The sequence below is a fragment of the Paenibacillus sp. FSL H7-0323 genome (assembly GCF_038002725.1).
Taxonomy (GTDB): domain Bacteria; phylum Bacillota; class Bacilli; order Paenibacillales; family Paenibacillaceae; genus Paenibacillus_AQ; species Paenibacillus_AQ odorifer.
On record NZ_JBBODB010000001.1, the window covers coordinates 1 to 57,671 of the forward strand.

Genomic DNA, 57,671 nt, shown 5'->3' on the forward strand with positions numbered 1-57,671 from the left:
TCCGCTGGCAGACCTTTATGAAGACATTGCGGCTGAGGAAAAAGCCCGGGCTACATATCAGTGGCTGATTGACATGACGGATGACGTGGATCTGCAGGATAGCCTTAAGTTCCTGCGGGAGCGGGAGATTGTGCATGCATTACGGTTTAAGGAAGCGGTGCAGATTATTATTGATGATCGGAATCAGAAGCGGGTGTTCTAAGGATTTCTGTGAAAAAGACATTTAAAGCCGTTCTCTTTTAAAAGAGAACGGCTTTTTTACGTTAAAAAATATGGAGGCTCCGCAGGAATTGATAGAAGAAATAACCGCCAAAGCCGATTAATACAACACCTGCGCTGATAGTCACCCATTTAATAGCCGTCCGGTTCATTGCTTTTCGTGTGGTGGATACAATCGTCATCAGGCCAATATCATGGAGCAGGATACCAATCAGGATACCTAATCCCACTAGCAAAAAGCTGCCCGTATTAGTACGGTCAAAGGAGTCGGACAATACGGTACCAAAGACACTAACCCAAAATACCAGGTTTCCTGGTGAGATCGCCACTAGCAAACCATTTTTGTAAGAAGAGAACAGCGATTTGGACGTCTTCTCTCCTCCAAGGGAAATATCATGATCTGCATTCTTGATGCTGTCATATCCAACGTAGCATAGGAAGAGAGCTCCAACTAACCACATGATTACTTGTATGATAGGCATGGAAAGAATAGAGGCTAGACCCAGGTATAAGCCTAGAATTAGGAAGAGGTCGATAGTCATTCCCCCGAGGCCAACAATCCAACCATGCATAAAGCCATTTTTTAAGCCTTGTTTGGTCATTTCAATGGTAATGGTACCTACAGGTAGAGCGATGGAAAAGCCGAGCAAAACGTATGTAAGAAATAAAGTCATTAAAATTTAAAGCCCCCTTTATCAAATTAAACGAAAGTATATTTTACACCATGAAGTAATAGGGGGCAATTCTTTTGAGTGAATTTATCTATTACAAATTTGCTCTAAAATTTTCGACCGCTCTAATAGAGACGGTCTTTTTTATTTATTTGAGGATCGCCAGAGATGAATATTAATGGTCTCGATTTTCTTTACCGATGAATTATTGCTCGAAAATTAATATACAATAGTTCATATGATTAAACTATTAAACCTAAGGAGGCAGCCTATGGACAGACAAGAACGCTTAAAAAATCTGGCTGAAGAATTTGGTGAATGCAGTAAAGCTCTTGCAGCCATTGGAGATGAGACACGTCAATCCATCATCATTGCTTTGATTGAAGGTGAAAGTGATTGCGAAAAAGGAATCAGAGTTGGTGAGCTGACACAAAGGACCAATTTATCCCGTCCAGCCGTATCTCATCATTTGAAGGTATTAAAAGAGGCTAATTTGATTGGTTTTGATCAGGAAGGCACCAAAAATTATTATTATTTGGATGTACTTAAAAGTGATATTTTCAGACTCAAAAGGCTGTTTGACCATATCGATGAGTATATCAAGGATTCTGCAGAATCAGATCCTAAAACTATAAATGATGATGAAGGGTGATATGAGATGAAAAATGTGATTTTGTTAGGTGGAAGTGGTTATATTGGAACACATTTGTCGGAAGAATGGTTAAGAAAAGATCCTAAGGTGCAGATCATCAGCGTATCCCGAAACGGAAAGCCTGGAAAGTTATTACCGAGCCTCGTTAATCACAATCGGATAAAATGGATGTCTGTCGATATTTTTGATATCGATTCTTACATTAGTAAGTTACCTCAACAAGCGGATGCCGTCGTTGATTTGGTCGGCACTGCTACAGCAAACAGCAAGGAGGATTTCGAAAAGCTAAATGCTGAGCCGGTAAAAATTATGGTTGAGCTTATGAGTAGGTTGAACATACCCAATGGATGTTATATTTCAGGACGGATGGGAATGCCCTTTAAAAATAAACCATTTCTTGAATCCAAGCATAGAGGAGAGCATATCGCCCTTACAAGCAGCAAAAACATCAGAATTGTAAAACCAAGTCTGGTTTACGGGGATCGTGCTGATGCGGTTGTCATGGTTCCTTTTGTACAAGCCGTAGGTCTTTTCAATAAGGATCTAAAACCCATTAAAGTGAATCAGTTGGCTCAGCAGATTATTCAAATGCAATTAAAACTATAATATTAGTGATTTATGGACTAGTATATAAGCGATTATTTTTAAAAAAAGAGCCTCAATAGCTTCGGCTAACAAGGCTCTTAATACTGTCATGAGTTTGGATTTCATTATTTAATTGTTATCTTTATCGGTTTGTTTGATCAGTTCATAAGCGATATACCCGATCATTCCCAAGAACAACCCTGTGCCTGCAATAATGTAAACGATCGTAAATATTTTTCCGAGTGCTGTCTGGGGAACAAATGTTGGATGACCTAATGTACTAAGCGTTGCAACGCAGAAATAAATAGCATCCAGGACAGACAAACCTTCCTGTTTGACATAAAAAATGGTTCCGGACAACAGCGTCATCAAAACTAATAAGAATAATGCTTGGAAATTTTTACGTTTGAGCGCTTTCCATAAGCCCGAGAATAAACGTTTTAAAGTTAGTAAAAATGATAACATGCAGCTCCACCCTTCATTTATATTAGAGCATACATAACAAATCGTAGTCAAACTATTGAAACCAAGCAGCCTCTTATGAGGTTGCTTATTTGTTTTGAGAAATAGTTAGAGTCAGCAGCAACTTCCTGGTTCTCTCCCAAGTTAAATTCCTTCTAAGAACATAAGTTTCCTTCAATTTGATAGAAATATTCTGATTCATAGGATCTATTATGGAATGTTGATTTCAAAGTAAAGCTTTGAAATCTTCTATTTAGCAATGGAAGTGGATAGGAGTAATGAACAACCTTGAAAAAGTAAATGTGCCAAATGTCTTAAATTGAACTAAAAGAAAAGTACGATGAGGTGACCTTAGAACTGGATCTATATACACTAGTAATTTTACTGTTATGAAAATAATGGTTATTTATTGGGGATCTTTGAACCATTTTAGCAAAAAATGTTATGGAAAATATAAACTATTCAGTCTTCAAACCGATAATGCAGTATGTATATCCTGAAATGGAAAAAAATTTATATTTTATTTAAAATTTACACTAATGATTCTTGTTAATCCAAAATTCCTATCCAGTGGTGATGAAAAAGATGAGTGCTCAAGAAATGCTAACCAATCAGGTACAAAGAACCCCTCGAATTAAACCAAATTACCCGGAAGGTGAATTGGTTTTGGAGGATCCTGCCCGGCCATCGGGAAAACCAACCTTCTCATGGTTGACGATTATAGTCCCCCCCATCGGGATGTTAGTCATCTCTATATTTATGTCAACATTGACCAGGTCATTTACCATGCTGATATCAACCATGGGTATGACTCTTCTGACGGTCATGGTTTCAATTTTAAATTATAAATCTAGTGTGAAAAAACATCATGAACAGAACAAAAAACTTGAAAAGAAATATCTCAACTACTTATTTCAGGTTCGTAATGATTTACAAAGTGCCGCGAGTACGCAGCGAGAAGCCTATACATATATCCATCCAAGTATTCAATCTTGTGTTGAAATCGTACGGGGGAGAAGCAAGCAGCTGTGGGAAAAAACAGGAATTGAAGATGATTTTCTGAATCTCCGGGTTGGTGCTGGAATCCAGCCGATTGCTCTGGTGCCAACATATAGCTCAAAAGCGAAAGCAATTGATGACGACAACCCACTTGAAGAAATCGCCAGTAAAATATGCGAAGAGATGTATTTTGTACGAGACATTCCAGTCTACATACCGTTAAGGAATATTAATACGCTCGGAATATACGGCAAACAGCAGGAGGTTCGTGATTTCCTCAATGCTGTCCTGGTGCATTTAACAACACACCAAGGGTACGATGATGTAAGGGTAATATGCGTGATGCAGCCTGATGATCTGGAACACTGGGAATGGTTAAAATGGCTGCCCCATACATGGAATAAAGATCGAAGCCAAAGAAGTTTGGCTACAACATCCTTTGATGCCTCTAATATTGCGGATGAATTACTTCCGGAGCTTAGAAAAAGAGAAGAAAACAGCAAGAATGGTTATGGACTACAGCCAATGCAGGCCCCACATTATGTTTTTCTGGTTTTTGCTCCTGAACTGTGGGACAGCACGGATATGATGAAGTATTTGCTCTCGGGCAATGCTTCACTTGGAGTGACCAGCATTTTTACATCAGAGAAGATTGATGTTGCGCTGCCGCTGAATTGCCAGGCTATTCTGGAAATTAAGGGCGGTAAGGGGATGGTTCGCAAAGATACTAATCAGCTGTTAAGTCATTTAGCTGATTATTTTTCTGCCGATTCTCTGGATAAAAAAAATTCGGAGTTTTTTGCCCGTTCTTTGTCTCCGCTCAGAATTAAAGAAGGTCAAAATAACAGCTATATCCCGCCAATGGTTACTTTTCTGGAGAGCTTTGAGGTTGAGCAGGTAGAGTCTCTAAACGTAATGGAGCGCTGGTCAAAAAACCAGGCTAACCGTACCATGTCCATTCCTCTGGGGCTCGGGGCAGGTGGTAAATTTCTTTTGTTCGATATGCACGAAAAAAGCTATGGCCCACATGGTCTAGTAGCCGGCACCACCGGATCGGGGAAAAGTGAGCTGCTTCAGTCCCTACTTTTGGGTCTGGCGGTAAATTATCATCCGCATGAGATTGCTTTTGTACTGATTGACTATAAGGGTGGAGGGATGGCTAACGCTTTTCTTGGGCTTCCACATCTGGTGGGAACAATCACCAATCTTGGTGGTAATCAGATCAATCGGGCTCTTGCCTCCATCAAAAGTGAGCTTTTGCGGAGACAGCGACTGTTCAGTGAAGCCGGAGTGACCAGCATTGATAATTACATCGTTCTTTACCGCAATAAGGAAGTTAACCTTCCCTTGCCGCATTTGATCATAGTGGTGGATGAGTTCGCAGAACTTAAATCAGATCAACCGGAATTTATGAAAGAGCTGGTCAGTGCGGCACGGGTCGGAAGAAGCTTGGGGATTCACTTAATATTGGCAACACAAAAACCTTCTGGCGTAGTTGATGACCAGATCTGGAGTAACTCCAGATTCAAATTATGCCTGAAGGTCCAGACACCTTCGGATAGTCAGGAGATGCTAAAACGCACGGAGGCAGCAGAGATCAAAGAAAAAGGCCGTGGGTATTTGCAAGTTGGTAATAATGAAGTATTCACTTTGTTCCAATCCTCCTGGAGCGGAGCGCCTTATCAAGCTGGGGAGACAGATCAGGATGGAAGTCCCAAGATGGATATCGTTTCACTAAGTGGTGAACGCAGAGCCCTGATTCCGAAGGGGAAAAACAGTGATGATGTCTCAAAACTGAGTGAGCTGCAGGCTGTGGTTAATCATATAGCTGCCATTTCTGCTGAGCAATCGATCGGAGAGGCCTTTCAGCTGTGGCTGCCTCCACTTCCGGAGACCATGACTTTAGCAGATGTTATGGATCAGAATCAGATCTGGGATGGGCAATCATGGAAGCAGCCAGATCAGAATCTTATTGCCACCGTTGGACGAATTGATAATCCGTCAGATCAGGAGCAATACAATCTGGATATTAATTTTAATCAGGACGGACATTTACTGGTTTATGGAGCACCGAGCAGTGGTAAGACAACACTGTTAAAGACAATTATCATGTCCCTCGCCTTGAAATATGAACCTGATTACGTTCATTTCTATATATTGGATTTTGGTACACGTACCTTGGGAGTATTCCACGAGCTTCCACATGTAGGGGATATTATTTTTCCAGAGGATGAACAGAAGCTTGGAAAACTGATCAGTTGGTTGTTGTCCCAACTGGATGAACGCAAACGTAAGTTTTCTCAGCTTGGAATCAGCAATTTGGTCTCTTACAGTGCGGCCACTGGAGAGAAGGTTCCTTACATTGTTATTCTGCTCGATAATTACACAGGATTCTCAGAAGCATATGATGACTTTATCTTAGAGCTTTCCAAGTTGGTGCGTGAAGGCGGTAATTACGGGATATACTTCGTGTTCGCTGCCAATGCTGTAAACTCTTATCCTTACCGAATCAGCCAGAATATTAAGCAGGCTCTAGTATATCAAATGTCTGATAGATTGGATTATTCCAGTATTCTGGGCAGAACAGAAGGGATGGAGCCAACGAATACCGTAGGCCGCGGACTGCTCAAAGATAACCGGATTCTGGAATTTCATACCGCACTTCCTGTGGATGGAAGCTCGGATGATCAGATTGCTGCCTCTCTCCGCCGGATTAGTTCGGAGATGAAAGCAGTGGCAGGAGTGAATAACCCTATGGGGATTTCAGTGATCCCGGACAAGCTTTCACTGGCAGAGCTTTTGGAACGTGTGCCTAAGGAACAACCGCAGGGCAATTATCTGGTACCGCTCGGGCTGGATTGGGATACTACACTTCCGGTAGAGATTAATGTAAAGCAGGTTAGCAATTTTGTAGTGTCTTATACTACTCAAAAGCATGTGGACTTTAGATTTAACGCCTTAATACAAGCTCTTGATAAATCGGCAGGCGAAATAAACATGGAATTCCATCTGTTTGACAGTGGTGCTGTCAGTATACCGAGCCTGAAAGCTAGTTCAACGATTACGCGCTATATGAGTACAGCTGAAGAGTTTTTACAGCTCACACAATCCTTGGTGGATCAGCTGCAACTAAGGAAAAATGATGCCCGGCAAGCTTTTGCAGATGCCCAAAATCGTGAAGAATTTGACGAGGCTGAGTATATTCTGTCTAAGTACCCGCTTCTTGTCATTGTAATTCCTCATCTTAAGTCTGCTTTTGATCTGATGGAGAATGATTCACTGGATCATTTGGAGCGGATAGCAAGGTTTGGAGGTGGACTTGGTGTAATGCTGCTGGTCGGCAGCGATTCGTTTGAACTGAATCAAATGCATTTGGTCACTGATTTTGCGGGTGAACTGATTAACAGTGGACATGCATTGTTGTCCGATGGAAGACCCAACGATCATTTGTCTTATGCACCACTACTCGAGGGTTTGGAATACCATGAGCTGAACGAGGTGTTGGACAATACTGAAGCGATGCTGCTAACAGAGGGATCCATTTCACGCCTCAAAATGATTACAGAACTATAGATAAGCAGGTGAAGAAAGCGATGAAGCCGGCTCGTGAAATATTTGAATTGCATCCTTTAGAAATTATCTATTTAACTGCTTTAATAGGAGGAACCAGTTTTCCAGGTCTGGAAATCGATCTTAAAGGTGAATCGGAGCGCAATTTACGCTCCCTAATGGATACACAGATGAGGTCGCTGGAAGTGAAGGGATATTTAGAGGTTGATTTTGTGGGGCTCGCCAAAGTGAATGAAGTGCTTCATAGAGGTATCGCTGTTGCATCCAGTTGCAAATCTTATTATTGCCAGCTTATGCATACAAATCAGCAGACTTGCAAGGTCTTCTATTTTGTTCAGGATGAAGTTTGGTTTGAACTTGAGCATCAGCCGGAAAGTAACACCTATAAGCTTCAGGAGATTTATGCACTACATGAGCTGATGTATCAGGTGATTGAAAGAATCCCTTTAGTGTGGGAATTGAGCGATAAAGAAAAATTACAAAAAGCGATAAATAAAGAAGTAGATCTTGAAACGTGGATGGGGAAATCTCTTCAAGCAGGTGCATTCATAACTTCCTTGGCAGAAATCCAATGCATTACTGAGGAGGCACAGGTGATTCGCGAACTGAACCTGTTGATTCATGAAGAACAAATGTGGCTGCTGCGTGGGGTGGAAGAAGACGTCAGTCAAACCACGCAATCCTTGCCTGCAGTAGTTAATGAGTTATGTAATTGGCTGCAAGAAGCTTAACAAATCTGGGGGATCAGACTATGTCAACTGCACTGACTACTTTTGTATTTAAAGGTGAAAGAGAGAAGTATTTGGATTTGGAAGTCTCTCTTTCTATTTCTACAGGGCAATGTATCGAGCTACTTAAGCAAGCCAACTGGCTTCCGGATAACTGGGAATTTAAATGTGAAGCCAGCCGTACGGGCGAAGAATGGATGGAGTTGGGGCCGCATGCTGTTCTCGCAGAGATTATACAAGGGGACGGAGCCATAGTTCGTATTTTACCCTATTGAGCTGGGAGATCGTAAAGGAGGATTCCTATGAAAAGCGTACACTTAGTCTGCTCGCCTGAACTTATAATGCTGCTATCCAGGTCGCTGGAACATGAGGGTTATGTAATTTCCGGTAAACATTCTACATTACATAGTTTTATAAGTGGTTTCAGTAGCAAGGAAGTTGATCCTTCATCCATTGTAATTATGGAGGGCGGCGCGGGTCTGGGCACACCGGTCAAGGCTGCGGATATTATCAGTTTCATGACACTGATCCGCAAATATCTTAAACATACGCGGCTGATTGTTCAGTTAGACCCGGTGCTGCAAACGGATATTGAATTTATACGGACCCTTGTAAATATGAATATACATGATCTTCAGTTCACTACGGAATTCCAGGGCGATGATCTTCTAAACTGGATCAAAGAGAAAAAAACTACAAGGGATTATTATCATATCCTGGGGAAAAAGAAAGGCCCTTTTGCATCGTTTAAAGGCTCATCATCAAGAGCAGCTTCTGACGCGGCAGTGGAAGAGGCACCGTCTGCTCCTCCGAGACCGGTGGAGTCGCTTACCCGTCCACAGCCAGTGGCGGCCGGTTCCAGAACTGTAGCAGATGCCGCCAACAGGAGACCTTCCGTTGCTCCTCGCTCTTCAGCAGGATCAACCCCGCCTAGACTGGGGCCTCCGGCCAGAAAGGAGACCCCGTCATTAGCCGAAGCGGAAACGCTGGAGAGTCTGGAACAATCTATTCCGGTAGAAGAAGAGTCGATGCCAGCAGCAAGTACGAGAATTCTGGGCAGCAATGTACCACTTGTCATCGGAGTTTGTGGTGTCGGAGGGGAAGAAGATGTAGGTGCGGCGGCATTTCTGCTGGCTGCGGGTCTGGCAGAACTGGGCTGGAAGCCTCTGGTATGCGGAGATGACAGGCCCGAAATCAGTTCGCTTGAACAGATTGTTTTTAAGGGGGAGAAAGAAGATTCGGTTTCTACCATGTTCGAATATGAAGGAGTCACTTTCTACCGCAGAGGGTATTCGTGGGATATTTCGGAGCTTTTGGCCAGTGAGTTCACGCATATCATTCTATGGGTAGATATCCATCGGGAGCGGAAGGGCACCAGCGGACTCGAGCTGTGGTGGAACTCGCAAATTCCTATTTTGATAGGCAACGGGGCTATGTGGAAGTATGAACTGCTGAAAGAGAAGCTGAACACCCTTAATCCTTATGAGCGCAAGCGGTGCAGGTTACTGCTGGAAAATGGACATCAGGAAGTATTACAAATGTTGAAAAAGGATTTTGCAGAAATTCAAACGACTCTGATGCCTGCACATCAAGATCCTTTGTATCCAGATAAAGCGGCTGTTGAATGGGTAATGAAGCTGCTGACCGTTCAGAAAAAGCTCTTTCGCAAGCAAACGTTGCTCTGGGGAATTGTTGGGATGGTCTTGTTTGTGACCTTGTTATTAATAGGCATAGGATTTTCATTCGTTCCGGAGAGCCGGTAATTATAAATCAGGAGGCTGGGTATGAATTCAGGTATGGTTAGGGGCATTGCTTTTGATTGCCATCGACTTCTCTCCCCTGCCCAGGAGTGCAGCGATAAGATGAGAGCGGCAATCACAGGAGTGTCTGGTTATTGGGTAGATTTGGGTGGGGAAGAGTTTAAGCAGCATTGTGAGGAATGGATTAAGAAAATGAACGAATTTAAAGCTGCCATAGCCCAAATTGAAGCAAATATGATGAACTATGCAGATAAATTGCAGGTGGAGGAAGAGAGAGCAGAGGCAGCCAGAATTAAGGAAGCTGAAAGACAAGCCTCCGAACGGGCAGCAGCGGCAGTGGCGGCCGCAGCCGCAAAATCTACAGGGAAAATTAAATAGGGATGGAAATGAGGTCTTGAAGTGGCAATACGTAAGCGGAAAAAAATACTGAGATATACGATCCTATCAGGTTGTCTTGTTGCCGTTGCCACATCCGGGGTATGGTTTGCAACTTATCGCCATTATAACGCTAAGCTGATCGATGAGCGGGCAGCTTACGAAGAACAGCTGAATGATAAAGATGAAGTCTTGCAGCGCTATATGGACCAATCCCAGACAGCCTATGTATTGATATCTCCAAAGCTAGCTGGAGAGGTGATTACTGCTGAGGATGTAATGGAAGAGAAGCTACCCAAATTCTCCTCACCGGATAATCTGATCAGCGAGTCTAAAGCAATTGTTGGTAAGTACTTGAAGATTGATGCATTATCAGGCACAGCGGTAACTACTGAAATGATACGTGATGAAGCGAGATTGGAGCCTTCAGAACGAAAAGAAGAGACTGAATATATTAAACTGCCGCTTCGGTTAACGAAAAAAGATGTCGTAGATATTCGGATAGTTTTTCCAAATGGCGAGGATTACATAGTAGTAGGAAAGAAGTCGCTGAAGGACGTAGATTTAGCGAATCAATATACATTTTTTAATGACAATGAAGAAGAAGCACAGCTCCTGCAAGCTGCCCTGGTGGATGCATACATAAATAACGCAGAGCTGTATATGAAACAGTACGTAGAACCGGAGCTTCAGCCTGAACCTGTAGTCAATTATGTCCCTAATCTGGATGTACTTGGAGTAATTAAGGATAATCCTTTCATTATAGATCAGGCCAAGTGGAGTCTTGCTGCCAATCTTCGTAAGGAACTGGAGAAACGTCTCGAAGTTATGGAGGATGAAGATAGAATTCGTGTGGGAGCACAGGCACCAAGCGGCAGTGGTGTGATCCAGAGAAAGGCTGTGCAGGGAGCGGCGGCAGCAGAGGAGGCTGCAAAAGTTGATGACAGCCAATCCGTGAACGGAGTGATAGATCGGACCAATCAAGCGCCGATCGATTCAAGTGCAGACCAGAGTTCAACGGGTGTGACGAATAAAGAAGCAGCCACAGATGACAGTCTGCTGGAAGGAGAGTGACCGATTTGCACATTGTTGTTGCAGGGGATTGCGAGAAGCATGATTTCATACTGGCAGCGGCTATTCTGTTGAGAAGTTATTTCAACAACGATGTCATGATTATTTCGGATAACAGCAGGAATTATCAGTATTTTGAAGGCGAAGTGTCTGGTATAAAGATTGCAGATTCAACCGTAGCTGACAAACCGGATATCGTTCTGTATGACTGGCATCATGGGTATCCTGAGGGTCTTAAGGAGGAGATTATTGTCTTCGCGACTACCTATGACCGTCAGTCTATGGAGAACGTAGATAAGTTGCTGGATCAGAAACGGATGCCTACTGTACTGCTTGTCATAGAAGAAGAATGCGGACTTGGGCTGAAGTATGTGGATAAATATTATCCAGTGATTACTTCGAAAATCAGTTACATCAGTAGTCCGGAGCGAAGAATTAATTGGGTCCATGATGGAAGGGTGGATCTTAAGGTAGATAAGGATTTTGCCGAAGCTGTAAATGACTTTTTGATTGAAATTTGCGATGTTCCAAAGCAAGACATCAAGAAGCTGTGGCAGTATGCAAGGAAACGGGGGTAGGTAATTGTGCTAGTGGCTTTCTGGGGACCTGCTCAAGGGCAGGGGAGAACAACTTCGAATATGGCAGCTGTTGCGGCTACCATAGCGCTAGATCATCACATCCGCGTGTTAATGACACATACGCATTTGGAGCAAGGTGTGCTTGAGCATTTGTTCTCACAGACAAGAACAACGCTTCAATCTGCGAAGACCACAGGTGGAATGGATGCGATTGAGAGATTAGTGCAGTGTGGAATGCTTACACCTGAAGGAATTAGAGATCATGCGGAGTCCATTCTTAAAGATCGGTTGGAACTGCTTAGTGGATCTATGAGTGCTGAGAAACATGAGACAAAGCTCTTGCTTCCGCATATCTTCAAGGATTATCGCAGGTTTTATGATTTGTTATTTGTGGACCTCTCCTCCGAAGATGATCCGGAGGTCGTATCTCTGGTTATGGAACAGGCAGATTTGATTGTGGTTAACCTAAATCAGAATCAGGTAAGTCTGGATTCCTATTTTTTGAACAAAAACAAAGCTCCTGTGCCGAGTCATAAGTCAGTCCTCTATTGTATTGGGGCTTATGAGCGCAGTTCCAGGTTCAATAAAGAGAGAATTATTAAGCTGTATGAATTGAAGAAAAAAGCAGTAGGTGTTATCCCGCATCATATTGGTTATATGGATGCTCAAAATGAACGGCGTTTTGTTCAGTTTCTATTGAAGGCAAGAGAAGCTAAATCCCGTTTTCTGGAGTTTAGTGAGGACGGAAACTTCACTGAGGCGGTACGACATATGGGACAGCTTATTCTCCGGATGCTGGAGATTTCTCCAGTATCGGAAGTGGATGCTGCGAATGATTAATCTGATTCTGATCTTTGTAGTCCTGATAGCTATTGGAGTGTTCCTGTACTTATGGCTGGGCAGACGTAAGGATGCTGCTCCACCTTCCGTCCAACTGAAATATGATATGAATGAAATCGTGCAGTTTCTGAGAAGGGCTTTTGAGGAGATTATAGCGGCGTCTCTTTATGAAGGTAGCCCAAGTGAGGAGGAATACAACCGTCGGAAGGCGCGGAGAAGGGAATTGCAGAAAGCGCTCCGAAGTTGCATGCACGGTGATCTTTCCGCTAAGAAATATGTGAAGCTTTATATGAAGGATCTATTAGTTCAGACCTACGGTCTGGATGAAGGAAATGTAGATAAGATTATCAGCTTCGGCCATACGAATCGATTGACTTCACAGGATTGCTTCGATATCTTGCTTTATGTTTTCAAAAAAGATCATGGTCAGAATGCATTTAATGTAATAGTAAGCAAATATATCCTGGACACATTGCAAAAGCTGCCTGATGGATCTAAGGGGTATAAGATCACCGAAGAACAGATTCGCCATATCTATCAGTCAGAGCAGCCGAGATTGTCCATCCAGGACAAGATTGAAATTATTGTTCAGAGAGCTTATCAAATTTATAAGGGGCTCGGCGTTATTGATGAGCTTCGAGATCAGAACATTGACGGAGTTAATGGAGGAACAAGTGGCATGCCTCCTGATGTCGTGCAGACTACAGATTTTCTGGAATATACGAAGCAGCAGCATTTTATTCCACAATCCTATGATGCGGTGTGGACGTTCTACCGCGGAAAGTCGCTTCACCTGGAATTCTTAAGTTTTGGTTCTGAGAAGGAGCTTAAGCGGGTTTGCCAAAATATCTATGGGTTTGGTAATCCTGGGCAATTAAATGAATCCAAGGGTTATATCATCAACGATATGGCTGATGGTAGCCGGGTCGTGGTTGTGCGGCCCAAAATGGCTGAAAGCTGGGCTTTTTTTGTCCGAAAATTTAACGATTCGCTCGTGGAATTGGATCAGCAGATCCAAGATCAAGGGGCACAGCTTGCGATTGATATGCTTATTTTTCTCATCTTGGGCCATCAGGTCACCGCCATCACTGGCAGACAGGGCTCGGGGAAAACAACGCTGCTTAAGGCACTGATCAAATATATTGATGCGAAGAATATCCGGATTCAGGAGACTTCCTTCGAGATCTGGGCGAGAAAAATGTATCCGGGTAAAAATATTTTATCCTTTAGAGAAACCCCCTCCGTTAGTGGGCAGGATGGGCTGGATGTGCAGAAAAAAACGGATGGCGCTGTGAATATCGTCGGTGAGGCGGCTACTCATAGCGTGGTCAGTTATGTGATTCAGGCAGCCCAGGTAGCTTCTGAATATACATTGTTTACACACCACGGCAAAACACTGCCCAATTTGGTCAGCGCTTTGCGCAACAGTCTTATCGCATCGGGAGCTTTCAGTAATGAGAAAATTGCTGAGGTTCAGGTTGTTGAGGCGCTTGGTTTCAACGTTCATCTGGTACTACGTGCTGGGAAAAGATATATCGAACGGATTACAGAGATTATCCCGGCAGATCCCCAGTTCGAATATCCTCAGAACTACAAGGATCCTGAGAATATTACGGACAAGCTGGATGCTTTTATGGATACCGTGACCGAATATTTTGGCCGGATGACAGATCGACGTTCCTATGATTATAAGGATGTCATTGTGTGGGAAGCCGGAGAATACGTGACCAAACATCCGATCAGCAGCCGTAAAATCGATGAGATGCGCAAAAATATGGATGAAGAGGATGCACTAGAATTCACTGCATTTCTTGAGAAGTATTGGGGGCAATCCGCATGAATCTGCAAAACCTATTGTTGATTATTTTGGGAACCTCAGGAGTGCTATTGGTTGTCCTGCTTGTACTGCTTAATATAGTGCAGCGTAAATTGAAGGGAACACAATATCAAGAGCAAAGGCGGCTAAAGGCTCTGCTGCCAACGAGAACTAAGGAAAAAAGATGGTTGGAGCAGGCCCATAAAACTTATCCGGTACTTGATGAACTGCCATTAGTGAAGAAACTTCTTCACCGGATGCGCTCGCGTCTGACCTTGGTTCATGCAGGCAATGAAATTATGATCAGAAGTCGTGCGGCTGCGCTGACGCTAATGATTGTTGCTTGTATTCTGATCATTTCGTTGAGTTCATTCCTCTGGACTTCATCGTGGGTAAGCCGTGCGACTATTATGCTAGTCTCAGTTTATCTTGGAGGTGTCCTTAGCGATCTCTTCATTGGGCGTTTAGTGAAGCAGATGTTATATGACCAATCGTCCATGATTCTGGATATTCGCCATGAATATCATCAGTCACATATGGTGCAAGTCAGCTTAGAGAATTCTGCGGAACGGTCGAAACCAATGGTAGCCGTGCATGCTCGGCAGATTGCTGGAATTCTGGCAGCGGTGGACCCGGAAGATGAACTGCAGAAATATTATGAGATTGCACCTAACCGTTATATGAAGCAACTAGCTGGAGTGAGTTACAAAATAGGTGAATATGGCGACGCGGATATCCATAAAGGGGAGCGTTCGATTTATCTATCGATGCTTGGCAATATTAGAGAAGAGATTCATATGGATATTAATCGGCGTGAGCGAATCGATCGTTTGTTATACGGTATTGTTTTTGTAGCCATTTCGCCGGTATTCATGCTGGATCCAATCCGCAATTGGGCGGAGGGAATGTTTCCTATTGTATCTAATTACTACAATTCGGCCTGGGGGTTATATTCTTTAATCTTACTTTATATCACTTTCATAATATCGTTTATTGCCTTGCGGATTCTCAAGGGTGTGGATGAAGACACTCAATCTATCAAAGATGAGGGTAAGTGGTTAAATCGGATCCTGAAGAAAAAATGGATTTTCAAACTGGTGGATCGGATCACGCCGGCAGAACATGAGCCTCTTCATTTCAAGGTAGCCGGCAAATTGAAGGATGCTAACTCCGGGTTGTCGCAACATGCCTTCTTTCTGCAGAAAACACTAGCGGCAGTCGTGATCTTTGTGCTGATCGTATCGCTTCAATTCTCGATCCATGCCAGTATCAAGCATAACATCCTGTATCCCAATAAGCAGATCACCACAGGCGGCAATCAGACAGAATCTCAGAAGCTGCTGAGCGAGGAACGGTACGCTTTTGAGCAGACTTTAATTGGAGAACTGGTAGCGAAGGATATTACACCGGATCAGATGTTGCCCTACATTCAGGAGAAAGCGGAGAATAAGTCTTTCCTTCAGAACAATTTGAACCAGAATGCCTATGCTGCACAGTTAATGAACAGGGTAGAGCAATATCATGAGGAGTACTACAAATGGTATGAACTTTTGCTGGCTTTTGGGCTGGCAGTGGCAGGGTTTTATCTTCCGGATGCTTACTTAATCATTCGTACTCAGCTGCGAAAGTGGGAAATGCAGAATGAGGTGGATGGCTTCAATACACTTTCCATGATGCTGTCTCAATTTCCGAATATCAGCGTGTACGAAATGATAGAGTGGCTGCATCGTTACAGCTATATTTTTGAGCGGCAGCTGCTGCGCTGCATGCTGGATTATGAGGCTGGAGGCTGGAGTGCCATTGAGAATCTGAAGGAGGACGCACGTTTCGTTCCCCTCGAACGGCTCGCAGACCGCTTGCAGGTTGCAGCCGATCTGATCCCGGTGAAGAAGGCGTTTGATGATATGGATGCGGAGAGGGCATTCGCGATGGATCAACGCAAGGAGCACTATGAGAAGGTCATCAGCAGGAAAAGTACACTGGGTAAAATGTTTGGGTTCTTGCCGATGCAGGCAACGTTCACCTTATATTTACTGCTTCCCTTCGTCTATATGGCCTTCCAGCAGCTGGGTGACCTGACTGTTGTAACTGGCAAAATGTGAAGGAGATACAGGCATGGAGAATATAGCAAGCTTTTTGAAAACAACAATATCGATTCTGATCACACTGGCCATTATATCATCCGGTCTGTTCTTGTGGGGGAAGACACAGCCAGTTGTCGAATTGGCGAATAGCCAGGCGGCGGCACAGGCCAGGGAGCTTTCGGAGCAGCAATATTCCGCATTTGACAATCAGATTGTCAGCGGCTCCCAGATTCTCACAGCTTATCGGAGGTACGAGTCGCAGCAAGGCTTCTGCCTATACGTTGAGAAACCATATGCTAATGGTCAGAATGAGGTAGAAAGAAGATTTAGCATGAATCCAAGTGGAGAAGGTTATTGCCGTGCGTTTGATTATTCCGGAGCGAAGTTCAAGGAGGGAAGCGAAAGTGGTGTAGATGAAGAAGAAATCTCGAATGCTTCAGGACAATATTATATCAGTCCACAAGCTAGATATAGGGCGAGGCTGATAAAAGATAATAATGAGCGCATTGCAGCTATTTTTTTCGTAGCGGAGTAGATGCGTTAAGAGCAATAAAATAAAAATTAGCTCCAAATAAGGTGAGGAGGAAACATCATGGAGAATATCTCGACCGGACTTAAATGGGTGATTGGCATTATTGTTACCATTCTGATTATTGCCGCAGGCGTAAGTATTTATCTGGTTATCAACAACTACTTCATCCGCGCACAGGAACAGACTCTGGCCCAAACCCAAATGATTAATCAAGCGGAGTTCAACAGCTATGATAACAAGGATGTATCCGGCCAGGATGTGATTAATGCGGCAATGCGGTATAAGGGACGTCCGCAGTTCGCGATTTTGATTAAAACAGGGGAAAACAAGACAGGATTCTATGCGGAGAATACTTATAAATCTAATTACGAAGAACCTAAAGATACGTCTAATCCGGTAGTTGATTTATCTAAGGACAACGGAACAACTAGTGTCAGTGTTTCGACGATGCTTGATCAGACAAATTCAGATTCATATAACAGTGATAATTATTTAGTAAATACACTCTCCGTCTTTAAAGCGGTTGTTTATAAGGACAGCAATGAGGAGGTTCGCTTAATAGTTTTTACCCAGAAATAAAAACGATATCGAAAAGGGTGGGTATAGATGGAGAATATTTCTACGGGACTTAAATGGGTGATTGGCATTATTGTCACCATTCTGATTATTGCCGCAGGTGTCAGTATATATCTTGTCATTAATAATTATTTCATCCGTGCCCAGGAGCAGACCTTGGCCCAGACTCAGATGATCAATCAAGCGGAGTTCAATTCTTATGATAACAAGGATGTATCTGGTCAGGATGTTATTAACGCGGCAATGAGATATAAGGGACGTCCGCAATTTTCTATTCTGATAAAGACTGGAGTAAATAAAACTGGTTTTTATGCGAAAAACACATATGAAACTTATTATGAGCCTGCGAAAGCGGCCAGTGGCGGAAACCCGGCATCAGAGCTTGATCTTGGAGACAAGAACAGTGGTGCTGATAACTTTAGTGTATCAGCAATGCTCGACCAGAGCTCTGACCAAGATAACAGTAAAAACTGTAATGTCAATACGCTTTCTATTTTTAGAGCTACCTTACATAAGGACAAAAATGATGAGGTTCGAATTATTGAATTTAATCAGAATCCGGATCATAAATGAAAACTAGCACTCAATTTCTACTAACCCTCTTTGCTTGGATCTTGTTTGCTGTCGGCGGATTTACGTTTTTGCGGCTGGAGATGGAGAGTTCTGTTCCAAACAGGCACTATGAGCTGCCGACAGTTGCATCGGCACCTTACAAAGGGATAGGTGATTTGAACAAAATTAGCGGTGAGCAGGTCATTGGTATGATCTCTCCAGCACTGGAGGGGGAATTTATTTTATATATCGATGGCATTGCAATTAATGAGGAAACGGACCTTACAGCAGTGGATTTGCGTGGAGTGCCTGATGCTGCTTATCAGTTAAGAGTCACGCGAACCGATGAGATGATTACGCAAATCTCCGCCACCCGCTAGAAAGGAGGAGCCGCATGGCAGACGCGCTGAAAGGTGTAATTATTATTATTTTGCTGGCATTTGTGTTCGGAGTCTATCCGGCATTCCGTCAATCCGAAGTTGTAGAAAGGAATACTAAGCTCGCCGCCAATGCGGCTGTGGTGGAATTCGTGGATACCGTTCGTGCTAAAGGATACTTGGATACTTCCGATTATGAGCTGTTTCTTCATTCGTTGGATGCTTCATATGGTGTTTTCAAAGTGCAAATGGAGTATTACAAAAAGAATTTACAGCCCTTATATACGAATCCTGATGATTATTCTACATTCCAGAACAGCTTTAGTGTCCGATATGACGGATATTTCAGCAAGGATATTTTGGAAATCTTATATCCGCATTCAGGAACTTTACTGGCTGCAGATGATCCAGGTAGAAGGTTTACCATGCATGTAGGCGATCTGTTCAATGTCCGGTTAGAATCTGAAGGGACGACACTTGCCTCACGGATGCGATCGCTCTTGTTTCATAGTGAAATGATTCCGGTCAATTTGAAGTATGGGGGGATGGTCCGAAGTGAAGCCCCTTAGTGTTGTGCTTGTTTTTCTAATTCTGGTCATTCCTCTTGTTCTTATGGGCGACACTCGAGAAGATCTTCAGGTCTTCAATCAGGACATGTATAAACGCTATTCGGATGATTTTCAAGCCGCAGTGGATGATGCTGGTGATTATCTGTCACGACTGGAACAGCAGCCTACTACCACAGCAGTGCACTATGGGCGGGAACGCCAACTGCAACTGGATCAGGATGTGCTAAGTGTTTTTTACAGTGATTTAGCTTTGAAATTTGGGCTGGAGAACAACCAGACTGAAATGAACAATTTAAAAATGCATATACCCGCACTGGTGATGTTTGGATATAGCGGCTATACGTTGGTTACTTTGGACGACACGGCTAGTAATAGCGGGAAGGATGAACTTAAGCCTGTGAGTTGGCCTGAGCGTCCATATTATTACAAGCTTCAGAACGGCAATTTGCTTTATTTCACTTTGGACGATAATGCGCGGGTGTATGATACTACCTCTAATGAATTCTATGAGGGGGAGTATACAACCCTAGCGGCTGAGACCAATCTTAATCCTCTGACCTCTATAGAACTATTTCACGAAATCCGGCAGAGTACGATCACATCACTCGTTGAAAAAGACTTGGCAACAGCCATTAACAGACATTTGGAGCTAGTGAAACGAATGGGCTTGTCGATTCAGTTCACCCTTCCCCGCGGCTTGCAGGAGCAATCCATACAGGATGTAGGGATTATGGCTTTTATTCAAGGTTATCCACTTCCTGGGGGAGAACTGCTGGATGCATATTCCTTAGGTAGTGGGGCAGTAATGCGACGAAAGGTTCTGATAGGTACCCGGAATTCAGCAGGGAGACATATTGCTTATGGAGAAAGCTGTGTACCCCCGGGGGTTACTGTTATAGAAAGTCTGTTCGATCCAGAGGAGGCTGCGCGAAAAGGGTATTTTATTGAGGATTGTGCGGTTAGGTGATAGATGTGGGAGTAAAAGATTTGGTATGGAGAAATAGGGTCATCGGATTAAAAAAAAGTTTCATTGTGGAGGAGTGAGAACATGAGGAATTTTAAGTTTAATAGTCTATCAGCAATTATTAGATCAAAGAAGGCAAGAAGAGGCATGACTATAGTCATTTGTGTGTTCGCAAGCTTAGTGTTGTTAATTACTACAGCGGGAGCGGCAGGAACAGCTGCCAAAGCAGTGAACGTCATCATGGACGGCATTAAATATCCACTGACAAAGGGACATCCTTATTCAGAAAATGGGACGACAATGATCCCATTCCGCATGATTTCAGGAAAACTCGGCACACAAGCTAACTGGAATGCAGCAAACAAAACGTTAACTCTGCAGCAAAAAGAAAACAAAATTGTACTGACAGTAGGTTCTTCTTTTGCGAAAGTGAACGGGCAACCAGTAGCGCTTGGTGCTATGGTTGTACAAAAAGATGGAATGACGATGATTCCATTAACCGTTGTCTCTGATCTGTTATCCGCAGAAGTGGAGGTGGACGAATTTTCTCAAAGTGTGCACATTCACACGCCGGGTAAAGATTTAGGGGAACTTGATTATTTTGGAAGGAAAATACGTACGACAAACCTACCTAAGAACTATAAAGATTATCCATATATTCTGGAAGACATCCCGAATGAAATGTACGAAATGAGGCATACCATAAACTACTCTGCTGGGAATGCTGAGACTGGAGCGCAGGTGTTTAGCAAAAAAGAGTTAACGAGTGAAGATATGGCCAAAATCATTAAACGTATGAAAATTGGGTTTGATCTACGGTTGAATGTGGATTATAAAACGATTAATCCGGCAAGTTATGCGAAAGAATCCTTTAAGTACGAGAATCAATCGTCTTCTATCCGGGAAAAGGAAATTGAAGAATATGCCGAATGGGTGAAGAAAAATAAGATTCAAATTGAAGGGGCAATTGACCCTGAATCGTCCGTGTTGTATTACCCAGGAACCGGGGATTACCGCGTTCGATCCATGTTCCGATTCAGAATTAATAGTTTTACAGAGTATAAGGACTTATTTAATGACGTATACTTCAAACTTGCTGAATTCAGACTTCACGAGAAATTAAAAAAAGGGGTCTGGTATGAGGGTTATGCTGATTTAAGTATCTCTACGAATTACTATAATCCTATAGTAGGTGAGCATTTTAATATAGATGCACTCTCAAGCTTGTTTGAAAACACCACCCTTCATGAAGTGAAGTGATGAAAGATGCGGCGTAAATGCCTCGGTTGTCTATTGTTAATTCTAATAAATTCTTTATTGTTTTCTCCTTTTATAAGTCTTGTAGAGGCTGCCTTTATGGCCAAGTTTAAAGATGGGGCATTTCTTTATACAACAACTTCCAATGAAGCCTCTTCGAGTATAAGATTCCAGACGGTAGGTTGGTATATTCATACCCAACCAACGTGTGCATCCTCTGGAGCCTATGGAGGTGAAGTGCAATGCGACCCTACCTCATTGCCTTCTAATCAACGTATTAAATTACAAGATAATGGCGGAGGGCATGTGAAATCAGAAACTATTGTAGATGGGATAGTGACTACAAACTTCGAATGGACTAAAGCAGAAGTGCTCGCCGCTATTGGACAAGCTAAGGCGGAACAAGTCATCTCTGAAGGCACTCCATTATACGCTAGCGCCATAATGCGAGTAGTGACGGGGTCCAGAACGAACCCAATCCAAGTTTCCGGACCCTATCATACGTTGTATGATATTAAACACGCAGAGAGTTGGGCTCATCCAGAAGATTTGAGACAATATTTCGATGTCACAGTTCCCTTTCAGGGGGAAAATTATCCGGTTAATATGATTCTTAAACTTTCGAACGGAATCGTGGTGAGCGATCAATTAATTGGTAATTATAAGGCTGGTTATAACATTGTAAAGTCTTTTCCCCTGACCGTTCAATACGAGGGAGAGGAATATCAAATTAACCAATCTTGGCTTTCTCCGATTCTGAGGCCAAGCGATCAATTATATATTCAAAGCAAAGCTTCGAATGATCCCAGCTTAGTTCAGCGTAATTTTAAGGTTTATGTAGGTGGAGTCAAAATGGTGGCCAGTTACAAAAAAGTTGGTAGCCCTCCCACCGAGGGAGAAGGCTCAGGCGAATGTAAGTATACTATTGATCCACCAAACAAGATCGCTGCTCCGCAAACGTCATTTATGGAACCGGATGCGAACGGTGCAATTCTAGGTGATGATACAGCAAATGGACGCCATTTTGATGCACCGGTGGGAATCCCCACCTCTGAGAATTTATTTTCCAATGTGTGGGGAAAGAACTATTTGTTTGAACATACCTTCGCCAATATGGCAGGTCAGATTCGTTATTCCTGCAGTGTTAAAGTTACATATCCGACGAAGTGGGAGGAAGCGCAGCCGAATCTTCCAGGACCAAATGGAACATCGATTCCTCAAGCTCCGCTTCCTAAAACAGGGAAATTTGATAAGACCTATACCTTTGACTTGACTCCAAAAGAATATGCGTACTGGCAGGTAGATCAGTTAGCTGTTTATCAAATCGATCGTGCCCAGATGGAGAACTATGCGCTGCCTGGAGGAGAAGTCACTCTATATCCTAATAATTATGGTTCGCCGACGCTTGAGCTTACCAATAGTACAGAAGTAGAAGACCATGTTGTTCCCCAAGATACGGGAGGGATAGAATTCAAGCCAGAAGTGGTAGATGGTGGAGACCACGAACCGGGTCCTGAAGATGTTGAGGATACAGACGTGCTCACAGACCTTGCGGAAATGCAGACCAAAGATCCTGAGGTGCAAAATGACCGACTAGTATTTAACGGGGAAACGATTATGGATGATACCGTTGCTAACAAGACCGGGCCTACCCCAGGGAGGATTCCTGATCCGCAAATCATCGGAGACGAGGTGCTTTACGAGGGCCAGTTGATGATCAATAGCGGTTTACTCAATCGGCAGAATACAACCAGCACGGGTACCATTTATTATACAATGCTGTCGGAGAACGTAGAGGGAAACGGAGATCAGGAATTTTTGATCTCTCCGATTAACTCCGTTACCGTGCACACACCGGTCGTCAACTACTCGCTACTTCCAGACGATAACCGCCCATTCGATCAACGTATGACACCGGATATGACTAGGGCGGTGCTGATCTTGGATCGGCCGTTCACCATACATTTTACGGAGAGTGGCCAGCATCTCAATATCCCTGGGTACGGCAACCGGGATTATGCCAAATACACGAAAAACAAGCGGATTCAATTTCCGTTTGGTGTGTTTCAAGGCAGCCAGTATTACCCAGAGAATACCTGGATCTACATCCCTGTTGGAACACCGTCCATGACCTTTACTATGCCAACCTGGGTGAATGAAGGCGACTATACCATTTATACGCAGTCTTGGGCTATAAACGCCCCGTCAGATGGATTGGATCTTTGTGAGGAGAACTTGAACGGTAATTTGACGAATTACTGCGCTTCGGAGAGTTTTAATATTGGGGTCGTCGGTCGACTGTTCGATTTTCGGATTTGGGACATCGGTGATTTTCGGTTTGAAAAGGTGTTTCGAACTGGCGTGGGGACACTTGAGCATAGCAACACGATGTACTATACGGGAGGGAATGATGAGAATGGCATACCGACCGCTTTAAGCGGACAACCACAGTGGCAGCTGCCGATCCGCAAGGGTTCTCATCCTACGGAGCAACGGACGGTACCGCATAACGGCTATTCCTTCTTGTTTGACTTCCGGACCATCGGGAACCTGTGGCAGCCGGGCGAGGGTATCCGGATCGAGCCAAGCTTCTATTTTATTCCGAAAAACGGAGGTACAGCGACACCTGTCGATCTGTACTATGATATCTCCGGTTCGAATAATAAAATGATCGGAGTCGGCTCTTCCAAGGATAAGCTGAGTTATTCTCGGACCTACCGCTTGGCGGATGGCTTGCGAAATATATCGAGTGGTGAATTATCGACGGCAGCAAGCTATGAGTACAATTACATACTGTCCGAGGCGGAGCGGGAAAAGACCTCTTGGCTGAAGTTCTATCAGCAATATACAAAGCGCAAAACTAAAATCGCTACAGGCTATAACCTAGAGCTTCTACCTTATAAATCGAGAACCTTAGTAGGTCCGACCGATATCCCTAATGGAGTGAATCCGATAGCGGCGGTTCGGAGCGTTCAACACTGGTACGGAGAATACAACCTGCCGATAGCCCCTTACATCCTGCCTAAAGGAACAGACATTGTCACCCTGGCGAATCATTATGGAGGGGCACTAGATGGGCATGAGCAGGAGTTTATCACTGGCGGCTATATCCTGGTAAATTTCGAAATTTATACGGTTAAAAATGGGGATGCCGACACTCGTATTTTAGGCTACAAGGCACCTATTGCTAACATGTGGGCGATTGAAGGTCAGATGACTGGGAGCACAGATGAAATGGGGCAAACGTTCTCTTTTTCCTCTGGGGATATCATTCTGTTTGAATCAGATTACTCTGTACGAAATGATTATCAGGGGCAGGCAAAATAAACTTTAGAAAAAAATAACTTAAATGTTTTATTTATCTTTAAATGGATTTAAATATAAACTTTATATCATTGAAGACCGATAATTATATAAAGGAAACCGGAGCTATAATAATGAACTTGAAAGATCTTTTGGGGTGTTAAAAAGTATTTTTTAAGTTCATTTTTATATAAAAAATCATTTAAAGGAGAGGTTAATAATGGCAACAACCAAAGTTACATTGAGTTATGATGGATTAGCTGGACAGGCGAAAATAATTAAAAATTACGGTACGGAAGTAGACGGTTTAATTAGAAAAGTTATGACTACGATGAAAAATCTTAACAGTGTTTGGGAAGATGATGCAGCAAAAGATTTTACAGATAAGGTGGAAAAATTGAAGCCGACATTTGATAAATTTGCAGAGTCGCTTCAGGATCTTGGAGATCATATGAATAATGTATCTATAAAGTATAAAGATCTTTCCGCTGCGGTTAAGAATTCGCAAAAATTCTAATATAGTTTTAAGTAAATCAAACTTCATGAGCCCCACTACATAAGAATTGTAATTAGCTATGCAGAGTGCTGCATAGCTAATTTTATTAGAAGCAAGCAGGGGGAATCACATGGCGTCAACGAAGCTTACATTTAACGTAGATGAAGTCGAGCGCCTGCAGACGAAAATAAGACAGGTAAGCCAGGACACCAACCGGCTGTACCTCCAGTTCAAAGGTCAAGCTAGTAACTGGAGTGGCGTCCCATTAGGATCAAACCAGGTGCAGGCGCAGATAATCATCAACGAACTGACGGTAGAAGCGGAAAAATTGGAAGACATCATTCGAGGCGCGATAAAAGGTGTTCAAGGCGCACAGGATGAGAATAAGCGGCAGGCAAATCAACTTTTTCAGCAGTTCGGTGTTCTTGGGGGTATGTTCGAAAGGTTAGGGAGCGGAAGTGCAATTGGGCAGTCTTCTATTCCGACGACGGCTCAGAAAGCGGTCACGAATCTGATCACCTCAATTGCTACTCTGATGGGTTGGGATGAGTTGAATAGTGATCCTATGGTGCAGAAGCTCCAGGCAACTGTTAAAAAGTCAGGATTGGGAACGATCGACTCTATAGCCGCGCAAAGTAAACTGAAGGATATCTACCTGGCGCGGGATCAGATCGCGAAGGCGCAGACAGCCTATGAGGTATATCAGGCGTTTGGAAATCAGACTCAAATGGACGCAATAAGTTAGCGGAAGACGCACGCAAGAAGCTGAAATCCTTGGGTATAGACGAGGTCCAGTACCAGGCGGGTAAGGATCTAAGCACTTATTTTAAGAAACCAGCGGTTAAGGCATGTGATTATGATCCGTCGATTACCAGTAGAAGCATACCACTAGTGCAGAATGAAACGTATCAGTTGCTACTACGGACGGCAATGGAAAAAGGGGAGAAGGGAGCCTGGGCAAAAGGGCAACTGGAAGGCGTTCAAACCACCATAGAACAGATGATTGCTACTGGAGTAAGTTTGGGTGTACATGTGATGACAAACCAAGGTGGAAAGGCTTGGGGAGATGTTATGAAATTGACTTCATCAGTCGCCCAACTGGATTCCTATAATCTGTTTAGAAAGAATAAAACGGAGGAACAAGCAAAACCCGAGGATTCTAAAAATGCCTTTTATAAATCGATAGACAGTTTTAAAGAGATTGGAACGGGTTTTGTAGGGACATTAAGAACTCGTGCGGATAAAGCGACAGACTCCCCCTATGACTTTTTCAACTGGTTAACATTAGGGATAACAGGAGATATTCCGGTCGGGATATATGAAGCAGCCAAAGATCGATCAGAGCATATGTTTGATTCAAAGGAGAAGTTTGCGGATTGGTTAACACTGGGGACAGTGGAGATGGCGAAAGGAGCATTTAATCCAGACGAAGCATGGTCAGCGGATCATTGGCTCAATAGTCTGGGAATGGTAACGTTGTTGTATGGTCCGGCAGAAAAATCTTTGCTTCCTACAGGAGGCGGAGGTCTAAAGCCTCCAAAAGGGTTAGATTCTGTAAAAGGTATTGAGGTACAAAAACCGTTGCCGGCATTTAGCACAAATGAAGGTTTTCAATTCAAGATAAATAATCTAGATATAGATACGCCGGCACTTCCACAGACCCCGATGCAAATCAATTTTAAGAATGAAATGGACCGGATTTTAAGAGAGAAGATGGAAGGGAAGAGTGACAGTAATCATTCAATAAAGGATGTAGAAGTGAAAGCGGTTGAGGGGATGGGTAATGTTGACCATCCAATTAGAACATATCGGAATGCTGATCTAAGTAAACTCGAGGCTAAATATGCCGCTGACCCTAAATTGACAGTGGAAATGCCATATGTAGGTAAGGGAAAGAATGGTACAAATTCAGAAGGATGGTTACGAGATAAAGATTATTACTGGAAAGAGGTAATGGAAAAATATCCTGAAAGTATAAGTAAAGCCAATAAACAAAAAATTGAATTAGGTTTTTCACCAATTAATGATAAGCAGTTCAGAGAACACTTCCCACAGTTTAATATTAAAGAACTGAATAATGACACTCTTATTCACCATCATATTGGGGGCGGTGGTCAAGCTGTTGCAGTACCATCAAAATTACATCCTGGGTCAGGTGGAATACACAATGCTGAAAAAGAAGCAGGAATTTGGGGTAGTGATAGCCAATATGCTGAATTACTAGAAAAATTCTTAAACAAGTAGAGGGTGATATGTTTGTCTATAAAGGAAGCTATGAATCAATATTTTTCATTAAGGAAAGAAATTGCTGAGGAAGGATTGGACTTTTTATTTAAAACACCATTCGATGAAGATGTTGAATCTCTTATTTACATTGGGGAGGTTGACGAGGATGAGTACATCTCATGGCAACCTGTCGAAAAAGACTTTTATGATTTCAATTCACTAGAAGAGGACTTAGGTGTCAGGATTCATCCGTCTGTTATAGAATATTTTAATTCATATTATTTTGCCGATTTAGATGGATTTATTAAAGACCATTATATAAAACTAGAATCGGTACTACAAAAGGCAGATATTGATTCTTATAGTAACACGCTTAAAGGATACAAGAATAACCACGACAACAAACTTGAGAATATTCCATTAGGGATAGAAGGCAACGGGCTTAACGTAGTGGTTGACAACGAAGATGGTTCTGTGAAACTCGAGGACTTCGAAAGAAATTCATTCGAAGTGATTTCAGAGAGTATTAAGCTATTAATTACTAGTTTACGGCTAAAAAGATAATATCATTGGATAGAACTCTTTGTGATGACGTAGAATTTCCATTCCTCTAATGTATCATGTGGGGACTACCCAGTGCCGAATGAATTCTTTATTCAACCAGTAACATACTTAACCCTTGTAATACCACAATAAAGATTTCTTCAATTCGCTTGTACGCACAGTAATGCTCGAAAAGTATAACCTAATTATCGCTAAAGCGTTACAAAAAACAGGTCGATTATGGTCAGATACCACCATGATTGACCTGTTTTTTGTTACCTTTGTTATCTTGCGGTTTTTTCAAAATTTACTAGCAACTGTAGATTACCATATAACGATAGTGAGGGTGAGAAAGACATGAATCACAACTTTCAAGATGGATAGCACGACAACTATAGTAAAGGTGTTATGAAAAAAATAGGACTTTGTCCGCAACGTAACTGACACTTGCAACGATGATTACGGTACAGGAAAGAAATCTGGTGACGACCAGTCAACATATACAGGTAAGGCAACGTTGTAAGGCTAGCCACCTTGCCCTCTAATATAGTCCGAAATTCGTTAAAAAATTTCGGTTGGGGGCTGAACATGGAAGGGGTACAAGTTTCAATTGACCGTATTGTAGTAGAGTTTACGGATGTGTATTGGGATTTCTTTAATCCTTTTCAATTACGTCTTCGGGAGTATTTAAATGCTAACCTTCGTTTGAAAGAAAAGGGGTTTAAGTATCATTTACATGTAAGAGATCGTGGGCATTACCTACACATCTCCTATCAACTTACCTTTGTTCCTAAGTCACGAAAGAATACGCTAAGAATTGAGTGCCATCCCGATAGTTTAGTGCATTTCTATTCATGGCTAAAGCCAATAAAGGATTACGCCAGAGAAATCCTATTTGTACGATGTGATGTGGCGTTTGACATTCCGTTACCTATATCAGAATTGTTCACTTTATCACTTACAGGGCGGAATATGCACACTTGGCAAGGTACTCGCTACTCCAATAAAAAGCATCAAAGACAAGTAGCAGGTTATAGCAGAGTTTACGATAAGAAGTGTCAGTTGATGAGTCGGCATAGAAAGGTCATCGAGGGGGAGTTAACGAGGTTCGAAATTGTATATGCACCTGATGAGAAGATACCACTTGAAGCTATCATACAGTTTCCGCCCAAGTTCAACAGGTTTTATCTGTGCACCCATCTGACTCATCCAGAACATTTAAAGCCCAAACAACGGGAAAGAGTGAGTGGGCTAATGAGCGGAGAACTGCAACAAAAGGATGTGTCGGGCTATTACCGAAGGTTGATTGTAGAGGAAATGCGAGAGCGACCTACATTGAATTTCGATGAGGTAGCAGCGGCACAGTGGAAGGAAGCCATAACACTTCCATGTGCGGTTCTATGTGGTCAGATTAATCATCTTCCAGTACAAGTAAGTCATGCAGGTTGATGTTAAGAGTTCGGCATATCTGTTCCAATGTATCGAAGTAAGCCGAGTTAACATTATCGGAGCAGAGATGACTTATCGTGTTTGGGCGGATGTTCATTAAACGAGCTAATTCCCGTTGAGACATCCCCCGTTCATCCAATATGGCTTGTAATCGTACTCGAATAGGCATTTATTTTCCCTCCACCAATATGCATCGCATTACCGTTACGATGTTATTCTAAGTATTTCTTTGAATATATCATTGTAACCTTATTTACTGCAACGGTAATGCGATATATAATGTGATTGTATCGTATTAGCGTTACAATAATCCTGATTTCTGTAACGGTGGGGGAGGAAACAGCATGAATGTCATCGGTTATGTAAGAGTTTCTACACAAGGTCAAGCCAAAGATGGCTACAGTTTAGCGTACCAACAAGATGAAATCCGCTCTTATTGTCAGGAGCAAGGATGGAACTTGAAGAACATATATAGCGATGAAGGTATCAGTGGGGCTAAAGTCAATGAAGATGCGCTTGAGGTGGATAGAATTGGCTTTCAGAGCATGTTGAATGCCCTATCCACTCAATCTATTGATACAGTTATCGTTCTCAACACAAGCCGTTTATGGCGGTCTGACATCGTGAAAGTATTGGTACATCGAGAGTTTAAGAAGCATGGTGTTGATGTTCGGAGCATTGAGCAACCAACATACAGCATCCACAAGAAAGACCCGAATGACTTTCTAATTAATGGTCTGATGGAACTACTTGACCAGTATCAACGCTTGGAGATTGCTTTGAAGTTAGGTCGGGGTAGAAACCAGAAAGCCCAACAGGGCGGCTATGCAGGTGGAAGAGCAACTTTTGGATATCAAGCAAAGAAAGGTCAGAAGTGTATCACAGTAGATGAGAAGCAAGCACAAATAGTCCGTAGAGTATTTGCAATAAAGGAACAACACACAGCATGGTCATTGACTAACATTGCAGAAACTATGAATGAAGAAGGTTTTACGACTGGGCAAGGTAGTCTGTTTACTAAAGTGCAGATCAAACGAATCTTAGATAAACGTGATTTTTATAGTGGCACATATCGCTATGGAGATATAGAAGCAATTGGCTTACATGAAGCCATACTGTGACAACTAGGCATGGAATAGAGAGGCTTGCGTCCCATTGCGAATCGAAAGATTAACGCTCGAACTGAGGTTGCCCCTATTCTTTACCCAAGTCACGACAGAATCCATAACCAGAGGTGAATCCTTTTGACACATTACAAGCAGAAACATATTTATGTTGGTTTGGATTTACATAAAGCCCACCATACAGCGGTCATCGTCAATTGTTGGAACGATAAACTAGGCGAAATCCAGATTGAGAACAAGCCCACAGCCTTCGATGAATTAATGAAGTTCGTAAAGAGTCAATGTACAAAAGGCTAGACCCCTGTGTATGGCTTAGAAGATACGGGCGGCAATGGTAGATCTTTAGCCGTTCATTTAGTTGAAAATAAGCAAGTCGTCAAGGAAGTCAATTCCGCATTATCCTACAATGAACGTATGAGTAATGCGACTACTCAAAAGAGTGATAGTTGGGATGCGTTCTGCATCGCCAAAGTCTTACTTGCAAGGCTTGATGAACTACCAGATGCCAATCCACAGGACATATACTGGACAATCGGGCAAATGGTTGCAAGACGTAATTCTATTGTCAAACATGCTAGTGGTTTAAAAAATCAAATGCACCAACAACTAAGCTATCACTATCCGTCTTATAAGAAGTTCTTCTGCGACATAGATGGTAAAGCCGCTCTTGCTTTTTGGGAGAAGTATCCTGCACCTCATCTAGCGTTAACGGTGGGGGTTGAGGAACTTGCAGAATATCTACGTAAAGCGAGTAACAATACTTGTTCTACCCGTAAGGCAGAAGAAATACTTGAACTGGTTACGCAAGATGGGGAGACGAAGAGGAATTTCCAAGAATACAGAGACTTTCTTATCATCAATATGGTTCATGACATGAGAAGAAGCAGAGAACTAATCAAACAAACAGAAGAACAGATTCGTCAGGTGTTAGCCCAAACCGACTACAAGTTAGAATCCATGGACGGTATTAGCGTGGTTACAGCGTCAGAACTGGTTGCAGAGATTGGAGACATTAATCGCTTCTCCAGTGCAGACAAGCTAGCACGATTCGCAGGAATTGCACCGATACGCTTTAGTTCGGGCGGCAAGGGCAAAGACCAAGCAAGCGGACAAGGGAATAGGGTCTTGAACAGCATCTTCCATAACCTTGCCGTTCAGCAAATTCAAGTAGCCAAAGGGGAAAATAAGAGACAGCGTAATCCCTTATTTTACGAGTATTATCAACGTAAGTTAGCAGAGGGTAAGACGAAGAAACAAGCCCTCATATGCGTCATGAGAAGGCTTGTGAACATCATTTATAGCATGATGAAGAACAAAACGCCTTACATATCAAGTCCTCTGACAGAACGTCTAGCAAGTTGATATAATGGTGATAGTTGGTAAAATGGCTATCATCTTTTTATTCCTAAGTTTAAGATTACCACTTAGGGGACGGGTAATGGAGGTTCGGGTGGTAGAACAAATCCTAGTGGTATTCTTGATCCCAATGCGAGTCCCTCTGGTACTAAAACTAAGGTAAATTACAACGATCCAGACCCAGATAACATACGAGCTTTGGAACGTGAAAATGAAGCCGCAGAGATTTTGGCTAAAAATGGATACCAGGTAGAGCAAAATCCGAATGTACCGAGTACAATAAAAAATCCAGACTATAGGATTGAGGGAGAAATTTTTGACTGTTACTCTCCAAAACCAAAAACCTCTCCAAGAAATATAGGTTCAAGTATACAAGCTAAGGTAGAAGCAGGTCAGACAGATAGAGTTGTTTTAAATCTCTCTGATTGGACAGGTGATATGAACGCATTGAAGAAACAATTAGCAGATTGGCCGATTACTGGACTAAAAGAATTAATTGCAATTGATGGTAGCGGTAATGCTATTCATCTATTACCATAATAAAGGAGTGGTCAAGTGGCTATTGAGTATTCTCTCAAAACAGAACAAAAAATATCTGAATCCTGTTTATTGCAAGAACTTGTATCAATGGGCTATACAGATATTGATGCAATAGACTTTCCAAAAGGAATTAGAATTAGTCAATTTGAAAAATCACTTGGTTTGACTGTTTACTTAACGGAGTCTGGCGAATATCCGTATAACGCTTATGACACTCAGTTTTTGAGAAGTGAGTTTGTGTATGAAAGTACATTAAGTATTCGCTTTATAAACAATTTATACAATGATGAATCCATTAAGTTTGTGCTATCTCTAGTGTTCAATTTGATGAAGAACAATAATTTAAATGCTTTATTTTTATCGAATGGTGATAATGAATTATCTTTCTTTACCAAAGGACATGTATATTTGGATAATTCATCACATGTCTGGGATAATGGTTGTTTTACTGAAATTCTTAAGGGACATAGATATAGTTATTATGAGGGGAGCTTTTTAGAATAAAGAAGGCACTACCCCTTACCGAATGAATTCATCAATCAACCAATAACACTTATAACCCATGTAAACTGCCACAATGCGAGCTAGCCGCCCGTGTTGTGGCAGTTTTTTGCTCATGGCACTGTCGCGGCGGCTATTTGGTACAGACCCCACCCATTGCCGAATGAACCCATCATTCAACCAATAACACATATAACCCATATAATACCCGTATAAAGATTTCGCCATTTCGTTTGTACGCACATAAATGCTTTAATTTTATCACCCAAATAACGCTATTCCGTTACATAAAACAGGTCGATTATGGTCAGATACCACCATGATTGGCCTGTTTTTTGTTGTCTTCGTTTTCTTGCGGTTTTTCAAAATTTACGCAACTGTAAAATGCGCCGCCCCGATAGAGAGGATGAAAAGGCAAAGCATCTTTTGGAGTAGTTAGCCCGACTATTAATGTTGTCAGGACTTATCTGCATATTGTCCACAACGAACAACGAATGGACTACTTGCCGGGATGGTTGTCGTGAATAAACAAATCTGGTGACGACCAGTTGACATAGACAGGTAAGGAGACGTTTCGGGCTGAGGATACCCAAAGACAAGTGAATCTTTTAATTGAATTAAAACCTTTATTTCAATCATAATCATAAAGTGAAAATTGAGGGGGGATAAAATGAAGGTTGATCCAAACACAATAATACTACCCTTACCAACGGAAGATCTGTTTAGAAGAAAAGAAGGATTCTGGAGAATTAAGTTACCAAATGATTTTTATTTCATTTTTAGAAGTGAATAACGGTGGTAGACCAATAAATAGTAGTTTTAAATGTAATAATCATGACTATGCTATAGACAGATTTCTATGCTTATTAAAAACACCCAGAGATAATCAGTTAGGAATGTATGATATTGATGTAACACTAACTCAAATTGAAGATAGGCTTACCGATAATGAGGATTTGATTGGAGTTGATATTTTACCAATAGCGATTCTATTTGCTGGTGATTTTCTATGTTTAGATTTTTGTGAATCTAGAAATAATCCAAAGGTTTGTGTGTGGGATCATGAAAATTCTGGTGAACTTGATCCAATCAGCTATCATGTGGCAGACAGTTTCGAGGGATTTCTAACAATGTTATCTGAATAGAAAGCATGAAGGGCTATCAAGAAGTGTCGAATAAACCTATGATTTAACCAGTAACAACACATAAAACCCATGTAATACTTCTATAAAGATTTAGGCATTTCGTTTGTTCGTGCAGTAATGCTCGAAAAGTATAACGTAAATAACGCTATAGCGTTCAGTTAACAGGTGATTATAGGGAGCTACTACTATAATCAACCTGTTTTTTTGCTGTCTACTTATTCGTACAGCAGTGATTAGAATTAAAAAATAAAAAAGAAAGGATTTAAAGTAAAATAATGGAAGTTACGCCGATATATAGGTTAGGTGTGCGCTCCAAATACTTAAGTTTTTAAATATGAAGTAGTACATAAAGACCTGAGGGGTCGAAAAAAGTAGTGCATTGGATGGTCTAAGTGTAAGAACTGGAGGTCATAAATGGCATTGGACAAAATGGTATTTAAAGAAGATGAAGTCGAGCGCCTGCAGACGAAAATAAGACAGGTAAGCCAGGACACCAACCGGCTGTACCTCCAGTTCAAAGGTCAAGCTAGTAACTGGAGTGGCGTCCCATTAGGATCAAACCAGGTGCAGGCGCAGATAATCATCAACGAACTGACAGTAGAAGCGGAAAAATTGGAAGACATCATTCGAGGCGCGATAAAAGGTGTTCAAGGCGCACAGGATGAGAATAAGCGGCAGGCAAATCAACTTTTTCAGCAGTTCGGTGTTCTTGGGGGTATGTTCGAAAGGTTAGGGAGCGGAAGTGCAATTGGGCAGTCTTCTATTCCGACGACGGCTCAGAAAGCGGTCACGAATCTGATCACCTCAATTGCTACTCTGATGGGTTGGGATGAGTTGAATAGTGATCCTATGGTGCAGAAGCTCCAGGCAACTGTTAAAAAGTCAGGATTGGGAACGATCGACTCTATAGCCGCGCAAAGTAAACTGAAGGATATCTACCTGGCGCGGGATCAGATCGCGAAGGCGCAGACAGCCTATGAGGTATATCAGGCGTTTGGAAATCAGACTCAAATGGACGCAATAAGTTAGCGGAAGACGCACGCAAGAAGCTGAAATCCTTGGGTATAGACGAGGTCCAGTACCAGGCGGGTAAGGATCTAAGCACTTATTTTAAGAAACCAGCGGTTAAGGCATGTGATTATGATCCGTCGATTACCAGTAGAAGCATACCACTAGTGCAGAATGAAACGTATCAGTTGCTACTACGGACGGCAATGGAAAAAGGGGAGAAGGGAGCCTGGGCAAAAGGCCAACTGGAAGGCATTCAAACCACCATGGAACAGATGATTGCTACTGGAGTAAGTTTGGGTGTACATGTGATGACAAACCAAGGTGGAAAGGCTTGGGGAGATGTTATAAAATTGACTTCATCAGTCGCCCAACTGGATTCCTATAATCTGTTTAGAAAGAATAAAACGGAGGAGCAAGCAAAACCCGAGGATTCTAAAAATGCCTTTTATAAATCAATAGACAGTTTTAAAGAGATTGGAACGGGTTTTGTAGGGACATTAAGAACTCGTGCGGATAAAGCGACAGACTCCCCCTATGACTTTTTCAACTGGTTAACATTAGGCATAACAGGAGATATTCCGGTCGGGATATATGAAGCAGCCAAAGATCGATCAGAGCATATGTTTGATTCAAAGGAGAAGTTTGCGGATTGGTTAACACTGGGAACAGTGGAGATGGCGAAAGGAGCATTTAATCCAGACGAAGCATGGTCAGCGGATCATTGGCTCAATAGTCTGGGAATGGTAACGTTGTTGTATGGTCCGGTAGAAAAATCTTTGCTTCCTACAGGAGGCGGAGGTCTAAAGCCTCCAAAAGGGTTAGATTCTGTAAAAGGTATTGAGGTACAAAAACCGTTGCCGGCATTTAGCACAAATGAAGGTTTTCAATTCAAGATAAATAATCTAGATATAGATACGCCGGCACTTCCACAGACCCCGATGCAAATCAATTTTAAGAATGAAATGGACCGGATTTTAAGAGAGAGATGGAAGGGAAAAGTGACAGTAATCATTCAATAAAGGATGTAGAAGTGAAGGCGGTTGAGGGGACGGGGAATGCTCAGACAGGTGGGAGAGAACTTTCAGTTGATGAATATCTAAAGCGTCTTGATATTTCTGATGCAATGTATGAATCCTTTAGGAAATCGAATGTAGATGTTCAGAGTATTGCAAAAAATACAGGTATGTCCGAGAATAGAATTCAAAGAATAAAAGACCATTTATTTTTTAAAGAACATATTAAAGAACATGGTGTTGGACGCTTTGAAGCAGATTATGAAATTGCACAAGCATGGGATAGACTTCAAAAAGGGACATTTAAACAACAAGATATTGACTTATTGAATCATGAACTTTTTGAATCTAAATTTGAAGGTATTTTTAAAACAGACTATAGGACTGCACACGATAAAACAGTTGATTCTGGTCGTCCGTGGTATCCACCTGAGGAGGAGTAAATTTGGCTTCGTACGTATTGCTTCTAAAAGAACAAGAAGATGATGAATCAGTTGTTTACAGATTTGGACCAAATGAAGATGTTATGGGTAAAATTGAATTGAATAAGATAACTAAGATGTTTTCTGAGTTAGAGTCTATACCTGACCCTAGTATTCCTAGCAAATTTTATTTTGATAGAGCTGCTCAAAGACTGGTGGTTTGCTTGGTTAGAGAGGGGGGGAAGTTCCCAGAAAGAACTGCATTTGAATCATGATTATCCTAGTCTTCAAGTGAAGGGTTTTACAAGTTGTGGGGGCTACCCAGTGCCGAGTGAATTCTTTATTAAACCAGTAACCAGAATTGGGAAGCGAGAATCGCCGATGAGATTAAAGCATACACTATTGAAATTGAGAGGCTAAAAGGTTAGGACTGGATAATGTTGCAGAAAAACTTCAAAAGAACTTTGAAGCTGAGCAGCAATATATTATTGATAGATATGGTCCTATAGACGAATAAATTTTATGAAGGGAATATATTATGGCCTCAATAGTTGAATTAGCAGAAGAAATTAAGGCTGATACAATAAAAAATGAAGATTTAATAGTATGCTTGGAAGCTAAGAATTTAAGGGTTGTTGCTATGGCAACGTTTAAATTGATTGAGAGAAATTACTGTGATATAGGAATTGTAGAGAGGCTTGCTGAACTAGGAAAACTCCTAACAGATAGTAAGTTTATTGGACCATGGCAATTCGGACATATTGCAATAGCTACACTATCCCTTTTAAGTGATAAGGATGCAAAGATTAAGTTTAACGAGCTTTTTGAGGGACTTAGTGAGTCTGATAAATTTTTAGTGGATAATTTTATTAAATCAGAATCTTATAAAGCTTAGGGAATATGTTTAGAATTGTAAGATTGGAGTTTACAATTCCAACAACCAGATCGTACAATACAAACCAAACACTAACTGATTCAAACACTTGATAAACTTTCAAAGCTCTTTCCAACTTGTTTTATGAGTAGGAATGAGCTTTTTTACATGCTCAAAATCAAAATCAAAATCAAAGGAGAAATGAGAAAATGGCAAAACAAGTACAGGCAGTAGGAAACAAAACTGCGTTTTATTACTCAGGCACAAGCAGTGTATCAGGCAATCGTAAAGGAAATGAGAGGTTAATGCCAGAAAGCACGAGAGTTACGGCATCAGGTGAGTTGAGATACTCTAGCAGTTCCGATCCGCAAGTAGCAACAGAAATAAGTAAGCTACTGGAACAGGCTAATTATTATAACCATCTAGCAGATCAGAAGGACGAACAGCCCAGATTGGAAATTCTTCATCGCATAGTTAGCTTGGAAAGTTAAGAATCTAGATTATGGGGGAATGTCCAGCAAAATGAAAAATGTGTTAGCTCGTCAATAAATGGAACTGGAAGAAACAGAACGAGAAGCTGTATTAATGGTAACCCGAGCAAAGGGGAAAATACGGGAAACGGAACAGTATTGGAATGATAACGAACAAAGTTGACAGAATTGGAGGAGAATAGAGTTGAGTAGGAAGTTTATAAAAGAAATTGAACCATTAGAGGAAATTATTAAGCCGGTAAACGAAGATGGATTTATTGAGATGAGGATGTTATTGAACTAAAGATGGAGGGCTAGACGAATGGCGCAACTAAACCCGAAAGCATTAGAAGCAAGCCATAAGTAAGAAAGAGAGTTCGGAACAGGCGGCAAATGAGTTCATACAACCAAAGAGATTTTACCGCAGTAGGACGGAACCACGAGAGCAAACAAATACGAAAGCCACAGGAGGAAATAGCATAATGACGAAACATGAAGAGTTCTTATGGGAACTGGTGATTTACGAGATCGAAACTATAGCAGAGCTAATACTGATAACCTGTGATAACTAATCGTTATCACTCAAATAGGAAGTATTTCAGTTGCAGCAGCAGCAGAGGGGCAGAGAGTAGAAATTAGAAAGGAGCAATCAGCAGCTCGGTGTTCTTGGGGGGATGTTCGAAAGGTTTGGGAGCGGAAGTGCAATTGGGCAGTCTTCTATTCCGACGACGGCTCAGAAAGCGGTCACGAATCTGATCACCTCAATTGCTACTCTGATGGGTTGGGATGAGTTGAATAGTGATCCTATGGTGCAGAAGCTCCAGGCAACTGTTAAAAAGTCAGGATTGGGAACGATCGACTCCATAGCCGCGCAAAGTAAACTGAAGGATATTTACCTGGCGCGGGATCAGATCGCGAAGGCGCAGACAGCCTATGAGGTATATCAGGCGTTTGGAAATCAGACTCAAATGGACGCAATAAGTTAGCGGAAGACGCACGCAAGAAGCTGAAATCCTTGGGTATAGACGAGGTCCAGTACCAGGCGGGTAAGGATCTAAGCACTTATTTTAAGAAACCAGCGGTTAAGGCATGTGATTATGATCCGTCGATTACCAGTAGAAGCATACCACTAGTGCAGAATGAAACGTATCAGTTGCTACTACGGACGGCAATGGAAAAAGGGGAGAAGGGAGCCTGGGCAAAAGGGCAACTGGAAGGCGTTCAAACCACCATAGAACAGATGATTGCTACTGGAGTAAGTTTGGGTGTACATGTGATGACAAACCAAGGTGGAAAGGCTTGGGGAGATGTTATGAAATTGACTTCATCAGTCGCCCAACTGGATTCCTATAATCTGTTTAGAAAGAATAAAACGGAGGAACAAGCAAAACCCGAGGATTCTAAAAATGCCTTTTATAATCGATAGACAGTTTTAAAGAGATTGGAACGGGTTTTGTAGGTACATTAAGAACTCGTGCGGATAAAGCGACAGACTCCCCCTATGACTTTTTCAACTGGTTAACATTAGGCATAACAGGAGATATTCCGGTCGGGATATATGAAGCAGCCAAAGATCGATCAGAGCATATGATTGATTCAAAGGAGAAGTTTGCGGATTGGTTAACACTGGGGACAGTGGAGATGGCGAAAGGAGCATTTAATCCAGACGAAGCATGGTCAGCGGATCATTGGCTCAATAGTCTGGGAATGGTAACGTTGTTGTATGGTCCGGCAGAAAAATCTTTATTATCCACAGAAGGCGGATTGCTAAAGCCAAAGCTTCCAAAAGAAATAGATCTAGTGCAAGAGACTATTGATTTTAAATTATGGGAATAAATTCCTGTTAGTGGACAAAATAAATTAACCACTGATGGATTAAGAATTATGAGTATCAGAGACATAAAGAAGTTTAAAAGCGAAATGAATTTAAATAATATAAAAGTTATTATAGATAAGAAGGGAACTATTCTACCTGAAAAGGCTGTGGGAGGTTTCAATCCAAATACTGGACAGATCGTATTAAGACCTGATGCTTCTTACTTAAGTGTAGTTCATGAATCTTATCACGCTAAGCACTTTGGAGAACTTGGAAAAGAAAATTAAATTATCGACTTTAGAAAAGGAAGAGTATGTTTATAGAGAAATTATGAAAAATAAAGGTGAATTGAGTATTGAAGAAATATATGAAGCACAAAGATATATATTCAAACTAAGGAACGGACAATGGCCTTTATCGAATTGGAAAGGATTTGATGAATAATGCAAGAAAGAATAAATACTAATCTAACAGCTAACCAAGCTTTGGAGATAGCTCGAGATTATAAGGATAAGTTTAAACTGTATGGAGTTATACATGATGATATAGAAAAGTCTGTTAGATTTTATAATGAGTTTTATAGAATTAAGGGTTGTGTGTGGTTTGTTTTGGCGGATATAACTCCTAAAGATTATGAAGGTGATGACGAAATTACTTTCGTGGTTTCTGATGAAGACAGTGCTGTTGATCATGTGCTAGATCATAATGGGATACCTCAACGTTATCATATACCAAGCAATAGAAATTATAGCGATGAAGAGTTTGAAGCTATCTTTGATGAAGATCATGATGAGTAAAAGAGTCAAAACTCGAGGGGAATCAATCATTTGCCGACTCAATCCATCATTCGAACAATGACACATATATCTCATATATTACCTATATAAAGATTTTTACTATTTCGTTTGTACGCACAATAATGCTTGAGATTTTATAACCTAATTAACACTAAAGCGTTACATAGAACAGGTCGATTATGGTCAGATACCACCATGATTGGCTTGTTTTTTTATATTCATTTTCCGGTGTCGTAGCTTGCGGGTCCATCCAATATCCCTCACAAATAAAGATTTCAAAGGAGTAAAGCACCCCTAAAAGGCTTTACTCCTTTTTAACATTTAGTCTAAGCTATGTTATTATTACCTTATATTTTCCTATAAATAACAAATTATAGAGTTTGGAGGTTTATGAATGAGAAGTAAGCGTAACTTGATAATGCTGTTATTGTTTGCTTTGACGATTATACTTTCAGGATGTAATGATAAAAAAGCTGCAATATTATCCATGGATGAAATACGAGATCTAGCTCAGCAAGGCGAGGCGTTGTCGTGGAAGGATTTTGAAGGTTATCCCTTTGAAGATGTCGGTTCAGGCTTGTACATCCGTAAATATGAAATTAATGAAAACTACCATGTGCTGGTGGGTGGGGGAAGTGTTGATGCAGCTCCTCTGTATATAAATCTTGTCAAAAGAAACGGAGAAAAGATCGATATCCGTTATGATGACATCGATCATTTTATCCTCAATTAAATGAGGGGTTTTTAGGCTATTCAAATCTTATTCCGTTAGATAATTCATCCAGACGCTCCCAGTCGAGTACAACAATTTCTTGCTTAACTTTATATAAAATTTCCATGTCGGTGAGCCGCTGAATGACACGGTTTAAATGTCGGGGAGTAGTCCCAATTAACGAAGCTATATCTGGGATATAGGGTGTCTGAATTTCTTTTCCAAACTCACGTTGGAGTTGAATGGTCAATAAATAACTTGCAAACCTTTCTTCTACAGAGCCCAGCAAGTTCGTTCGGGATGCGGATGTACAGGTTAGAAGCTTGTAGGAGAGATGTTTCAGCAACAAGTCTTTAAACCTGTGGTTATCCATTAGGTCAGACTCAACCTTTTGTTTCGGGATAAATAAGAGGCTGGTTTGTTGTACCGCTTCAACTTGGGATTGGACCACAACTTCCTGCACGTATTCAATGTCCCCGAATAATGACAAGGGTGAGCAGAAACGTAATAACAAGGATTTTCCCGTCCCCACACTAGAAGAAACCTTGGTACGCCCCTCCACTTGAAAATAAAATCCGTCCAGCTCATCCCCCTCACGCAAAATGATTTCATTCTGCTCATAGACAAGTAACTGGATTAAAGCATGTGTTGACGTTGTGAATACTTGCTCTAGATTAAATTGTGTAATGTAATGTGATATCAGATTTGGATCGTGAATAGATTTCATCGTTTACTCCTTTTTGGACATCGGTCCTTTCCATTATATCTGAACTCGTTAATATAGAGAAAAAGGGGAGGTTATTAACTGTGAAATTTATTTTTGATTTAGATGGGACGATTTGTTTTAACGGCAAACCTTTGAGTGAATTTATTGTACAAGCCTTGGATTCTCTAATTGAAAAAGGACATGAGGTTATTTTTGCGTCAGCCCGGCCTATTCGTGATTTATTGCCTGTGTTGCCTGCTCATATGCATCATTTTTCTATGGTTGGCGGGAATGGTGCGTTTATTGCAAAGGGTGGGGAGGTTATTTCGACGATACATTTTGACCCACAGACTGCGGACAACATCCTGAATTTGATTGAAGAATTTGATGCAACTTATTTGATTGATAGTCACTGGGACTATGCATATTCGGGTTCTGCAGACCATCCCATCCGGAGAAATGTAGATCCAGAACAACGCGCCAAAAATGTAACTCCGTCGGAGCTGGATGAGATTGTGAAGGTAGTTATTTTGAGCAGTCTGAACGGGGAACAACTTATACATAAGCTGCAAAATCTGCCGATTGTGATCTACCAGCATGGACAAGAAGATATTATGGATATAAGTCCACAAGGTGTGAACAAATGGACAGGACTAAAGAGATTAGGCATAGAACCGCAGCAATTTATTGCTTTTGGTAACGATGCTAATGATATAGAAATGTTTAGACATTCCGCACATTCGGTTTGTGTTGGCGATCATATAACCTTGGGAGAAGTTGCAACGGAAAAGGTTAGTAGCGGTGAAGAGCAGATTGTTAGAAAAATAATGGAGCTGGTGGTAGGTCTGCGATAATTGTTGGGATGGTGATCACCAGCTCAGAGGTCATTGTTGTGGACTGTATAGTCGCTATTTCGGGATTTAGCTTCATTAGGCGGAGTGTTCGGACTCAGGAGGCGTTATCTAGTCAGAAGACAGCGGTTTTTGCACAAAAACAACTCAATAACGACTCTGGGGTCCGAATAACCTCATTTCTGTCTATTTCGAAGCCAATAAGGTCATTTGAGTCCGATGGTAGGAGATTGGTCGCTATTTGCAACAAAAAACCTGCCATAAAATCAGCAGGTTTTTTGCATGGATGAGCAGAAATAAGTGCGATAACTATTCTAGATAAGTTCTTGGCGGCGATTTAAATAACGATATAAAACACAACCGGATATCGCGCATATAGCTGCACATAAGCCGATAAAACCATACCCAGCTTGAAGTCCACGTAGCAAGCCAGTTTGTGTTTCTGCTCCGTAAAGCCGCTTCACACCTTCGATCACTGCACCTATGGCATAGTTGCCAATCACGCTACCGACTCCCATTAGTGTAACTGTAAAGGTGATGGCAGTGTCACTGCCATGCGGATACCTTTTTGCGATAAATGCCATAACGGTCGGATAAATCATAGCGATACCTATGCCTGCTGCTGCGAATAGAAACGCGAGCTGTTCCCCACCTAAAATAGCAGCAAACGTACATAAGGCAGAGAAGGCTGAAAAGATAATAAGCGATAGATTGAAACCAATCTTATCTGTAACCGGCCCCAGCAGGAGCCTTGCTAGCGAGAAGCAGAGAAAAAAGGTGGACAACATACCAGAAGCTGTAACTGTATCCCACAAGTATGCTTTTTCCAAAAAATTCACTAGCCATCCACCTACTGCAAGCTCTGACACTACACCGAAAGAAAGAATAAGCACCATCAGCCATAAAGCGGGATCGCGGACCAGTGTTTTTAATGGAATCCGGTCCTCTTGCGGAAGATCGTCACCCGGAAATGTACTGCGCAAGGCAGATAGAATAGGCAGTAAAGATAAGCTTAGCATAATCAGATACATTCCGCGCCAGTCGAGTGGATGGCCAAATATACTTACCGACATGAGTCCTGTTGCCAGCAGTGGAGCTAAGGTTGAACTAAATCCGTAGAAAAAATGGGATAAGTTCATCATCGTCCCGGTATTTTTTACGAAGATGCGTGCTCCCAAAATGGCAAGACCAATCTCGAGCATTCCGTTTCCGATGTACATCAGGAAATAAGAAGCTGAGAAGAAGGGATAGCTGTGGGAGATATAGATTAACACTCCTGAGAATATCATGGATGCAAAAGCAATAATACTGACAGCCTTGATCCCCCACTTCCGAACCAATACAGCTGTAAAGGAGCAGGCGATCAAATAACCTAATGCATTTAGGGATAAAAGGGTGCCGAGCTGTTTCTCGTCCAGATTAAAGTCGAATTGGATTCGCGGAATGGCAGGTCCTTTAATATTTTCCGATATGCCAAACACTATAAATCCTAAAAAGATGGTTGCCAATTGCATGGCGTAAATCTTGTTAAATCCCCCGAAGCGCTTTTTCAAATTGAGATCCTCCCAGAACGGGTTACTTTATTGCTCAATGTCTCTGTAATACTCTTCTTTAAGTTTTTCCCAGTGTTGCTTATCGTCGTCGGTGATTGCTCTTAATACCTTGCATGGGTTCCCCACCGCAATTACATTGTCAGGGATATCCTTAGTCACGACTGAACCTGCACCGATGATTACATTGTTGCCGATTTTTACCCCAGGATTAATTACTGCGTTTCCACCAACCCACACGTTGTTTCCAATGGTAATCGGTGTACCGAATTCAAGCATACTAATACGCACGTCCGCATCTATGGGGTGACCAGCAGTATATACGCCTACCCTAGGTCCAAAGAGAACATTGTTACCAATCGTTACTTTAGCTACATCAAGGATAATGCAGTCAAAATTAGCGTAGAAGTTATTGCCAACGGTAATATTACTGCCGTAATCACAACGGAAAGGAGGTTCAACATATAATGACTCTCCTGTAGACTCAAATAATTGCTTGAGTAGTTCTACTCTATATTCACCTTGTTCTTCCGTCGTATTGTTAAATAAACGAGTGAGCATTCTGGATCTTTTGTTATCCTTTGCTAATTCTTCACCGCCTGCCATATATAGCTTTCCTGCAATCATGTTTTCTTTGTTTGTTGCCATTCGTAGTTCCTCCTGAAGTGTATGTTAGTTTTATGTTTTACCGGCGCTTCTCAACCAGCTGCAACGAGTAGGTTAAGCTTTCCAGTGTGATCGCAATTAATCCGTTCATGTAATGATCATCAGGTTGATCCAGCACAATTAAGTGAGGCATATGCTCCTCTGGAATCACTTCCAGACAACGTTGATAAATCGGCCGCACATTCTCTTGTTTGACTTGCTCTCCTGTGAGAGCTATGGTCTCTGGATTAATAATTGCAATCAGGGACGATATAGTGTGAGCCGCCAAAGGGATGAAGGTATCCGTGTGGTCCAAGCTACTCAATTGCTGTTCACGCGAGATTCCAAACGGTAAAAAAGAGACTTCACCAGCAAATCTGGTATTACCTTTGTGGATATGCCCGTCGATCATCATCCCGGCGCCTGGAAAAGCTCCTTTGATAAAGGTCACCACGACAATGGTTTTATCCTCTTCATAATCCTGCTGTTTATAGAACCCGTAAACGGTCAGATTCATATCATTTTCAATCGTGACTTCAAGCTCGTATTTTTCTCTGAGTAGTGATTCTAAGGGAGCATTAATTAACTCTTTAATGTCACAGATATTAATGACACCTTGGTGAGCAAGGCCGGGAATCCCAATCCCTACTGCCTTGATGTTGTTATATTGTTGGATAAGCGTATCCAGCAGATGGTCGATGGCTGCAGCATCTACGTACTCTAATTCCATCCATCCATGATCCACACGATCACCAACTGAATTGGTCACCGCATAGGTTATGGATTTCTGGCCATCCTCAATTTTGGCATAGATACATGCAATATAGGAGAAATCAGCGTTATAGATAAATCGTCTGGCCGGTCGGCCTCCATTTGAAGCCTCCAGTTCAGTCTCAATGACTTCACCAGTCTCGAGAAGTTCATTCAGGATATTTCCGCAGGTAGCAATACTTAATCCGGTGGCACTTGCAATCGTGGATTTGGTTCCTTCCTTCATCGATTTCAAGGCCTGCTTGATAAGCTCCTGATTTATCTTTTTAACACGAATAGAATTGTTTGCGATTTGGTTTATTTTATTCACCTCTAGACTTTTGAAAATGGTTATTAAAAGTATTATCAATACTATAACTTGGCTCTATATAATTGTCTAGCAATCGACAGTTTTTTATTATGGATTTTTTTGAACGGACATGTGGCTTTCAATCAACCTGCGGTGTCTAATTAAATGTAAGGTCAAGAGGAGGTTCTTACAATGTCTGGAGCTCATGACAAATCCACTGTTTATCCGGATGAACAGGGAGACAAGCAAAGCTTTGAAATCACTTATAATCAATATCGCGAAAGAATCCATAAATATCTTTCGTTGAAAGTAAACTCGGGTAGAGCGGAAGACTTAACGCAACAGTTTTCTTAAAGGCCATGGAAAAAATTCATACATTTGAAGGGAATTCGAGCTTATTCACTTGGATCTTCAAAATCGCACAGAATATTGTGAAAAATGAATATTGGGGCTTTTATTTCATTGCGCTTTTTTGTAGACTGCACCTTGTCAGAGATCTCTAAGATTGTTGGAATGCGAGAAAGTGCGGTTAAGAAACGATTGTACCGAGCATTAGAGAAATTAAGAAGTGAACTTAAAGAGCTGTTGGTGAAGTAGACGCTCCTAATTGGTTCATGGGCACTTTTGAGGGAATAAAATTGAAAATTGTTTCTCCTTTGGATCGAGGGCCAGAGCATACGTATGAAACTATTCTTAAATCCACGCTGCACTTGTTTACAATGTGGTTAATCGGAGACATTAATCCACTTGCTCCTAAATGGCTGTGTCAAGGGATTGCAGGATACGAAGTAAAACAAATGCCTGATGAGTTCATTAAAAATTCGACTTCAGAGCAAATTCATAATCTTGTTATTCCTACTTTTCAAGAATTAAATTCAGAGGGCTGGGATTTCGAAACGATCCGAACTAGAGTTGCATGAACAATTTGTTGTATATGTAAAAAACAGATAGTTAGATTTCTATTCAAGGGGACCCAGTAGCCATCTGGATGACTACTGGGCCCTGAATATTTCGATGGAATGCCAAATATGATTATCGGGTTTAAATCAGAATGATAGCTTTAATTGGCGTCCGCTTGTATAACAAAAGCATATCTATATTCTTCTTCTCCCCAGCTTGCCGTTATGCTAAAGCCTCTATAGTCTTTTTTGTTCTCTTCGTAAAACGAACTCAATGAAGAAGCCATATGCTTTTCGATCGTAAAGGAATATTTACCGTCTACTTTTGTAATTGGAACTTCTAGTGATTCTCTGGATGAAAATTGATAAGCTCCACTCTTATTTAGTACGCTTTCTTCGATCAATACATTATCTGGCTCAGAATCTCCAAAGTTTAGAGTAATGATTTCTCCGTTTTTTAAATATTGAATATTCTTTACTGCATCCTGCTCAAAGGCGAATTCAAATCCACTTGCTTCAGCGTTCGAGGATGAGTCACTCTTAGTGTTAGATAATGTTGTACTTTTAATTTCTTGATCTCCTGCGCTTACCTTAAGATCTCCTATATTACTCTCTGCACATCCACTTATACCTATTAAAGAAACCAACAAAAGAATAGACAGCATTATTTGTTTCATCGAACAATAATCCACCTTTTCCGAAGATTTTCACAAAAAGACCCCTTGTAATGAGTGTACACTATGGAAATTAATAGAATCAATGTTATATAATTCACTAAGATACAAGCTGAAAATGCAATCGTTCCCGCTATGAAGTGGGGCGATCTTTTTTTGTTCTTCTTGTGAAAAAGGAGAGCAGTATATTTACGAATTAGACATTTCACCCGATAGTTAAGACAAAGGGGAATCACGATAAACCTGGCAAAGAGAGCAGGAACCCCTTACCGATAAGAACGAAAGGGATTATTAAAATGAAGATAATGAAGCTATTGGTACTAGGTCTTATCTCAGGGACAATTGTGACATGCGGCAACGTGAGTTATAGAGTTCATGCTGACACGACAACGTACGAGAATACAGGGACATATGAAGAAGTGGACGAGGACGGTGAGGAGGATCCGGCATCTTCACTGTTCACTGACATTCAAGGTCACTGGTCAGAGCCTTGGGTGCGCTGGGCGTTTGGCAACCAATTGATGGTTGGTTATGATGATGGGAGCTTTCGACCGGATCAGCCGATTACGGAAGCGGAATTTTTGAAATTATTTTATCTTTCTTTCGGCTATCCAAAGGCTACTAGCATAGGCGAAGAATGGACAGCAGCACCGTATAGAATGGCTAAGTGGTGGAATCATCCAGTTACTGGACTACAATATCCAGTGGCAAGATCGGCTCCAATCACCAGAATGGCCGCTGCAAGGTTAGTTGCATCTGGTCTAGGGATGAATTACAACGACACGGATTCCGTGGTTTATTTGCTGGGTAACTCTCTACTTCCACTTCCCGGAGAGCCAACTTTAGTAGGTTTCAGAGGAAATCTCCCGCTTACAAGAGCAGAGGCTATACAATGGATGAGAATGCTCAAGCTTAAGGGAATATATACTGTGGATTCTCGTCCAGAAGGACGATCGGATCGGAGTCACTTACCGTCATTACCGGAACAGGGTACAGGTTTGAAGGATTTTATAGCGGTTCCGGTTACCGATCGTGATTTCGGAATAGCGGATAGTGGGCGTAATCTTTTTATAGATTTTGGGAGTTCAAGAATGTTAATAGAGGAACATTACGGGGATTCAACAGGTCAAGATGTATTCAATAATGAAATGTATAAAGAAGTATCTGTACATTATGATACCGAAGGTCGGCTGAACGCTTGGAAAATAGACAAAGATAATGAGCGCATTGATCCAATCCATATAGGTACATTGAACAATATTCGACCTGGGATAAGTACATTGGAAGATGTGCTAAAGGCATACGGTACATACGTTGCAGTGGATAACGAATACGGGATTATAGTGAGTTACTGGTTTGAGAACAAGGGTGGAGTGTATGAGCCCCGATTGTCACCTTTTGAAATGGATAATATGGAGGGTGGGTTCTATATAGGCTTCATTATTGACAAACAATCTCTGAAAGTTCAAACCATACTCATATCTACAGCTCAGCAGGCAATGAATCCTACGGATATATAGGAATTGTACTGGAACCTTATTCATTCTTTAAAATGTGACGGCATGTCTTTCTGAGGCAGCCGTCTTTTGTTTTATAATTTTTTTCACCTCATAAGCTAACATTCCGAGAACTTTATCGTTATACATACGAAGGGAGGTGCAGGATGAAGCCCGGGCAGCTACATCAGATACTTCAACCTAAAATGTTAGAAATTCAAAAATACTTGATTCGTCTCGGGGCACCTGCAGCCGACGCTGAAGATATCGTACAGGATTCGGTGTATAAGGCTCTTTTGTATATTGATTCCATTGATGAGAACAAATTCAGTGCATGGTTATATAAAGTAGCGATCAATCGCTACTATGATCTGTGCCGCCGCCGCAAGCGGATAGTCATTCCTATTGACTATGTAGATGTGCCGGATATGGAATTGCCAGAGGATCATGTGCTGTTAAAAGAGAAACGGGAAGACATCGAAAGAGTGTTGGATGAGCTTCTACCGCTCCATAAACAACTCATTATTATGAAGTATGAGCTGGAGCTGTCCTATCAGGAGATAGCTGAGCTTCTGGGAATTACGACAGATACAGTGAAATCGGCATTGTTTCGTGCCCGCAAGCAATTTCAAAAAAAGTATAGAGGTGAAGCGGAATGACAGCTCCATGGGAACAAAAGGATGATCAGAACCTTTCAAAAGTAATTAAGAAGGCAAAACGAAAAACAATGATTCGAAACACAATCATTTCTCTAGTGGTGACGGTTATAGTATTATTCGGCGGGATGCTGGGTAACGCCCATCTGACAAGCTGGTTGGCGATGCGTGGTTTGGATGAAGAGAGGATCATGATGAAGATTAGCAGTCCTAACCTTCAGGAGTTGAGAACTGAGCTTGATTTAGGTTTTCTATCGGGTAAAGTTGAACTGAGCACTTACAAAGTTGTTGAGGGTGTGCCCATCGTATGGGATACTAAAAAACTGTATTTCGATATGGGCAGCCGGTTTTCTCTGCTTAATAGGGGATACTCTAGTATAAATGTTCCTGACCCGGTAATGACACAGCAAAATTATGAATACTACCGAGGATATAACAGTCAAAATGGTCAGCGGGAAATGATGTTTTATGTGCCTGGAGTGAATTATAACGAAAAAGTGTTGAATGACCTGCCTTCACTCGAACAAATGGAACCTGGCAAGCTCGTAGAAATGGCTGTTTCTTTTGATAAAAGCTACACTCAGGTAGAGGTAGAGAAGATGCTGCCGGCGGGGTTGACACAGACTTGGTATTGGGTAGATACGTATGACAATAAAAAGAACCTTGAGTTTATTAGGAATGACAGCAGCCCGAATAAATATGCCTTACCGGAATCTGCTAGACAAGTATATGGCTACGGTGGGGAATGGGAAGGGTTATTTAAGCCGAAACCAGAGGATTTTTTACAATCCTTAACCTATGGGCTTCAGATGAAGGGCAAGCATTACGGAGAGTTTGAGCGAATCTCGAATTACTTGAAAAAGGATAAAGCGGCGCCGGACGCCAGTGATGTACAGCTATTGGGAGTTGTCGTTACTGGAACTGCGAAAGAGCTGCAAAGCCTCAAAGGAAAACCCTATGTAAATACGGCAGTTCTCGGCGCGATTGTGGATAAATATTAGATCAATATAGTAAAAATGCTGGAGGGGTTATTCTATATGTGGATTTTCTACGAAAAGAGACGACCTCTCCTTCATTTTCAAAAATGCAAGGGTCAAAAGAGCAGCGATTCATCCTCCTATTGGATCTTCGCTGCTCTGCGTTTTTGATTATCCGCGATCTGCTTCAGTAGTAGATTGAAGGCAAGGCAAAGCCTGCTGACCTCAAGTGGTAATTTGTCTATGACGTGATCGCAGAAATCGCTGGTATCTCCGGTTGTTTCAGATGTCCAAATACGCTTCCGACTCTATAATTAGGGGATTTCTCCCTATAATTCTTAGATATTTGGTCATCTAACTTATAATTAGGGAAAACCTCCCTGTAATTTACCTGATTTGGTGAAAAATAAAGGAATCACCTCGATTTTTAGGGAGAAATCCCCTCATTATGCTCTTTTTTAGCGAATTTCGGCTATTTTTAGGGAGTATTTCCCCAATTCATACATCGCACATCGCACATCGCACATCGCACATCGCACACCGCACACCGCACACCGCACACCGCCACCGCACGCCGCACACCGCACATATCCCATGGGTTAAGTAAGAATCCATCCATTGTATAGCCTATTTATAAAAAAGAAGCTGCCCTATAAGTAGAATTCTCTACTTTTTGGACAGCTTCTTTTTTCATCGGTCACAATCTGCTCAAGCTAAGTCCATTTCGCGGACCACAGCTTCATTTCCTTCAAAATTTGATGTAAATCCTCACCTTTGGGAGTAAGCGAATATTCTACCGTAACAGGAACAGTCGGAAATACGTGACGTTCAAGCACACCATGCTCCTCCAGATGGCGCAGCGTAGTGGTTAGTGCGCGGGGAGAAACATTAGTGATTTTTCGTTGCAGTGCCCCAAAACGCTGCGTGCCGTCGAATAGCTCTCTGAGGACAAGAAAGGCCCATTTTCCACCTAATACTTCAAGTGTTTTTTCAACATTACATTCAATAGTAACAGGGGTTTTGGGGATATAATTATTAGTAGATTTAGCTGTCTTCAAGGTATCTCCTCCTGTTTGTGAAGCTACTATACTCTAGTATAGTAACTACACTAGAGATCATATAATAAACTAATTTTCACTTCTTTCTATTATATACAAACTATTCTAGAATGAATATGAGTGCTAAGCAACCTGCCAAAATCAAACACGGAACTATGGAGAGGAGCAGTTATTATGAAATATCGCAGATTAGGTGGAACCGGTTTAAAAGTCAGTGAGATTAGTTTGGGAAGCTGGCTGACATACGGAGGCTATGTGGAAAGAGATAATGCTGTTAATGCCATTGAAACCGCTTACGACTTAGGCGTGAATTTTTTTGATACTGCAAATGTTTATGAAAAAGGTGCTGCCGAGAAAGTACTAGGTGAGACTTTACGTAACTACTCTCGTGAGTCCTATGTATTAGCTACTAAAGTATACGGGGAAATGGGCTCGGGGCCTAACGACCGTGGACTATCCCGCAAACATATCACGGAACAGTGTCATGCTAGCTTGAAACGTCTCGGAGTAGAATACGTGGATATTATGTATTGCCACCGTTTTGATCCGGAAACTCCAATTGAAGAGACCTTACGTGCGCTAGATGATCTGGTTCGGCAAGGCAAGGTATATTATGTCGGTGTTAGTGAGTGGACGGCGGCGCAAATGACCGATGCGTTAGCTGTAGCAGACCGCTATTTGCTAGATCATATTGTTGTTAATCAGCCGATTTATAATATGTTTAACCGTTATATTGAGAAAGAGATTATTCCGCTCGGCGAGCGCCGTGGGATTGGACAGGTAGTATTTTCTCCACTGGCTCAAGGGCTGTTAACTGGAAAGTATAACACGGACATCCCTGAGGATAGCCGTGCTGCTAAGCTGGATCGATTAAAAGATTCGATTACAGAAGAAAAGATTGAAAAAGTCCGCCAATTGAGTGGGATCGCCACGGAGCTGAATATTTCTGTTGGGAATTTGGCTTTGGCTTGGATTTTGCGTCAACCTAATGTAGCTAGTGCGCTGGTGGGTGCCAGCCGTCCGCAGCAGGTCGAAGAGAATGTTAAGGCTTCAGGTATTGAGCTTTCGGAAGAGATTTTGAAGCAGATTGAGGAGATTCTGGAGTAGTTGTTAGCTTCATAAAAAAGGAGACACACTCATGGCGAAAGTAGTTGTTACAGGCGGCAGTGGGATGTTGGGCAGATGGGTGGTCCGGCATTTTGTAGAGCAAGGGTATGAGGTTGTGAATGTAGATACGCAAAAATCCGCAGATTCTTTGTGCCAAACGATGATTGCTGATTTGAATAATTTGGGTGAAGTATATGGTGTGCTCGCAGGCGCTGATGCAGTTGTACATTTGGCTGCAATCCCAGCTGCAAATATAAAGACAAGTGAGGTTACCTTTCAAAATAATGTAGTATCTACCTATAACATTTTGGAGGCTGCAGCGGGTCTCGGGATTCGGAAAGCAGTGATTGCTTCCAGTGAATCCTCTTACGGAATCTGTTTTGCGGTTAATCCTTTGGGGCCGAAGTATGTGCCTATGGATGAGGAGCATCCACAGTTACCTGAAGACAGCTACGGTCTGTCTAAGGTTGTGAATGAGCAAACCGCTGAGATGTTCTATCGCAGAAAGGGTATACAGGTCGTTTCCCTAAGAATCGGAAATGTTATTGATCCATCGGCGTATGAACGTTTCCCTTCCTTCATTCATGATCCAGCGCAGCGCGATCGTATTCTATGGAGTTATATTGATACACGGGATGTAGCAACAGCTTGCCAATTGGCAATCGAAACGGATGGATTGGGAGCGGTTGCTCTTAATATATGTGCAGATGAGACCAGCATGGCTGTTCCTAGCAGAGAGCTAATGGCCGCACGTTATCCAGAGGTGACGGATTTCCGCCAGCCGCTGGAGGGTCACGAGTCGCTACTCAGTAATGAGAAGGCCAAAAAGCTGCTAAATTGGAAGCCGAAGCACGTATGGCGAGATTTTGTTAACCAGTAAATAACGAGCCGGATTCACTATAAGGAGCGTGCAAAATGAAGGTCTTATTTATCGGAGGTACGGGATTAATTAGTCAGGCTGTATCCCCGTTGGCTGTAGATCAAGGAATCGAGCTGTATTTGTTCAACAGAGGACAGCGGGATGAATTCGTTCCAGAAGGTGCAAAAGTTATTAAAGGAGACATTCGTAATCCGGCAGAAGCCACATTAGTATTACGAGATTACGAATTTGATGTAGTGGTAGACTGGATTGCTTTTACACCGGAACATGTGCAGGCAGACATTGACCTGTTCACAGGTAAAACGAAGCAGTACATTTTTATCAGCTCAGCCTCTGCTTATCAGAAACCGCAGCGTAATTATGTAATCACAGAAGAGACACCGCTGGAGAATCCTTATTGGGAGTATTCGAGGAATAAAATTGCGTGTGAGCAGCTGTTGATGGAAGCTTACAAGGCGAACGGATTCCCGGTTACGATTGTTCGTCCTTCCCATACCTATGGAAATACAGCCATCCCTGCGGCACTCACGAGTGGCCAGCATCCTTGGTCACTGATCGATCGTATCCGCCGTGGCTTACCTTTAGTCATACATGGAGATGGAACCTCTTTGTGGACACTGACACATAATTCGGATTTTGCCAAAGGTTTCGTTGGGTTGCTTGGACATCCGGAAGCGATAGGCGAGGCCATTCATATAACTTCCGACGAGGTATTAAATTGGAATCAGATTTACGCGGCCATCGGACAAGCGGCAGGTGTGGAACCTAAAGTGGTGCATATCTCCACAGACTTTATCACAGCCTTTTCCCCTCCAGGGACAGCGGATGGTTTGGTCGGTGATCAAGCGGTAAGCAGTGTTTTTGATAATAGCAAAATCAAACGTTTCGTGCCTGACTTCCAGGCTACTGTGCTTTTCTGTGAAGGGATCAAGCAGTCGGTTGCTTGGTTCGAGGCTCATCCTGAGCAATGTACGGTCGATGCGGAATGGTCTGCGTTACTTGATAAGTTGATCGAGAGACATGGAATTGAGGCCAAACCTCTCTCATTCTACGCATAAGGTTTATACAGTTATATTTAAAGACGGTCTGTTCCTAAGGGAGCAGCCGTTTTTTTTGGGTTTGTCTCGTTCAATGTAAGGTTATGGAATGAATCAGCAAATCATGAATATACTCTCACTACCTAAAATTCCGTTGAAAAAGGAGTCCTGGCCATGCCAACCCATCCCTTTGTCTCGCGTTTTTTCGTAAATTCAGATGCACGTCGTGAGAAGTTAATTTATGATCTGCCGGAATCATGGTGGAGCCGTCCCTTTGAATATGAGTGGTGTATTAACTTTATTTCTCCGCATGGTGTTGTGCTGGATGCAGCCTGTGGGATTCCTCATCCCTTGAAGTTTTATTTAGCAGGGGTTTGTGCAGAGGTCTATGCCTGCGATATGGACAGTAGGGTTATTTACCCAAAAGCTATCCAAGAATGTATTGAGAATGAGATTGGGGAAAAAGCGGCGAAGCAGGTTATCGCTAGAAGAACAAACAACCTGCATTTCGCTCAAGCTAATCTGACGGATCTGCCTTATGAGGATGAGAGCTTTGACACTGTTTTTTGCATATCGGTATTGGAGCATTTGAGCTTTGAGGATACGGTGGGTACTTTACGGGAATTTCACCGGACGTTGAACGAAGAAGGATTATTGGTATTGACATTTGATTATCCAACGGTAAATCTGAGTCTTATGAATGACCTGCTGCTACAAACTGGATTTCAGTATTGGGGGGAGACAGATTTTGAATTGCCTGCGGATGCTGTGCATACGGATGCATGGGGTGGATTAAATTGTTTTAGAGCCGTTCTGAAAAAAGCAAAGGAATAACAGGTCTTTTTACTCTTAATTTAGTAACCTCTTTCCAGTATGCTAGGATCATGCTAACAAAAGATGAGAGGAGGCTGTATTTTTTGAGATTAGGATCGAAGGTTTTACGTAGAATAGCACTCATTACACTTTTGTTATCACTAATAGTTCCTGTGACATCTGCTTCCAGTGCAGCTTCACTATCTTCAGATCCTATAAAGCTTGCTTTTGCGGGTGATATCCTTTTGGACGGTTTTGTTGGCGATCAGATTGCTAAATATGGGGTGAACTTTCCGTTTGTAAAGGTCGCACCTACGCTGCAAAAGGCTGACATCGCCTTCGCCAATCTGGAGACGCCTGTGTCTATCCGAGGGAAAGCGGCAGAGAAAACCTTTGCCTTCAGATCCAAACCAGCAACGTTAGGCGGCCTAACCTATGCCGGGATTGATGGAGTGTCCTTGGCGAATAATCATATTTTGGATTATGGAAAAGACGCTATGCTCGACACGCTGATCCATTTGGATCGAAACAAGATTGGCCATACAGGCGCTGGCAAAGATGAAGACGAAGCGTTCAAGCCTTATACTAAGACGGTAAAAGGGAAAAAGATCGCCATCCTTGGTGTTAGCCGTGTGCTTTCAAATCCTTCATGGTATGCCGGCAAAAACAAACCGGGAGCCGCTTCAGCTTACACCTCGCAGCCTATGCTTAGCGCCATTCAGAAGATGTCCAAGGAGAATGATTACACGATCGTATATATTCACTGGAATGAAGAGTTTAAGGATTTCCCTGAAAAGTACGCTCGCACACTAGCTAAACAGATGATTGATAGCGGGGCGGATTTAATCCTTGGCGCACACAGTCACTGCCTTATGGGCATCGAATACTATAAGCACAAGCCCATTTATTATTCACTTGGGAATTTTGTGTTTAATCGCTCCACACGTGGTGGGGAAAAAACACTTAATTCTATGCTTTTGAACGTTGAGATTAAGGACTCCAAGATGACCAGCAAGATTACCCCTGTCAAAATCATTGGCGGACAGCCCAATTTTATGGATGATTCCTACAATAGGAAAACGATTAAGCTCCTGAACACCCTATCTTTTAATGCCAACATAGATGCTAACGGCAGGGTCACAGAGAAAGAGCTTTAATAAATACAAACTCTGATTAGCTATTCACGGATCGCGCTCGATCTCGTTAGAATGCGAAATGTGTGGAGTAACTGTGGAGTCCGTATGGGGTGGCATAAGTATGTATGGAGCACGTATGGAGTATGTATGGAGTATGTATGGAGTATGTATGGAGTACGTATGGAGTACGTATGATGTGGCGTATGAAGTACCAATGGAGTGCCTATGGAGTACGTATGATGTGGCGTATGGAATACCTATGGAGTGCCTATAAAGTATCACCGTTGTGTTTGTGAAATAACTGTATTCTATACACCTATATTATATGTAAAACGGACCATTCTGCTTTTAAGTGTATTCTATACAACTAAAAACTAGAGAATCGACCTAGAGGGCAATATATCAACAGAATAGTTGCACGAAATACAGTTATATCCATCAGCCGAGCGAGTTGCAGAGTTATAGTTGTACAAAATACAGTTAAACTACTAGTTAGTATTGGAGCGTCTGCATCAAAAGCTGACCGCAGCAGTGTGCAGTGAGTATTTATGGAGTCCGTATGGAGTGCCTATAAAGTATCACCGTTGTGTTTGTGAAATAACTGTATTCTATACACCTATATTATATGTAAAACGGACCATTCTGCTTTTAAGTGTATTCTATACAACTAAAAACTAGAGAATCGACCTAGAGGGCAATAAATCAGCAGAATAGTTGTACGAAATACAGCTATATCCATCAGCCGAGCGAGTTGCAGAATTATAGTTGTACAAAATACAGTTAAACTACTAGTTAGTATTGGAACGTCTGCATCAAAAGCAGACTGCAGCAGTATGTAGAGTATTGGAACGTTTGCAAAAAGGGGGAGATCCATATGGATCTCCCCCTTTTTATGCAGAAGCTAAGGTTGGGAATCAGATAATCAGCCCTTCACCGCCCCCGCAACAACACCCTTAACGATGTACTTTTGCAAGAAGATGAATACAACGATCGATGGCAGCACCGCCATGACCATAGCTGTCATCGCATATTGCCAATCTGAGGTATATTGGCCCACGAAGGTGTAGGCAGCCAGTGTCAGCGTTTTGGTA

The 57,671-nt window shown here is 42.0% G+C and carries 63 protein-coding genes and 2 pseudogenes (1 of these 65 running past the window's edge); 55 read left to right on the forward strand and 10 right to left on the reverse strand.

Annotation, left to right across the window (positions count from 1 at the left end):
• On the forward strand, nt 1-202 hold a 202-nt coding region (locus MHH89_RS00005), incomplete at its 5' end, for a manganese catalase family protein (RefSeq protein ID WP_341085960.1).
• Nucleotides 203-263: 61 nt separating this feature from the next.
• On the opposite strand, the gene MHH89_RS00010 is transcribed toward MHH89_RS00005, so the two are convergent.
• Complete coding sequence (locus MHH89_RS00010; RefSeq protein ID WP_076187101.1) at nt 264-893, reverse strand: LysE family translocator; 630 nt, start codon at nt 891-893, stop codon at nt 264-266.
• Between the two features lie 268 nt (nt 894-1,161).
• On the opposite strand from MHH89_RS00010, the gene MHH89_RS00015 reads away from it, so the two are divergent.
• Both MHH89_RS00015 and MHH89_RS00020 read left to right on the forward strand, forming a co-directional pair.
• A complete protein-coding gene (locus MHH89_RS00015) occupies nt 1,162-1,542 on the forward strand; it encodes an ArsR/SmtB family transcription factor (protein WP_076219043.1) in 381 nt (126 codons plus the stop codon).
• 6 nt (nt 1,543-1,548) lie between these two features.
• On the forward strand, nt 1,549-2,148 hold the full coding sequence (locus MHH89_RS00020) for an NAD-dependent epimerase/dehydratase family protein (protein ID WP_076310633.1): 600 nt from the start codon (nt 1,549-1,551) through the stop codon (nt 2,146-2,148).
• Between the two features lie 108 nt (nt 2,149-2,256).
• Here the strand turns inward: MHH89_RS00020 and MHH89_RS00025 are convergent, their stop codons facing one another.
• Complete coding sequence (locus tag MHH89_RS00025) at nt 2,257-2,592, reverse strand: potassium channel family protein (protein WP_076124810.1); 336 nt, start codon at nt 2,590-2,592, stop codon at nt 2,257-2,259.
• Between the two features lie 582 nt (nt 2,593-3,174).
• On the opposite strand from MHH89_RS00025, the gene essC reads away from it, so the two are divergent.
• The 23 genes from essC to MHH89_RS00140 all read left to right on the forward strand — a co-directional run bounded on the left by essC (nt 3,175) and on the right by MHH89_RS00140 (nt 29,254).
• Entirely contained in the window at nt 3,175-7,161 is a 3,987-nt protein-coding gene (gene essC / locus MHH89_RS00030) for a type VII secretion protein EssC (RefSeq protein ID WP_076309112.1), read from the forward strand.
• 20 nt (nt 7,162-7,181) lie between these two features.
• A complete protein-coding gene (locus tag MHH89_RS00035; protein WP_076219072.1) occupies nt 7,182-7,889 on the forward strand; it encodes a hypothetical protein in 708 nt (235 codons plus the stop codon).
• Between the two features lie 20 nt (nt 7,890-7,909).
• Nucleotides 7,910-8,161 carry a hypothetical protein gene (locus MHH89_RS00040; RefSeq protein ID WP_076104573.1) on the forward strand — a complete coding sequence of 84 codons (252 nt, stop codon included), beginning with the start codon at nt 7,910-7,912 and terminating at the stop codon, nt 8,159-8,161.
• 27 nt (nt 8,162-8,188) lie between these two features.
• A complete protein-coding gene (locus MHH89_RS00045; RefSeq protein ID WP_341085963.1) occupies nt 8,189-9,649 on the forward strand; it encodes a hypothetical protein in 1,461 nt (486 codons plus the stop codon).
• Between the two features lie 21 nt (nt 9,650-9,670).
• Nucleotides 9,671-10,024, forward strand: coding sequence for a hypothetical protein (locus MHH89_RS00050; RefSeq protein WP_341085964.1), 354 nt, complete (start codon nt 9,671-9,673; stop codon nt 10,022-10,024).
• A 21-nt stretch (nt 10,025-10,045) separates the two neighbouring features.
• Nucleotides 10,046-11,095, forward strand: a complete 1,050-nt coding sequence (locus MHH89_RS00055) for an SAF domain-containing protein (RefSeq protein WP_076219075.1) — start codon at nt 10,046-10,048, stop codon at nt 11,093-11,095.
• A 5-nt stretch (nt 11,096-11,100) separates the two neighbouring features.
• On the forward strand, nt 11,101-11,670 hold the full coding sequence (locus tag MHH89_RS00060; RefSeq protein WP_076303953.1) for a hypothetical protein: 570 nt from the start codon (nt 11,101-11,103) through the stop codon (nt 11,668-11,670).
• A 6-nt stretch (nt 11,671-11,676) separates the two neighbouring features.
• Nucleotides 11,677-12,510, forward strand: a complete 834-nt coding sequence (locus MHH89_RS00065) for a hypothetical protein (RefSeq protein WP_076219077.1) — start codon at nt 11,677-11,679, stop codon at nt 12,508-12,510.
• Nucleotides 12,503-14,350 (forward strand): ATPase, T2SS/T4P/T4SS family, encoded by a 1,848-nt coding sequence (locus MHH89_RS00070; RefSeq protein WP_341085965.1) that lies wholly within the window; start codon nt 12,503-12,505, stop codon nt 14,348-14,350. The genes MHH89_RS00065 and MHH89_RS00070 overlap by 8 nt, the downstream gene beginning before the upstream one ends.
• A complete protein-coding gene (locus MHH89_RS00075; RefSeq protein WP_076309115.1) occupies nt 14,347-16,428 on the forward strand; it encodes a hypothetical protein in 2,082 nt (693 codons plus the stop codon). Before MHH89_RS00070 ends, MHH89_RS00075 begins: the two co-directional genes overlap by 4 nt.
• 13 nt (nt 16,429-16,441) lie before the next feature.
• On the forward strand, nt 16,442-16,945 hold the full coding sequence (locus MHH89_RS00080) for a hypothetical protein (RefSeq protein ID WP_076309116.1): 504 nt from the start codon (nt 16,442-16,444) through the stop codon (nt 16,943-16,945).
• 57 nt (nt 16,946-17,002) lie between these two features.
• Nucleotides 17,003-17,521: a hypothetical protein gene (locus MHH89_RS00085; protein WP_076303955.1), complete on the forward strand. Its 519-nt coding sequence runs from the start codon at nt 17,003-17,005 to the stop codon at nt 17,519-17,521.
• Between the two features lie 27 nt (nt 17,522-17,548).
• Nucleotides 17,549-18,091 (forward strand): hypothetical protein, encoded by a 543-nt coding sequence (locus MHH89_RS00090; protein ID WP_076219081.1) that lies wholly within the window; start codon nt 17,549-17,551, stop codon nt 18,089-18,091.
• The gene (locus MHH89_RS00095; RefSeq protein ID WP_076309117.1) at nt 18,088-18,450 is read left to right on the forward strand and encodes a hypothetical protein; all 363 of its coding nucleotides are present in this window, start codon (nt 18,088-18,090) and stop codon (nt 18,448-18,450) included. Before MHH89_RS00090 ends, MHH89_RS00095 begins: the two co-directional genes overlap by 4 nt.
• A 14-nt stretch (nt 18,451-18,464) precedes the next feature.
• Nucleotides 18,465-19,016 carry a hypothetical protein gene (locus MHH89_RS00100; protein ID WP_076279374.1) on the forward strand — a complete coding sequence of 184 codons (552 nt, stop codon included), beginning with the start codon at nt 18,465-18,467 and terminating at the stop codon, nt 19,014-19,016.
• Nucleotides 19,003-19,983 carry a hypothetical protein gene (locus tag MHH89_RS00105; protein ID WP_076279373.1) on the forward strand — a complete coding sequence of 327 codons (981 nt, stop codon included), beginning with the start codon at nt 19,003-19,005 and terminating at the stop codon, nt 19,981-19,983. Before MHH89_RS00100 ends, MHH89_RS00105 begins: the two co-directional genes overlap by 14 nt.
• A gap of 81 nt (nt 19,984-20,064) precedes the next feature.
• A complete protein-coding gene (locus tag MHH89_RS00110) occupies nt 20,065-21,240 on the forward strand; it encodes a copper amine oxidase N-terminal domain-containing protein (RefSeq protein WP_081387194.1) in 1,176 nt (391 codons plus the stop codon).
• 96 nt (nt 21,241-21,336) lie between these two features.
• Nucleotides 21,337-24,564 carry a DUF5704 domain-containing protein gene (locus tag MHH89_RS00115; protein ID WP_081387193.1) on the forward strand — a complete coding sequence of 1,076 codons (3,228 nt, stop codon included), beginning with the start codon at nt 21,337-21,339 and terminating at the stop codon, nt 24,562-24,564.
• A 196-nt stretch (nt 24,565-24,760) separates the two neighbouring features.
• Nucleotides 24,761-25,057 carry a WXG100 family type VII secretion target gene (locus tag MHH89_RS00120; protein WP_076135786.1) on the forward strand — a complete coding sequence of 99 codons (297 nt, stop codon included), beginning with the start codon at nt 24,761-24,763 and terminating at the stop codon, nt 25,055-25,057.
• A 109-nt stretch (nt 25,058-25,166) separates the two neighbouring features.
• On the forward strand, nt 25,167-25,781 hold the full coding sequence (locus MHH89_RS00125; RefSeq protein ID WP_341085969.1) for a hypothetical protein: 615 nt from the start codon (nt 25,167-25,169) through the stop codon (nt 25,779-25,781).
• Between the two features lie 146 nt (nt 25,782-25,927).
• Nucleotides 25,928-27,280 (forward strand): hypothetical protein, encoded by a 1,353-nt coding sequence (locus MHH89_RS00130; protein ID WP_341085970.1) that lies wholly within the window; start codon nt 25,928-25,930, stop codon nt 27,278-27,280.
• A gap of 30 nt (nt 27,281-27,310) precedes the next feature.
• Nucleotides 27,311-27,826, forward strand: coding sequence for a SecY-interacting protein Syd (locus MHH89_RS00135; protein ID WP_341088773.1), 516 nt, complete (start codon nt 27,311-27,313; stop codon nt 27,824-27,826).
• A 567-nt stretch (nt 27,827-28,393) separates the two neighbouring features.
• Nucleotides 28,394-29,254: a hypothetical protein gene (locus MHH89_RS00140; protein ID WP_076220190.1), complete on the forward strand. Its 861-nt coding sequence runs from the start codon at nt 28,394-28,396 to the stop codon at nt 29,252-29,254.
• On the opposite strand, the gene MHH89_RS00145 is transcribed toward MHH89_RS00140, so the two are convergent.
• Complete coding sequence (locus MHH89_RS00145) at nt 29,217-29,423, reverse strand: helix-turn-helix domain-containing protein (RefSeq protein ID WP_076220189.1); 207 nt, start codon at nt 29,421-29,423, stop codon at nt 29,217-29,219. The genes MHH89_RS00140 and MHH89_RS00145 overlap by 38 nt on opposite strands.
• Before the next feature lie 175 nt (nt 29,424-29,598).
• On the opposite strand from MHH89_RS00145, the gene MHH89_RS00150 reads away from it, so the two are divergent.
• The 17 genes and pseudogenes from MHH89_RS00150 (at nt 29,599) to MHH89_RS00230 (ending at nt 41,056) form a co-directional block, all read left to right on the forward strand.
• A complete protein-coding gene (locus MHH89_RS00150; RefSeq protein WP_076220188.1) occupies nt 29,599-30,375 on the forward strand; it encodes a recombinase family protein in 777 nt (258 codons plus the stop codon).
• Between the two features lie 123 nt (nt 30,376-30,498).
• Nucleotides 30,499-31,740: pseudogene (locus MHH89_RS00155) on the forward strand (IS110 family transposase).
• A gap of 192 nt (nt 31,741-31,932) precedes the next feature.
• Nucleotides 31,933-32,274: a CdiA C-terminal domain-containing protein gene (locus MHH89_RS00160; RefSeq protein ID WP_081390666.1), complete on the forward strand. Its 342-nt coding sequence runs from the start codon at nt 31,933-31,935 to the stop codon at nt 32,272-32,274.
• Nucleotides 32,275-32,289: 15 nt separating this feature from the next.
• Nucleotides 32,290-32,778, forward strand: coding sequence for a SitI3 family protein (locus tag MHH89_RS00165; RefSeq protein ID WP_076220186.1), 489 nt, complete (start codon nt 32,290-32,292; stop codon nt 32,776-32,778).
• A gap of 758 nt (nt 32,779-33,536) precedes the next feature.
• Nucleotides 33,537-33,920: an SMI1/KNR4 family protein gene (locus MHH89_RS00170; protein WP_305954093.1), complete on the forward strand. Its 384-nt coding sequence runs from the start codon at nt 33,537-33,539 to the stop codon at nt 33,918-33,920.
• Nucleotides 33,921-34,334: 414 nt separating this feature from the next.
• Nucleotides 34,335-34,949, forward strand: coding sequence for a hypothetical protein (locus tag MHH89_RS00175; protein WP_341085972.1), 615 nt, complete (start codon nt 34,335-34,337; stop codon nt 34,947-34,949).
• Between the two features lie 29 nt (nt 34,950-34,978).
• A complete protein-coding gene (locus tag MHH89_RS00180; protein ID WP_341085976.1) occupies nt 34,979-35,950 on the forward strand; it encodes a hypothetical protein in 972 nt (323 codons plus the stop codon).
• Nucleotides 35,951-35,961: 11 nt separating this feature from the next.
• Nucleotides 35,962-36,387, forward strand: a complete 426-nt coding sequence (locus MHH89_RS00185) for a hypothetical protein (RefSeq protein WP_341085979.1) — start codon at nt 35,962-35,964, stop codon at nt 36,385-36,387.
• 2 nt (nt 36,388-36,389) lie between these two features.
• The gene (locus MHH89_RS00190; RefSeq protein WP_076220591.1) at nt 36,390-36,641 is read left to right on the forward strand and encodes a hypothetical protein; all 252 of its coding nucleotides are present in this window, start codon (nt 36,390-36,392) and stop codon (nt 36,639-36,641) included.
• A 263-nt stretch (nt 36,642-36,904) separates the two neighbouring features.
• Entirely contained in the window at nt 36,905-37,261 is a 357-nt protein-coding gene (locus MHH89_RS00195) for a hypothetical protein (protein ID WP_076220592.1), read from the forward strand.
• A gap of 188 nt (nt 37,262-37,449) precedes the next feature.
• A complete protein-coding gene (locus MHH89_RS00200) occupies nt 37,450-37,731 on the forward strand; it encodes a hypothetical protein (protein ID WP_076220593.1) in 282 nt (93 codons plus the stop codon).
• A gap of 653 nt (nt 37,732-38,384) precedes the next feature.
• A complete protein-coding gene (locus tag MHH89_RS00205; protein ID WP_341085982.1) occupies nt 38,385-38,696 on the forward strand; it encodes a hypothetical protein in 312 nt (103 codons plus the stop codon).
• A 29-nt stretch (nt 38,697-38,725) separates the two neighbouring features.
• The gene (locus tag MHH89_RS00210; protein ID WP_341085983.1) at nt 38,726-39,136 is read left to right on the forward strand and encodes a hypothetical protein; all 411 of its coding nucleotides are present in this window, start codon (nt 38,726-38,728) and stop codon (nt 39,134-39,136) included.
• A gap of 161 nt (nt 39,137-39,297) precedes the next feature.
• On the forward strand, nt 39,298-39,546 hold the full coding sequence (locus tag MHH89_RS00215; protein WP_341085984.1) for a hypothetical protein: 249 nt from the start codon (nt 39,298-39,300) through the stop codon (nt 39,544-39,546).
• Nucleotides 39,547-39,594: 48 nt separating this feature from the next.
• Nucleotides 39,595-39,970 (forward strand): annotated as a pseudogene (locus MHH89_RS00220) (zincin-like metallopeptidase toxin domain-containing protein).
• A complete protein-coding gene (locus MHH89_RS00225) occupies nt 39,970-40,323 on the forward strand; it encodes a hypothetical protein (RefSeq protein WP_081390508.1) in 354 nt (117 codons plus the stop codon). Before MHH89_RS00220 ends, MHH89_RS00225 begins: the two are co-directional and overlap by 1 nt.
• 394 nt (nt 40,324-40,717) lie before the next feature.
• Nucleotides 40,718-41,056, forward strand: coding sequence for a hypothetical protein (locus tag MHH89_RS00230; protein WP_076305973.1), 339 nt, complete (start codon nt 40,718-40,720; stop codon nt 41,054-41,056).
• A gap of 16 nt (nt 41,057-41,072) precedes the next feature.
• On the opposite strand, the gene MHH89_RS00235 is transcribed toward MHH89_RS00230, so the two are convergent.
• Nucleotides 41,073-41,762 (reverse strand): Crp/Fnr family transcriptional regulator, encoded by a 690-nt coding sequence (locus MHH89_RS00235; RefSeq protein WP_076309811.1) that lies wholly within the window; start codon nt 41,760-41,762, stop codon nt 41,073-41,075.
• Nucleotides 41,763-41,842: 80 nt separating this feature from the next.
• On the opposite strand from MHH89_RS00235, the gene MHH89_RS00240 reads away from it, so the two are divergent.
• Complete coding sequence (locus MHH89_RS00240) at nt 41,843-42,595, forward strand: HAD-IIB family hydrolase (RefSeq protein ID WP_341085988.1); 753 nt, start codon at nt 41,843-41,845, stop codon at nt 42,593-42,595.
• Between the two features lie 311 nt (nt 42,596-42,906).
• Here the strand turns inward: MHH89_RS00240 and MHH89_RS00245 are convergent, their stop codons facing one another.
• The 3 genes from MHH89_RS00245 to MHH89_RS00255 all read right to left on the reverse strand — a co-directional run bounded on the left by MHH89_RS00245 (nt 42,907) and on the right by MHH89_RS00255 (nt 45,784).
• The gene (locus tag MHH89_RS00245; RefSeq protein WP_076104606.1) at nt 42,907-44,106 is read right to left on the reverse strand and encodes an MFS transporter; all 1,200 of its coding nucleotides are present in this window, start codon (nt 44,104-44,106) and stop codon (nt 42,907-42,909) included.
• Between the two features lie 66 nt (nt 44,107-44,172).
• Complete coding sequence (locus MHH89_RS00250) at nt 44,173-44,790, reverse strand: sugar O-acetyltransferase (protein WP_076187110.1); 618 nt, start codon at nt 44,788-44,790, stop codon at nt 44,173-44,175.
• A gap of 37 nt (nt 44,791-44,827) precedes the next feature.
• Nucleotides 44,828-45,784, reverse strand: coding sequence for an ROK family protein (locus MHH89_RS00255; RefSeq protein ID WP_081390522.1), 957 nt, complete (start codon nt 45,782-45,784; stop codon nt 44,828-44,830).
• 255 nt (nt 45,785-46,039) lie between these two features.
• Between MHH89_RS00255 and MHH89_RS00260 the strand changes: the two genes are divergently transcribed.
• The 3 genes from MHH89_RS00260 to MHH89_RS00270 all read left to right on the forward strand — a co-directional run bounded on the left by MHH89_RS00260 (nt 46,040) and on the right by MHH89_RS00270 (nt 46,767).
• Nucleotides 46,040-46,201 (forward strand): hypothetical protein, encoded by a 162-nt coding sequence (locus MHH89_RS00260; RefSeq protein ID WP_256717483.1) that lies wholly within the window; start codon nt 46,040-46,042, stop codon nt 46,199-46,201.
• Between the two features lie 84 nt (nt 46,202-46,285).
• Nucleotides 46,286-46,444, forward strand: a complete 159-nt coding sequence (locus MHH89_RS00265; RefSeq protein WP_256717484.1) for an RNA polymerase sigma factor — start codon at nt 46,286-46,288, stop codon at nt 46,442-46,444.
• Nucleotides 46,445-46,485: 41 nt separating this feature from the next.
• On the forward strand, nt 46,486-46,767 hold the full coding sequence (locus MHH89_RS00270) for a hypothetical protein (RefSeq protein WP_341085990.1): 282 nt from the start codon (nt 46,486-46,488) through the stop codon (nt 46,765-46,767).
• Nucleotides 46,768-46,907: 140 nt separating this feature from the next.
• Here MHH89_RS00270 and MHH89_RS00275 read toward each other — a convergent pair whose 3' ends face one another.
• Nucleotides 46,908-47,423, reverse strand: coding sequence for a hypothetical protein (locus tag MHH89_RS00275; RefSeq protein WP_076221167.1), 516 nt, complete (start codon nt 47,421-47,423; stop codon nt 46,908-46,910).
• Between the two features lie 293 nt (nt 47,424-47,716).
• Between MHH89_RS00275 and MHH89_RS00280 the strand changes: the two genes are divergently transcribed.
• The 3 genes from MHH89_RS00280 to MHH89_RS00290 all read left to right on the forward strand — a co-directional run bounded on the left by MHH89_RS00280 (nt 47,717) and on the right by MHH89_RS00290 (nt 50,573).
• A complete protein-coding gene (locus MHH89_RS00280; protein ID WP_076309814.1) occupies nt 47,717-48,940 on the forward strand; it encodes an S-layer homology domain-containing protein in 1,224 nt (407 codons plus the stop codon).
• Nucleotides 48,941-49,083: 143 nt separating this feature from the next.
• Nucleotides 49,084-49,575 carry an RNA polymerase sigma factor gene (locus MHH89_RS00285; protein ID WP_076309815.1) on the forward strand — a complete coding sequence of 164 codons (492 nt, stop codon included), beginning with the start codon at nt 49,084-49,086 and terminating at the stop codon, nt 49,573-49,575.
• Nucleotides 49,572-50,573 (forward strand): anti sigma factor C-terminal domain-containing protein, encoded by a 1,002-nt coding sequence (locus MHH89_RS00290; protein WP_076309816.1) that lies wholly within the window; start codon nt 49,572-49,574, stop codon nt 50,571-50,573. Before MHH89_RS00285 ends, MHH89_RS00290 begins: the two co-directional genes overlap by 4 nt.
• A 689-nt stretch (nt 50,574-51,262) precedes the next feature.
• Here the strand turns inward: MHH89_RS00290 and MHH89_RS00295 are convergent.
• The gene (locus MHH89_RS00295; protein WP_036684053.1) at nt 51,263-51,607 is read right to left on the reverse strand and encodes a winged helix-turn-helix transcriptional regulator; all 345 of its coding nucleotides are present in this window, start codon (nt 51,605-51,607) and stop codon (nt 51,263-51,265) included.
• 174 nt (nt 51,608-51,781) lie between these two features.
• On the opposite strand from MHH89_RS00295, the gene MHH89_RS00300 reads away from it, so the two are divergent.
• The 5 genes from MHH89_RS00300 to MHH89_RS00320 all read left to right on the forward strand — a co-directional run bounded on the left by MHH89_RS00300 (nt 51,782) and on the right by MHH89_RS00320 (nt 56,601).
• Entirely contained in the window at nt 51,782-52,714 is a 933-nt protein-coding gene (locus tag MHH89_RS00300) for an aldo/keto reductase family protein (RefSeq protein WP_038569620.1), read from the forward strand.
• 31 nt (nt 52,715-52,745) lie between these two features.
• Nucleotides 52,746-53,594 carry an NAD-dependent epimerase/dehydratase family protein gene (locus tag MHH89_RS00305; RefSeq protein WP_076309817.1) on the forward strand — a complete coding sequence of 283 codons (849 nt, stop codon included), beginning with the start codon at nt 52,746-52,748 and terminating at the stop codon, nt 53,592-53,594.
• A gap of 35 nt (nt 53,595-53,629) precedes the next feature.
• Nucleotides 53,630-54,652: an SDR family oxidoreductase gene (locus MHH89_RS00310; RefSeq protein WP_076309818.1), complete on the forward strand. Its 1,023-nt coding sequence runs from the start codon at nt 53,630-53,632 to the stop codon at nt 54,650-54,652.
• 153 nt (nt 54,653-54,805) lie between these two features.
• Complete coding sequence (locus tag MHH89_RS00315; RefSeq protein ID WP_076124835.1) at nt 54,806-55,465, forward strand: class I SAM-dependent methyltransferase; 660 nt, start codon at nt 54,806-54,808, stop codon at nt 55,463-55,465.
• A gap of 143 nt (nt 55,466-55,608) precedes the next feature.
• Nucleotides 55,609-56,601, forward strand: a complete 993-nt coding sequence (locus MHH89_RS00320) for a CapA family protein (protein WP_438268965.1) — start codon at nt 55,609-55,611, stop codon at nt 56,599-56,601.
• A gap of 901 nt (nt 56,602-57,502) precedes the next feature.
• On the opposite strand, the gene MHH89_RS00325 is transcribed toward MHH89_RS00320, so the two are convergent.
• Nucleotides 57,503-57,671, reverse strand: partial view of a carbohydrate ABC transporter permease gene (locus MHH89_RS00325; RefSeq protein ID WP_036684045.1) — the end only. It continues 665 nt past the right edge of the window; only the last 169 of its 834 coding nucleotides appear in the window; its start codon lies off the right edge, out of view; it ends in the stop codon at nt 57,503-57,505.

Coding starts and splice junctions, on each gene's coding strand:
- MHH89_RS00010 (WP_076187101.1), bottom strand. CDS start 893: ATGACTTTATTTCTTACATACGTTTTGCTCGGCTTTTCCATCGCTCTA.
- MHH89_RS00015 (WP_076219043.1), top strand. CDS start 1,162: ATGGACAGACAAGAACGCTTAAAAAATCTGGCTGAAGAATTTGGTGAA.
- MHH89_RS00020 (WP_076310633.1), top strand. CDS start 1,549: ATGAAAAATGTGATTTTGTTAGGTGGAAGTGGTTATATTGGAACACAT.
- MHH89_RS00025 (WP_076124810.1), bottom strand. CDS start 2,592: ATGTTATCATTTTTACTAACTTTAAAACGTTTATTCTCGGGCTTATGG.
- essC (WP_076309112.1), top strand. CDS start 3,175: ATGAGTGCTCAAGAAATGCTAACCAATCAGGTACAAAGAACCCCTCGA.
- MHH89_RS00035 (WP_076219072.1), top strand. CDS start 7,182: ATGAAGCCGGCTCGTGAAATATTTGAATTGCATCCTTTAGAAATTATC.
- MHH89_RS00040 (WP_076104573.1), top strand. CDS start 7,910: ATGTCAACTGCACTGACTACTTTTGTATTTAAAGGTGAAAGAGAGAAG.
- MHH89_RS00045 (WP_341085963.1), top strand. CDS start 8,189: ATGAAAAGCGTACACTTAGTCTGCTCGCCTGAACTTATAATGCTGCTA.
- MHH89_RS00050 (WP_341085964.1), top strand. CDS start 9,671: ATGAATTCAGGTATGGTTAGGGGCATTGCTTTTGATTGCCATCGACTT.
- MHH89_RS00070 (WP_341085965.1), top strand. CDS start 12,503: ATGATTAATCTGATTCTGATCTTTGTAGTCCTGATAGCTATTGGAGTG.
- MHH89_RS00075 (WP_076309115.1), top strand. CDS start 14,347: ATGAATCTGCAAAACCTATTGTTGATTATTTTGGGAACCTCAGGAGTG.
- MHH89_RS00080 (WP_076309116.1), top strand. CDS start 16,442: ATGGAGAATATAGCAAGCTTTTTGAAAACAACAATATCGATTCTGATC.
- MHH89_RS00085 (WP_076303955.1), top strand. CDS start 17,003: ATGGAGAATATCTCGACCGGACTTAAATGGGTGATTGGCATTATTGTT.
- MHH89_RS00090 (WP_076219081.1), top strand. CDS start 17,549: ATGGAGAATATTTCTACGGGACTTAAATGGGTGATTGGCATTATTGTC.
- MHH89_RS00095 (WP_076309117.1), top strand. CDS start 18,088: ATGAAAACTAGCACTCAATTTCTACTAACCCTCTTTGCTTGGATCTTG.
- MHH89_RS00100 (WP_076279374.1), top strand. CDS start 18,465: ATGGCAGACGCGCTGAAAGGTGTAATTATTATTATTTTGCTGGCATTT.
- MHH89_RS00110 (WP_081387194.1), top strand. CDS start 20,065: ATGAGGAATTTTAAGTTTAATAGTCTATCAGCAATTATTAGATCAAAG.
- MHH89_RS00115 (WP_081387193.1), top strand. CDS start 21,337: ATGGCCAAGTTTAAAGATGGGGCATTTCTTTATACAACAACTTCCAAT.
- MHH89_RS00120 (WP_076135786.1), top strand. CDS start 24,761: ATGGCAACAACCAAAGTTACATTGAGTTATGATGGATTAGCTGGACAG.
- MHH89_RS00125 (WP_341085969.1), top strand. CDS start 25,167: ATGGCGTCAACGAAGCTTACATTTAACGTAGATGAAGTCGAGCGCCTG.
- MHH89_RS00135 (WP_341088773.1), top strand. CDS start 27,311: ATGAATCAATATTTTTCATTAAGGAAAGAAATTGCTGAGGAAGGATTG.
- MHH89_RS00140 (WP_076220190.1), top strand. CDS start 28,394: ATGGAAGGGGTACAAGTTTCAATTGACCGTATTGTAGTAGAGTTTACG.
- MHH89_RS00145 (WP_076220189.1), bottom strand. CDS start 29,423: ATGCCTATTCGAGTACGATTACAAGCCATATTGGATGAACGGGGGATG.
- MHH89_RS00150 (WP_076220188.1), top strand. CDS start 29,599: ATGAATGTCATCGGTTATGTAAGAGTTTCTACACAAGGTCAAGCCAAA.
- MHH89_RS00170 (WP_305954093.1), top strand. CDS start 33,537: ATGATTTTTATTTCATTTTTAGAAGTGAATAACGGTGGTAGACCAATA.
- MHH89_RS00175 (WP_341085972.1), top strand. CDS start 34,335: ATGGCATTGGACAAAATGGTATTTAAAGAAGATGAAGTCGAGCGCCTG.
- MHH89_RS00195 (WP_076220592.1), top strand. CDS start 36,905: ATGGCCTCAATAGTTGAATTAGCAGAAGAAATTAAGGCTGATACAATA.
- MHH89_RS00200 (WP_076220593.1), top strand. CDS start 37,450: ATGGCAAAACAAGTACAGGCAGTAGGAAACAAAACTGCGTTTTATTAC.
- MHH89_RS00205 (WP_341085982.1), top strand. CDS start 38,385: ATGTTCGAAAGGTTTGGGAGCGGAAGTGCAATTGGGCAGTCTTCTATT.
- MHH89_RS00215 (WP_341085984.1), top strand. CDS start 39,298: ATGATTGATTCAAAGGAGAAGTTTGCGGATTGGTTAACACTGGGGACA.
- MHH89_RS00225 (WP_081390508.1), top strand. CDS start 39,970: ATGCAAGAAAGAATAAATACTAATCTAACAGCTAACCAAGCTTTGGAG.
- MHH89_RS00230 (WP_076305973.1), top strand. CDS start 40,718: ATGAGAAGTAAGCGTAACTTGATAATGCTGTTATTGTTTGCTTTGACG.
- MHH89_RS00235 (WP_076309811.1), bottom strand. CDS start 41,762: ATGAAATCTATTCACGATCCAAATCTGATATCACATTACATTACACAA.
- MHH89_RS00245 (WP_076104606.1), bottom strand. CDS start 44,106: ATGCAATTGGCAACCATCTTTTTAGGATTTATAGTGTTTGGCATATCG.
- MHH89_RS00250 (WP_076187110.1), bottom strand. CDS start 44,790: ATGGCAACAAACAAAGAAAACATGATTGCAGGAAAGCTATATATGGCA.
- MHH89_RS00255 (WP_081390522.1), bottom strand. CDS start 45,784: ATGAAGGAAGGAACCAAATCCACGATTGCAAGTGCCACCGGATTAAGT.
- MHH89_RS00260 (WP_256717483.1), top strand. CDS start 46,040: ATGTCTGGAGCTCATGACAAATCCACTGTTTATCCGGATGAACAGGGA.
- MHH89_RS00265 (WP_256717484.1), top strand. CDS start 46,286: ATGAATATTGGGGCTTTTATTTCATTGCGCTTTTTTGTAGACTGCACC.
- MHH89_RS00275 (WP_076221167.1), bottom strand. CDS start 47,423: ATGAAACAAATAATGCTGTCTATTCTTTTGTTGGTTTCTTTAATAGGT.
- MHH89_RS00280 (WP_076309814.1), top strand. CDS start 47,717: ATGAAGATAATGAAGCTATTGGTACTAGGTCTTATCTCAGGGACAATT.
- MHH89_RS00285 (WP_076309815.1), top strand. CDS start 49,084: ATGAAGCCCGGGCAGCTACATCAGATACTTCAACCTAAAATGTTAGAA.
- MHH89_RS00290 (WP_076309816.1), top strand. CDS start 49,572: ATGACAGCTCCATGGGAACAAAAGGATGATCAGAACCTTTCAAAAGTA.
- MHH89_RS00300 (WP_038569620.1), top strand. CDS start 51,782: ATGAAATATCGCAGATTAGGTGGAACCGGTTTAAAAGTCAGTGAGATT.
- MHH89_RS00305 (WP_076309817.1), top strand. CDS start 52,746: ATGGCGAAAGTAGTTGTTACAGGCGGCAGTGGGATGTTGGGCAGATGG.
- MHH89_RS00310 (WP_076309818.1), top strand. CDS start 53,630: ATGAAGGTCTTATTTATCGGAGGTACGGGATTAATTAGTCAGGCTGTA.
- MHH89_RS00315 (WP_076124835.1), top strand. CDS start 54,806: ATGCCAACCCATCCCTTTGTCTCGCGTTTTTTCGTAAATTCAGATGCA.